This window comes from Pseudomonas sp. B37(2017), from assembly GCF_002112885.1.
Classification (GTDB): domain Bacteria; phylum Pseudomonadota; class Gammaproteobacteria; order Pseudomonadales; family Pseudomonadaceae; genus Aquipseudomonas; species Aquipseudomonas paraglycinae.
This window is the reverse complement of record NZ_NEIX01000002.1, coordinates 283,203-338,336: the sequence shown is the minus strand read 5'-3', so window position 1 is coordinate 338,336 and position 55,134 is coordinate 283,203. Positions and strand designations below refer to the sequence as shown.

The following is a 55,134-nucleotide window of genomic DNA, read 5'->3' as shown; positions in this document are numbered from 1 at the left end:
CAGGCTCAACGCCGCGAGGATCACCACCCCGTAGGACACTGCCGCAAAGGCACCGATGCCTACGCTCAGCGGCACTTTCTGGCTGAGCAGCCCGATCAGCAGCGGGAACAATGCCGCCAGCGCCCGGCCGATGTTGTAGCAGAAGCCCTGCCCCGAGCCGCGAATCCGGGTTGGAAACAGCTCGGTGAGAAACGCGCCCATGCCACTGAAAATCCCCGAAGCGAAAAAGCCCAGCGGGAAGCCCAGCCACAGCATCACGCCGTTGCTGACCGGCAATTGGGTGTAGAGCAGAACGATGGTGAACGAGCCGACTGCGAACAGGATGAAGTTCTTCTTGCGGCCCAACAGGTCGGTCAAATAGGCGCTGATCACATAACCGACGTAGGAACCGACAATCACCATCGCCAGATAACCGCCGGTGCCGAGTACGCTCAAGCCGCGTTCGTTCTTCAGAAAAGTCGGCAGCCAGGAGGTGATCGCGTAGTAACCGCCGAGGGCGCCGGTGGTCAGCAACGAGGCGCGAATCGTGGTGAAGAGCATGCCGGGGGCGAAGATCTCGTAAAACTTCGACGGGCTTTCCGGAGTTTGCTTGGCTTTGGCTTCGCGGTAGATCTCCGGATCTTTCACCAGACGGCGGACGAAAATCACGAACACCGCCGGCACGATGCCGAGGATGAACAGTGCGCGCCAAGCATCTTCCGGTGGCAATACCGAGAACAGCAGCGCATAGAGAATCGCCGTCAGGCCCCAACCCAAGGCCCAGCCGGATTGCACCATGCCCACCGCTTTACCGCGGTCCTTGGCCCGGATCACTTCACCGATCAGCACGGCGCCGGCGGTCCATTCACCGCCGAAACCGAAGCCCATCAGGGTTCGGGCGATCAGCAGTTGTTCGTAGTTTTGGGCGAAGCCGCAAAGGAAAGTGAAGAAGGCAAACCACAGCACCGTCAGTTGCAGGGTGCGCACGCGGCCGATGCGGTCAGAGAGAATCCCCGCCACCCAGCCGCCGATGGCCGAAGCGATCAGGGTGCTGGTGTGAATCAGGCCGGCTTCGCCGGTGGTGATGCCCCACATCGCGATCAGGGTCGGCACCACGAAGCTGAGCATCTGGGTGTCCATGCCGTCCAGACCGTAGCCGATCTTGCAGCTCCAGAAGGTCCGGCGCTCCTGCTGATTGATGTTGCGATACCAGTCGAACGGGCCGGGACGGGCCGCAGTCTTGGGGAGGTCGAGGGTGTCGGGCGCACTCATGGCATGTCTCCGCAGGCTTTTATTGGTCTTGTTCGAAGCTCCGACGACGCCTATCGTGGGAACCGGATGCGTCGATTCTTGGGTGCGTCACCCGGTCGCGTCCAACGAATAAAAACCCGCCCAAGACATAAGAAAAATTTGTTGCCATGAACCTGAAGTTTCTCGAAACCTTCGTCTGGGTCGCCCGGCTGAAAAGTTTTCGCCTGACCGCCGACAAGCTGTTCACCACCCAGGCCTCGATTTCCAGCCGGATCGCGGTGCTCGAAGGCGAGCTCGGGGTGAAGCTGTTTCTGCGTGATTCGCGCGGCGTCAGCCTGACGCCCGAAGGTTTGAAAGTGCTGGACTATGCCGAGCAGATGCTCGACACGATGCAGGCGCTGAAGCAGTCGATCGAGACCCGTTCGAGCAAGGTTGGCCGGGTGCGCATCGGGGTGATGGACACGGTGATTCACACCTGGCTCAGCCCGTTGGTGGCACAGATGACCGATCTGTACCCACGGGTGGAAATCGAGCTGGTGGCGGATACCTCGCTGAACCTCTGCGATCAGCTGCAAAAAGGCTTTCTCGATCTGATCCTGCAAACCGATCTGGTGCGCCAGGAAAGCGTGCGCAGCCTGGAACTGGCCAGCCACCCCATCGGCTGGATCGTCGCCAGCAATTCGATCTACAACCGCGACTATCAAAGCCTCGCCGACCTGGCGCAGGAACGGATCATCACCTACTCGAAAAACTCACGGCCGCATCAGGACATCCTGGCGTTGATGCAGGCCCAGGGCGTGCTGGCGCCACGGTTGAACTGTGTGAATTCGGTGTCGGCGATCACCCGGCTGTTGCGCGACGGGTTCGGCATTGGCGCGTTGCCGCCGGTGCTGGTGGCCGAGGAACTGGCGCGGGGGGAATTGACCCTGCTCGACATCGAACAGCGACCGCCGAACCTGCAGGTGGTGGTGTCGTGGCGAGTCGGTGTGGAATGGGTCGAGGAGATCGTGACGCTGTGTCAGCAGGTGCTGGAGGAATATGCGCGCAAGGTGGGCGAGAACTACGTCGTGCTCGCCCCTTGATCGTTCCCACGCTCTGCGTGGGAATGCAGCCCGGGACGCTCCGCGTCCCTCGCAAGCCCAGCGCGGAGTATCCGTTGAGGCTCAGAGCCCACGCACATCCCGATCTTCGATCGGCCGGCTCTGGCGCAGGCGCTTGCCGCCCAGCACCACCCAGTCGATCAGACGGAACAGGCATTCAAGACCGAACGACAGCAGCAGCGCGCCGCTCATGCCCCAGATCATTGCTTCCGGCGTCAGCAGGATCTGGTAGCTGTAGCCGTTCCAGGTTTCCTTGCGGATGTCCGGGTCGGCGGCCAGCACCACTTGCAGGAAGCGGATGTACCAAGGGCCCTGCATCGCCTGGAATTGCTTGTCCAACGCCAGCTGACGGTTGAGCAAGGTGCTCAGGCTGTCGGCATCGCTGCGAAACACCGGGTCTTCGCTGGCACGGTAATGGGCGACCAGTGCCTGGATGTCACCCTTGAAAAACTGCTCGGCGGTGCCCTGGAAGCCGCGCAGACCGGTCTGCGCCTCGATCAGGTGCGCTTCGACCCGCTTGGCGTAATCGTTGATGAAGCCCGGCACCTGGACACCGATCAACAGGCCCGCCGCAAACAACACCAGCCGTAGATAACTGAGCAACATGGGGGTGCAATCCTTATTCGGTCGTGCCTTGGCTTACGCATTCGCCGCGTCGCCACAGGCTCCATTGGCCCGGTTCGTAGCGGGTCCAGGTTTCGTTTTCAGTCAAAGGTTCGGTGGCAATCACCGTCACCACGTCGTTGGGCGTGGTTTCGGCCTGGAAATCGACGATCACATCGACATCCTTGAGCCGCGCCGGGCCAAACGGTGCGCGTCGGGTGATCTGCGCCAGTTTGGTCGAGCAATAGCAGAACAGCCAGTCGCCGTCGCTGAGCAAGCAGTTGAACACGCCTTTGCTGCGATATTCGGCGCAGGCCGCGACCAGATCCGGCAGCAGCACTTCTATATCGACCGGTTCCGGAAACGCTGCACGTACGCGGTTGAGCAAATCGCAGAACGCCGCTTCGCTGTCGGTATCGCCGACCGGGCGGTAGAAACTCTTGATCGGCGAGAAGTCGGCGAGCTGGCCGTTGTGCGCGAAGCACCAGTTGCGGCCCCACAGTTCGCGGACGAACGGGTGGGTGTTGGACAGGCAGACCTTGCCGACGTTGGCCTGACGGATATGACCGATGACCACTTCGCTCTTGATCGGATAGCGCTGCACCAGATTCGCCACTTCCGATTCGCTGCTGGCCGCTGGGTCCTGGAACAGGCGCAGCCCACGACCTTCATAGAAACCGATCCCCCAGCCGTCGCGGTGCGGGCCGGTGCGACCACCGCGCTGCATCAGCCCGGTGAAGCTGAACACGATGTCGGTCGGCACGTTGGCACTCATGCCCAGTAATTCACACATGTGCGGACTCTCGTGATTACAGACGCGGCTCGACCCGCATGCGCTGCGGATTGTTCGGCACGGGTGGACGGCCATAACGATCATCGCCGGCGCCGCCGAACGGTTGATCGGCGTCCCGCTCGTCATCGGCCCGGGCCGCTGCGCGGGCGGCTTCAGCCTGTTCCTTGCGGGCCTTGGAGGCGCGCTCGATCGGCAGGCGGATCAGCACGAAAATCAGGTACAGGCCGAACGCGATCATGGCGTACATGAGCAATTCGGAAATCGCGCGCCAGGCGTTGTTGCCGACCTTGAACGCCAGATCCAGCGCGGTGATGGCGATGGCCGGGGCGAATTTTTCCTTCACCGGGTCAATGATGGTCGGGCTGAACAGCAACACCGCCATCAATACACGCAGCGGCTCGCGCAGCCAGCGCCACATCCAGCGGGTCATGCGCATCCACACCAGCAAGCAGCCCACGGCGGCAAAGGCGTAAAGGCCCCAGGCGATCAGATAGTCGTTCTCGGTCATGGTGTCCATGGCAAGGCAGGCAAAGAGGCGCTTATAGTAACGACTTTTCGCACGTCAGGCTTGTCCCAATGCCAGTCGGTCAGCCCCGGACATTGTGGGAGCGAGCTTGCTCGCGAAGAGGCCGTCAGATTCAACACTATTATTGATTGAGCCTGCGCTTTCGCGAGCAAGCTCGCTCCCACAGGTTGCGAAACCCTATTCCGTTACATTTTCGAGAGCTTTCCATGCCCGTATCCGCCAACGTCATCAGCGCCCCGATTGCCCACAAGGCCGCCGGTCACGACCCGTACGCCTGGCTGCAGGAACGCGACACCGACGCGGTGCTCGACTACCTCAAGGCTGAAAACGACTATCAGCAGGCGCAGACCGCCGATCAGGCAGAGCTGCGCGAAACCCTGTTCGAAGAGATCAAGGGCCGGATCCTCGAAACCGATCTGTCCCTCCCCTCGCCATGGGGCCCGTACCTGTATTACACCCGCACCACAGCGGGTGACGAATACGCCCGTCACTACCGCTGCCCGCGCCCGGCCGACGACAGCCTGACCCTCGATGAAAGCCGCGAACAATTGCTGCTTGATCCGAACGCACTGGCCAACGGCGGCTTTTTCTCCCTCGGCGCCTTCAGCATCAGCCCGGATCACCAGCGCCTGGCCTACAGCGTCGATGCCTCGGGCGACGAGATTTACACGCTGTTCGTGAAGGAATTATCCAGCGAACGCGTCAGCGAACTGGAATTCCAGGACTGCGACGGCAGCATGACCTGGGCCAATGACAGCCTCACGCTGTTCTTCGGCGTGCTCGACGACACCCATCGTCCGCACAAACTGTTCCGCTATCGTCTGGACGGCACCGCCGCCGAAGAGGTCTTCCACGAGCCGGACGGGCGTTTCTTCCTGCATTGCTACCGCGCCAGCTCCGAGCAGCAATTGCTGTTGTCCCTGGGCAGCAAGACCACCAGTGAAGTCTGGGCGCTGGACGCCAATCAGCCGCAGCAGCCGTTCACTTGCCTGGCGCCACGGGTCGAGGATCACGAATACGACGTCGATCACGGCAAGCTCGATGGCGAATGGACCTGGTTCATCCGCACCAACCGCGACGGCATCAACTTCGCCCTGTACCAGGCGCCGGACACCGGCATCGCACCCAGCGAAGCCGACTGGCAGAACCTGATTCCGCACAGTGATTCGGTGATGCTCGATGGCGTGACCCTCAACGCCGAAGCCCTGACCCTGAGCCTGCGCGAAGGCGGGCTGCCGATCATCGAAGTTCGCCCACACGGTCTGGCGCCTTATCGCGTGCAATTACCGGACGCGGCCTACAGCCTCTATGTGCAAAACAGCCTTGAATTCGAAAGCGACCGCATTCGCCTGCGCTATGAAGCGCTGAATCGTCCGGCTCAGGTTCGGCAACTGATCCTCGCCACCGGCGAACAGACCGTCCTCAAGGAAACCCCGGTGCTCGGCCCGTTCGACGCCGACGCCTACGTCAGCCAGCGCCTGTGGGCGACTGCGCCGGACGGCACCCAAGTGCCGATCAGTCTGGTGATGAAACGGGAAATGGTCGGCAAAGCGGTGCCGCTGTACCTGTACGGTTACGGCGCCTACGGTTCGAGCCTCGACCCGTGGTTCTCCCACGCCCGCCTGAGCCTGCTGGATCGCGGCATGGCGTTCGCCATCGCCCACGTGCGGGGCGGCGGCGAGCTGGGCGAAGCCTGGTATCGCGCCGGCAAGCAGGAACACAAGCACAACACCTTCAGCGACTTCATTGCCTGCGCCGAATTCCTGATCCTCAACGGCATTACCACCGCGCCACAACTGGCGATCAGCGGTGGCAGCGCCGGTGGACTGCTGATTGGCGCAGTGCTCAACCAGCGTCCGGATCTGTTCGGCGTGGCGATTGCCGAAGTGCCGTTCGTCGATGTGCTCAACACCATGCTCGACCCGGATCTGCCGCTGACCGTCACTGAATACGACGAGTGGGGCAATCCCGAAGAGCCGGAGGTCTACGAGCGGATCAAGGCCTATGCGCCGTACGAAAACGTCACTGCACAGGCGTATCCCGCAACACTGGTGATCGCCGGCTACAACGACAGCCGCGTGCAGTATTGGGAAGCGGCCAAGTGGGTGGCGAAGTTGCGCGCGACCAAGACCGATGACAATCCATTGCTGCTCAAGACCGAACTGGGCGCCGGCCACGGCGGCATGAGCGGGCGTTATCAGGGATTACGTGACGTAGCGCTCGAATATGCATTTGTTTTCAAGGTTCTGGGCATTGCCTGAGGAACTCCGCCGGTCACTTGGGTCTTAATTCCAGACATTAAGAGCCGATACACATAGAACCCTGTGGGAGCGGGCTTGCCCGCGAAGAGGCCGTCAGCTTCAACATTTTTGCTGACTGACACTACGTCTTCGCGGGCAAGCCCGCTCCCACAAGGAATGTGCAACGCGCGGAAACCGTGAAAACAAAAAGACTGTGACGACATGTCAGAACCGACCTTACTGAACAACGAAATCCGCGACTGGCTGATGGACTGCGGCCTGTTCGATCAATTGCAGCTGGCGGATTTTGCCGCTGCCTCGGGCTACTTCAGCATCAGCACCGTGGCTGAAGGCGAAGCGATCTTTCGCGAAGGCGATGCCGGTAGTTTCATGTGCATCATCCACACCGGCCAGGTGGCCGTGCAGAAAACCGGTGGCGACGGCCAGGTCGTGACCATGGCCACCCTTCGCAGCGGCCGGGCGTTCGGTGAAATGGCCGTGCTCGACGGCGAGCGCCGCTCGGCGACTTGCGTGGCGGCGAGCAACTGTCAGTTGCTCAACCTCGGCAAGGATTCGCTGGAAAAAATGCTCAACGACGCGCCGAAGATCGCCGCCAAGATCATCCGCGCCCTCGCCGTCTCCCTCTCCAAACGCCTGCGCATGGCCGACGGCCAGCTCGCCGCCCAGCAGATCTAGCCTCCCGGGGATTTGGGTTTGCTGTCGTTCTGTTCCAGGCCCGGCAATGGCTGATCCTTGGTCGGCGGGCTGGGCATTTCGATCGGCACCAGCGGCGGGCCGCCACTGCCGGGGCCGGCCTTGGGAATCGGCACCGGGCTGATCTGCGGATACGGGGTTGGCGTCGCCGTACCGGGCGAACCCGGCTGCGGTGTCGGGCTGACGGGAATCGTCTGTTGCGCCTGTACGGCAGTTATCGAGAGCGCGGCCAGGGTAATGACCGTTAGAATGGTGCGCTTCATCAAGGGCTCCGTTGGCCTGAAGTCTGCCTTCAGGCTACTCCCAACGCGCCGGCTTGCCTTCCCCCCTGTAGAGATTTCCATGAAACGTTTCGTTCTGCTCGACACCACGCCGATCCCTGACAACGGCGGCGCCCTGTGCCTGTTCGAGTATGGCGAGGATTTCGTCATCAAGATCCAGGGCGGCGACGGCGGCCAATTGATGAACACCCGCATGCACGGTTCCGAAGACGCGCTGGCCGAGATCCCGTGCCGCAAGGTCGCCGGCCGGCCGGACTCGCGGGTGCTGATCGGCGGCCTGGGCATGGGCTTCACCCTCGCCTCCGCACTCAAGCATCTGGGCAAGAGCGCCGAAGTGGTGGTCGCCGAGCTGGTGCCCGGTGTGGTCGAGTGGAATCGCGGCCCGCTCGGTGAAAAGTCCGGGCGCCCGCTGCTCGATCCGCGCACGGTGATCCGTCAGGAAGACGTGGCCAAGGTGCTGCAAAGCGAGCCGAACGGTTTCGACGCGATCATGCTCGACGTCGACAATGGCCCCGAAGGCCTGACCCAGAAGGCCAACAGCTGGCTGTATTCCGCCGCAGGCCTGGCCGCGTGCGCCAAGGCGATGCGGCCCAAAGGCGTGCTGGCGGTGTGGTCGGCCAGCGCCGACCGGCAGTTTTCCGACAAATTGAAGAAGGCCGGTTTCAAGGCCGAGGAAGTGCAGGTCTTCGCCCACGGCAACAAGGGCACGCGCCACACGATCTGGATTGCCGAGAAGCTCAAGGGCTGAGCTAAACTTGCCTCATAACCGTCATTAGTCTTTTTACAAAGGTGAACCCATGAGTTCGTCCACCCCGACCAACACTTCGAAGCTGGATCGCATCCTCGCCGACAACCAGCGCGACAAGGAAATGGGCTACCGCGACAAGGCCCTGAAGATGTACCCGCACGTGTGCGGCCGCTGCGCCCGTGAGTTTTCCGGCAAGCGCCTGAGCGAGCTGACCGTGCACCACCGCGACCACAACCACGACAACAACCCGCAGGACGGTTCCAACTGGGAACTGCTGTGCCTGTACTGCCACGACAACGAGCACTCGCGCTATACCGACCAGCAGTACTTCGGCGAAGGCTCGCTGAGCACGCCGAAAATCGCCAAGGCCACGCACAACCCGTTTGCTGCCCTGGCCGGCCTCATGAAAAAAGAGGACTGAGCCACCACTCCGATCGTTCCCACGCTCCGCGTGGGAATGCAGCCCGGGACGCTCCGCGTCCCAAAGCGGACGCAGAGCGTCCATTGAGGCATTCCCACGCAGAGCGTGGGAACGATCAGCACCGCAGATCCTGAATCTGCCCGCCCTCCCCTAATCCCCGTATAATCGCCCTCTTTTTCCCGAAGGCACCCCGCTCGTGGCAGACAAACGGTACAGCTGCATTGGTTTGTATAACCCCAAATCACCGGAAAACGTCGGTTCGGTGATGCGCGCCGCAGGCTGCTACGGCGTGTCGACCGTGTTCTACACCGGCAAGCGCTATGAGCGCGCCGCCGATTTCGTCACCGACACCAAGCGCGTGCACTACGACATCCCGCTGATCGGCATCGACGACCTGAAAAAGATCCTGCCGCTCAACTGCGTCCCGGTCGCCGTGGAACTGGTAGACGGCGCCCGCCCGCTGCCGGAATACACTCACCCGGATCGCGCCCTGTACATCTTCGGCCCCGAAGACGGCTCGCTGGATCAAGAGATCCGCGACTGGTGCGAAGACGTCGTGTACATCCCGACCACCGGCTGCATGAACCTCGCCGCCACGGTCAACGTCGTGCTCTACGACCGCATGGCCAAAGGCCTGAATACCCGCTCCGGGCCGAAATTCCGCTGAAACGCCGCACATCCGATGGAACGAGCTGACCGCCTGCGCAGTCAGCTTGTTTATCGATTACTCATTGCCTGGAGAAAGATCATGACCGAGCTCAAACGCGTCGAGCGTATCGAATCCACCCCGTTCCAGAGCCGTTCCGAGCAGAACGTCGAAGGCTGGGAGCGCATCGGCTCGCTGGCCGGCGGCGTGATCATGGTCGGCAAGGGCCTGCGCCGTGGCGGCGTATTCGGGTTGATTCAGGTGGCGATTGGCGGCGTGGCTATGGCCCGCGGCATCACCGGCCACAGCTCGGTGAAAAGCCTGCTGGAGAAAAGCCGTCAGGACATGAACAACGTCCGGGCGAAGATCGAGCGCGCCGGTGAGGAGCTGAGCAAGCTCAAGGCCAATGCCGAAGCGGCAACCAAAACCGCCACCGTGACCGGCAATGACTCGGTGAAATCGCCGAAAGCCGGGGTCTGACCGCTACCGAAGCAACCCGGTATCAAGGACTTTGGACGACTCGCCGAGAATGCTTTCGGCGAGTTGCACGAACTCTTTGGTGTCCACCGTCCCCAAATGCATCGCCCCGCGCAGCACGTCATCCAGCGAGCGCTTGTTGCGGGTCTTCAGGCGAATCTCGCCGTCCAGCTCCTGTAACAACAGCACCGCTTTCGACAGCTGCGCCGGGCTGATCTGCTCGCCGCGCAGGGTCGTGACCTTCTGGCTGTCCTTGACCAGTTTCGCCTGCAACGCCTGATAACGCTCGTCGCTCATGCCGCCGGCACGGCGCACCAGCTCGATCGCGTAATACTCGGCAAAACCCTCGCTGATCCAGTCACTGCGCTGCTCGTCGTTGATCCGTCCGAACACCTGCGCCAGCTCGCGCACCAGTGCGCTGCTGCCGCTTTCGCTGACCAGTGGCAACCGCGTGTTGAGGTAGATCGACTCCCGTGCCGCCAGGCTGCCGCGCCACATCGGGTCGTTGGCACCGACAATCAGCAGTTTGCTCGGATGCCGCGGAAACACCGCCTGCACCTGCGGCCAGACGAACGTCAGCAGCGTCAGCACATCCATCCGGCGCATACCCTGCCCTTGTGGCGAGGCCACGGTGACTTCGGTTTCCCCCAGTCGGGTGCGGCGGCTGCCAAGGTGGCCGGCGAGCATCCAGCCGGTCGGGCGGTCGAACAGGCGTGACGGATTGTCGATGCGGAATTTGTTCTTGCCGATGCGCGGCCAGGCGGTTTCGACGCTTTTCCAGCCGTCGGGCAATTCGAAGTGCAGGCGCGCGACCAGTTCGATGCCGTCCTGCTGATCGAGCCTGGCCGGCGGCACCAGTTCATCACCGCGCATCAGCGCCCAGGTCGGGGTCATGCGCGTGTCGAAGCTGCCGTTCTTGCGGCCGTGGCTGATGCGTACGCGGTAGGTCAGGCTGGCCTTGTCCGCCGTCGGGCGCCAGACCCCTCGCGCCGGTTTGCCCGGCGTCAGTTGCCATTGGCCGTCGGCCTTGAAGTCGCTGTAATGGCTGCCATCGCCGAGATCGAAATCCAGGCTGCGCACTGCTTCGCCCTTGGCGAGGGTCAGGCGCACTTCGGCCTGATCGCTCTGCGGCAGCAGGCGTACCTGATAATCCAGATCGACTTTCTTTGCCGCCCACACCGGCGCACTCAGCGCCAGCAACGTGACGATCAGCGCCCGGCGCAATCCCGTCGCCATACCTGCTCCTTGGTCAATCGTTAACCTGCGCGGAAAATCAGGTGATCTTCCCAGTCGTCTTCCGGCACGCTGCCTTCGGCGAGCATGCGCCCGGACTGGGAAATCCGTTCGTGGTGCACCGCGTCGCGATCACCGCAGACCAGGTGATGCCACAGCGGCAGATCCTTGCCTTCGCTGACCAGCCGATAACCGCAGGTCGGCGGCAGCCATTTGAATTCTTCGGCCTGGCCCGGGGTGAGCTGGATGCAGTCCGGGACAAACTTCATGCGGTTCGGGTAATCGCTGCACTGGCAGGTTTTCAGGTCCAGCAGTTTGCAGGCGATACGCGTGTAATAGACGCTGTTGTCTTCTTCATCCTCGAGCTTTTGCAGGCAGCACAGGCCGCAACCGTCGCACAGCGATTCCCATTCCTCGTGATCGAGTTGATCGAGGGTTTTGCGTATCCAGAACGGTTCGACTTTGGCGGCCATGGCTCAAGCATCAACATCAGGTGGTGAAAAGGCCGCCAGTCTAGTGCCCAAGGCCCCGTGATCCAAGCGCTGGCGACTGCCGGTTGTGCAGGACTTGTCAGTTTTTGCGCGGCCAAGTAGCTTTGCCGGTCTCACCAGGCCTTTGCCGGATGCCATTAACGCTCGACCGCGTTGCATCCGGTGAACTGCAGGCTTGCGCCACGACCCCATCGTTCAGCCCAACTGATCCCGCCGGGTTTCGCTTCCAACCTGTCCTCAAACGTAGCAAGGAATCTCTCGATGAGTGCCAACCCTCGCGTTGCCGAATACGCCATTCACCCGCAGTTCACCGATCGCTGGTCGCCCCGCGCCTTCACCGGCGAAGCGATTTCCGAAGAAACCCTGCTGAGCTTTTTCGAAGCCGCACGCTGGGCGCCGTCGGCGTACAACTCGCAGCCGTGGCGTTTTCTCTACGCCCGTCGCGACACCCCGAACTGGGAGCGTTATCTGGGCCTGCTCAATGAATTCAACCGCAGCTGGGCACAACACGCTTCGGCACTGGTGATCGTGATTTCGAAAACCACCTTCACCGCACCGGGTGCGACCGAGGAAACGCCGGCGCTGTGGCACACCTTCGACACCGGTTCCGCGTGGGGCCATCTGGCGCTGCAAGCGAGCCTGAGCGGCTGGCACACCCACGGCATGGCCGGCTTCGATCAGGAGCTGACCCGCAAGGAGCTGAACATTCCGGAGGGTTATGCGCTGCACGCCGCCGTGGCGGTGGGCAAGCTGGGTGACAAGGCAACCCTGGCGGACTACCTGCAAGCACGGGAAACACCGAGCCCGCGTCGTCCGCTGAGCGAACTGGCGGCTGAAGGCGACTTCACCCTCTAAGCCCCGCTTGATCGTTCCCACGCTCCGCGTGGGAATGCAGCCCGTGACGCTCCGCGTCACTGGACGCGGAGCGTCCCTTGAGGCGTTCCCACGCGGAGCGTGGGAACGATCTCTCTGGAATCAGTAACCGCGTGCGAAATCCACTTCCCCGCGCAACGCTTCACCCGCCTGATACGCCCGCAAGTTATCCAGAAACAACTGCACCATCATCGGCGGCGAGGTCGGCGCCGAGCTGTGCCCGGTCAGCAGCAAGCCCCATGCGGTCCAGAATGGATGCCGTTGCGGCAGCGGTTCCTGGCGGCAGACGTCGATCACCGCGCCCGCCAGATGGCCTTCCTTCAACGCTTCGACCAGATCAGCATCGACCACCGCCACACCGCGCCCGGCGTTGATGAACAAACCGGTCGGCTTGAATTGCTTGAACAGCGCAGCGTCGTAGATATCGTGGGTGTGCTCGGTGTTGGGCAGCAGATTGACCACATAATCCACCTCGCCCACCAGCCGTGGCAGATCCGCCATCGAACCGACTTCGACAAACGGCGCCTGCTCGCGGGCGCTGCTGGCGATGCCGTACAACTCGACGCCGAACGGCAGCAGGAACTGCGCCACGCTCTGGCCGATGTCACCGGTGCCAACGATCAACACCTTGCGCCCGACCAGACTCTGACCGGTGCGGTTGTCCCACTTGCGCTCGACCTGGCTGACCAGCCGCGCCAGCACTTCACGCTCGTGGCCGAGCATGTAGGTCAGCACGTATTCAGCCATCACCTGGCCGAAAATGCCGACTGCCCGGGTCAGGCGGTAATCCCGGCGCAGGCCGTCGGCCAGTAGCGGCGTGATCCCGGCCCAGGTCGATTGCAGCCATTGCGGCTGGTGGCCCTGACGCAACAGGGTCGCCAGCAGATCCGGCTGCCCCAGCCACACCGGGCAATCGACGGCCTGGCGGGCCAGTTCGGCGGAGTCGCCGCTGGTCAGCACTTCCAGCTCCGGAGCCGCCTGACGCAGCAGTCGGGCGTATATCGCGTGGTCGTGTTCAGCAATCAGAACGCGCATCTTCAAACCTTTCGCAAACCGTGCAGGCGGCCGTCCACTTCGTGGCAGCCGTCGCCGTAAAAACCGTTCCAGGGGTTACAAGAGGCCCAGGACAGGGCCTCGCGGATCAGACCGGGTCGTTGCGTCGCAGCAACTCTTCGGGCAAGTGCTCGATGTACTCTTCCTCGGCCGGTGGCATTTGCAGGTGATAGCCCTGCTTTTCGAGGTTTTCCAGGACCACGGCGATGTCTTCGCTGGCCAGCTTGCGCTCGGGGGTCAACACCAGGTCGAAGGAATGCTTGGCCTTGCCGAACGCCGCCATCAGACCTTCCGGCACGCGCTCCAGCGCATCGCTCTTGAGCACGTAAAGGTACATGCCGCTTTTCTTCGAACTTTGATAAATGGAACAAATACGTTTCAAGGCTGTTCTCCGGCGGTGGCCAGGCTGTCGAGCAGCTTCTGGCCCATCAATTCGCGGCGCCAGCCACGCAGCGAATCAGGCAATTGGTAAGGACCCTCGGGGAAGCCGCTTTTGACCAGCGCTTCGAGGGTTTTCTTGCGCAGCATCAGTTCCGGCGCGATGCCCAGACGTTCAGCTTCGGCCTGACCGAGCGCCCGCAGCTGTTTGATCAGCGCAGCGGCTTCGATCGGCAACGGCTCCGGCACGGCTGGCGGCCATTGATCAGGCCCCACACTGCCAGAGCGCTTGATCAGATCAAGCAGAAACTCGCCGTCCTGACGCACGGTACGCGGGTGCATGTCTTCGATCTTGCCCAGCGCGCTCAGGTTGTCCGGTTGGGTCCGGGCCAGCGGCCACAGCGAGTGCTCACGCACGATGCGGTTGCGCGGCAGGTCGCGGGCGCGGGCCTCGCGTTCACGCCAGGCGCACAGCTCACGCAGCACGGCCAGTTGGGCGCGGGACAGTTTCCACGCCAGTTTGGCCTCGCGATACACCTCGTACGGATCGGTCTCGCGGCGCAGGTTGGCGACCAGTTCGGCGCCATCCTCCAGTACCCAGGCGAATTTGTCGTCAGACAGCTTCGGACGAAGTTGTACGAAAACCTCCGCCAGATGCACGGCGTCTTCGGCGGCATAGCTGATTTGCGTGTCGGACAACGGACGCTGCAACCAGTCGGAACGGGTTTCGCCCTTCGGCAATTCGATGCCGAGCACTTCCTGCACCAAACGCGAATAGCCCATCGAGAACCCGAGGTTCAGGTAGGCAGCGGCCAGTTGGGTGTCGAACAGCGGCGCCGGCAGGCTGCCGGTCAGGCGCAGCAGGACTTCGAGGTCTTCGCTGCAGGCGTGCAGGACTTTGAGCACCGCCGGGTTCTCCAGCAACGCGGCCAAGGGTTGCCAGGCGTTGATGGTCAGCGGGTCGATCAGGTAGGCGCGTTTGCCGTCGCCGACCTGCAACAGGCCGGCAATCGGGTAGAAGGTGTCGACCCGCATGAATTCGGTGTCGAGGGCAACGAACGGCAGCTGCTGCCACTCGGCGCAAAACTGCGCGAGGCTATCGTTGTCGCGAATCCAGTGAATATCGATGGCCACACGGCTCTCCCTTCAAGAATGGCGCGCAGTATATATCGCCACCGGCGCTTTCCGCGCCTTTACAGGGCAAGAGCTTGATGAAATCTCCTGCCTGAGGGAAAGAATAGTCTTACAGAGTGAGTCTGCCGGCTCAGTCCTTGGCCAGCACCCCGTCGATCACCGCCCCCCGGCAGCCGGCAAACATGTCCAGATCCGGCTGGTAGACCTTGCTCTGCACTTCCAGCAGGCCGAGCATCGAGTGGAACAGGTTGTCCTGGCTCAGCGGTTTGTCGCGGCTCATTTGCAGGCAATGGGTGTCGACCGAGTAGGACTTCTGATAGCTATCGGAGAACCACGCCAGCATCGCCACGTGTTTCTGCTGCTCCGGCGCCAGCATGTACGGCGTGCCGTGGAGGAACAGGTTGTACTCGCCCAGGGATTCGCCGTGGTCGGACAGGTACAGCATGGCGGTATCGACCTTGTCCTGATTGCTGCGCAGCACATCGATCAGGCTCGACAGCACATGGTCGGTGTACACCAGCGTGTTGTCGTAGCCGTTGACGATGCTCTCGCGGCTGCAATTGTTCAGCGCATTGCTTTCACACACCGGGGTGAAGCGCTCGTATTCCTTCGGATAGCGTTTGAAGTATTCCGGGCCGTGGCTGCCCATCTGATGCAGGACCAGCATGGTGTCCTTGTCCAGGTGATCGATGAAGCTTTGCAGGCCTTGCAACAGGATTTCGTCGCGGCATTCGCTGTTGGCGCACAGCGCCGGGTCTTTCAGATTGCTGACGTCCTGCAAGGTGACGCGATCGCAGGTGCCCTTGCAGCCGGACTGGTTGTCGCGCCAGATCACATCGATCCCGGCACGCTTGAGCACGTCCAGCAGCCCTTCCTCATTCTTCGCCTTGCTGGCGTCGTAATCCTTGCGGCCCATGTTGGAGAACATGCACGGCACCGACACGGCGGTTTCCGTGCCACAGGAATGCACATCGGTGAAGGCGATCAGGCCGGCTTCCTTGTCCAGTTTCGGCGTGGTGTCGCGGTCATAACCGAGGATGCCGAAGTTTTCCGCCCGGGCACTTTCCCCCACCACCAGCACCGTCAGGGATTTGCGCGGATGGTTCTGCACGGCGGCATTGCGCTGGGCGTCTTCGCCGATCGTGACGAACGGTTGCTGCGCCGAAGCCACCTGCTCACGCAGATAACCGGCCGAGGCGCCGATGTAGTTGCTCGGCACCAGCATCAGGCGAATTTCGTGGTGATTGCGAAACAGCGACGACAGCCCTTGATAATTGGCCAGCGCGACGCCGCCAATGACCGCGACCGACGCGACACTTACCACAACTTTACTTAATAACTCGCGATGCCAGCGACGATAGTTGACTGGAACTTTCCACAACAACCAGGACGGCAAGACACCCAGAAAAACGATATAAGCCAGCAACTTCAAAGACAGCAGATCGCGCACTTCAGTGGCATTGGTTTCGGCAAAGTTTCTAAACATGCCGGCATCGATCATTACACCGTATTGGCTCATGAAATAAGCCACGCCGGCGCTGACCATAAACAACAACGTCAACACGGGTTTCAACACGGGTCGAAACGCCAGCAACGTCAGCACGATGTTGTACGCCGCGAAGATCATCACCCCGAACGCAATGCGCATGGCAATGCCTTTGCCGTCCGCAGTGGTGATGTCGAACAGGTGCTGCCAGAGAACGAAATTGAATCCGGTCAAAAGAAAGGCGCTGGCAAACAACGTCACCCATTCCGGGCGCACGGCTTTTAACTTGAACATGGCGAGGGGCTATTTCCTTGAAAGAAGTGCCGTCGTCAATTGTGAAAATTTCATTGACTCAGACCACACAAACTTTAAGCAGGCAACCATCAATTTTTTGTGAAAAAGAAGCCAACGATTAGTTGGCCCATGAAATAACCATGAAAGTTTCGGAGTATTTGAGAATGGTTCAGCTGTGGTTCAGTCGCGGGCGACGAGGTGCCGTATCGAATTTCTCGATAGCGCTCCCGACTTTCTGATTTTGCCGCCCCGCTCGCCTGCCCGCCTAATCGACCGCCTCTGGTTCAAAGGTCTGAAGATGGAAAACGTACGCGCCACTGCCCGCCCCGCTGTCTGGCTGATGCTCGGCATCATCCTGGTCGCCCTCAACCTGCGCCCGTCGATGGCGGCGGTCGGGCCCTTGCTCTCGGCCATTCGCGGCGATATGGCGCTGAGTTTCAGTCTCGCAGCGTTGCTGACCCTGCTGCCGGTGATGGCGATGGGGCTGGCGATGTCTTTCGGTATGGCGGTCAGTCAGCGCCTCGGTGAACAGCGCACGGTGCTGCTGTCGTTGTTGATCATTGGCGGGGCGACGCTGTCGCGGCTGTTTCTCGATTCGGCGGGCGGATTGATCGCCAGCGCCGTGCTGGCCGGGATCGGCATTGCACTGATCCAGGCCTTGATGCCCGCGCTGATCAAATCGCGGTTTCCCGACAACGTGGCGCTGTGCATGGGCCTTTACGTCACTTCGATCATGGGCGGCGCGGCGCTGGCCGCTTCGTTCGCTCCGTGGGTGCTGATGCAGACCGGCAACTGGCGGGCGGGACTGGCCGTCTGGGCAGTTTTGGCATTGCTCGCCATTCCTGTGTGGTGGGCAACCCGAACTACGTCACCGGACGTCACCCGATCTGTTATCAGAAAAGAATCCTTCTTCACGAATTCCCGCGCCTGGCTGCTCGCGATCTTCTTCGGTCTCGGCACTGCGTCCTACACCTGCGTGCTCGCCTGGCTGGCGCCGTACTACGTGGAAAAGGGCTGGAGCGAACAAAACGCCGGCCTGATGCTGGGTTTTCTGACCGCCATGGAGGTGATTTCCGGGCTGGTAGTGCCCGCCATCGCCAATCGCAGCCGTGACCGACGCCTGGTGCTCGGCACCCTGCTCGGCCTGATCATCGCCGGATTTCTGGGTCTGATCCTCAGCCCTCAGCACCTGAGCCTGCTGTGGCCCTGCCTGCTCGGACTAGGCATTGGCGGACTGTTCCCGATGAGCCTGATCGTATCCCTCGATCATCTCGACGAACCGCAACGTGCCGGCGGGCTCACAGCCTTCGTACAAGGCATCGGCTACCTGATTGCCGGACTATCGCCCCTGATGGCCGGCGCAGTTCGCGATCAACTGGGCAGCTTCGAGTGGGCCTGGTGGTCACTGACGGCAGTGATGGCGCTCATGCTGCTGATGGTGCTGCGCTTCAACCCACGATATTACGCCCGGCACATGGGTTGATCGGGCGAATGGCAGGCCGACCCGTCTGGATAAAGGCTTCTGGCCAGCTTTTCCGGGTTTGATTGTGTACGTCGTGTTACTAAAACTTTCTGTCCCACAACTGACCGTGAAAAGTCCTACAGGGCTTTCTCCTGGCACCATCGTTCCGTTACGATCATGCGCACACGTTTGCGCGGATTCGGCGCAAGGAGCACAGCGAGACAGAACGGATGCTGAACAGTAACTTGCTTAGAAAGCTCGACATGCAGGATCTCATGGTGTTTGTCGCCGTGTATGAGCAAAGCAGCGTCACCGACGTGTCGGAGGCGCTGTTCGTCAGCCAGTCCACCGTCAGTTACTGCCTGAAAAAACTGCGCACCAGCTTCGAAGACGATTTGTTCGTCAACACCCGCACGGGCATGCGCCCGACCTACAAGGCCAGCAGCATGTACGGCCATGTGCAGAAAATCCTCGAAAGCATCAACCTCTGCCACGCCGGCGCTCCGACTTTCGATCCGATGGCGCAACCGGTGACCTTCAACATCTGCGCCCCGGAATACTTCGAGCAACTGATCCTGCCACGGATGTTGAAGCGCTTTGACTTCGATGACTTGCCGGTGATGGTCAACATGCACAAGTTCGAAACCGACGTGCCGGTCGAAGAATTGCGCGACGGCAGCCTCGATCTGGTGATCTGCTTCGGCCCGCACTTCCATCGCAGCCACGCCGACCTGAAATCACGGATGCTGCTGGAAGATGACCTGGTCTGCGTCTTCGACAAACGCGCCACGCCGCTGGAGCCGCGCCTGAGCCTGCAAGCTTTCACCGAACGCCGGCATGTGTTCCCGACACCGTGGACGTCGACCACCAACATGGTCGATGGCTGGCTGGCGCGGCAGGCGCAGAAACGCCAGATCGTCGCCCGTTCCAACAGCTACAGCGCGGCGTTGAAGATGATCACCGGCACCGATTTCATCCTGACCCTGCCCCGGCGGATCCAGCGTTTGCTGACCAACGACGCCGTGTTCAATCACTGCGAGGCGCCGAACGGCTTGCCGGGTTTCACCCTTGACATGCAGTGGAGCCACAACGTCGATCAGGACAGCGCCAACCTCTGGCTGCGCGAGCAGGTCATCAAGACCTGCGCGGAGCTGGAAGCGGCCTGAGTCTTACACGCCGATGGCGGTCTTGTTGTAGGACTCGCGGTCGATGTCGAGCAGTTCCACACTCAACTGCACCTCGACCCCGGCCGGCCATTCGCACAGATCCTGCAACACCGCCAACAGGCTCTGCGAGAGCTGCTTCTTGATCTCCGGCGAACGCCCGCTGAGCAGCGCCAACCTCACCGCGACAAAGGCGCGCTCGTTCATGGCGGTGCCGACCTTGAAGGTTTCAACCTTGAGCGCACGGCTCTTGATATCGAATTCCGCCGCGAACTGACCGGAACCCACCAGCGTGTTGTTGAGCCGGATCAACGCCACGTCGGCGTTCAGTTGCGGCAGGTTGGCGGTGTATTCCAGGTGCAGGTGTGGCATCTCGGTGCTCCAGTGGTTCGGCGGAAAGGTCGTACATATAACACAGCAACGCCTGACTCACGCCAGCGACGACATCACCGGACGCTCACTCATGAACTGCTCCAGCCGCGAACGCAACCAGCGCTCGGCCGGGTCGCTGTCGACGTGGCTGAGCCAGACCATCGACAGGTCGAGGGTCGGGGTCTTGAACGGAAACGGCTCCTTGAACAAGAACCCGGAAGCGGCCATGGCGTCGGCGGTGTAATCCGGCAGGCTGGCAATCAGGTCAGTGCCGGCCAGCAGCGCTGGCAACGAACTGTACTGCGGCACCGACAACACCACCTGACGGGTACGACCGATGTCCGCCAGCCATTCATCGGCGTAGCCACTGACATTGGCAGTGTGGGAAACCAGCACATGGGGCCGTGCGCAATATTCGTCGAGGGTCAGCGGCGTGTCGGACTTGTCGGCACGCAGGATGCTCGGTTGGATGTGTCGCAATAGCTTGCGCTTGGCATTGGCCGGCAAGCCGCGGGTCTGGCTGATGCCGACGGTGATGTCGCCCGCCGCCAGAAGATCGGGAATCCGCCAGTAATCGACGTGTTGCACCACGAAGACCACGCTCGGTGCTTCCTGGCGCAAGGCGCGCAACAGCGGCGGTAAAAGACCGAATTCGACGTCATCCGACAGACCGATGCGAAAGGTCATGGTGCTGACGGCGGGATCGAAATCCCGGGTCAGGCTGAGCGCCACCGACAGCGAGTCGAGCGCGGGTTTCAGGTGGCGATAAATGTCTTCGGCGCGGGCGGTCGGCTCCATGCGATGGCCGACGCGAATGAACAACGGATCGTTAAGCATGGTGCGCAAACGGTTGAGCGCCGAGCTGATGGTCGGCTGGCCGAGAAACAGCTTCTCGGCGGCTCGCGTCACGTTGCGTTCGAGCATCAAGGTCTCGAACACCACCATCAGGTTGATGTCGGCCTTGCGAAGTTCATTGCGGTTCATCCATTGCCCCCCGATCCCCAGATTGCGGCAGTGTAGAAAGGCCGTGGGGGCGGCGTCCATCGAAACGGTGCGTCATTGCACCGTCAACGTCTTCAGCCCCAGGCCCATGATCCGCGAATCGTCGTTGATACCCAGCTGCCGAGGGCTGACGGCATCCGGCAGCTGCAATTCGATATCGAGCCGGTCATCGTTCCCGAGGCGCTGGTTGAGCGCGGCGCTGATCGGGATTTCCAGGCGATTGCCTTGAAACTGCGTCAAGCGGGTATCCAGTACCTGTTGGCCATTCAGACTGACGATCACCCGCTGGTCGGGGTGCCCGGGCGAGATGAAAGCCAGCGCGTCGATCACGATCGAACGCACCGGCGGCTGCACCCGCAATTGGATTTTCGCCTGTCGCCCTTCTGTCCATGTCCCCCAGCTTTCCGGCCTCGACCAACCCTTGGCCAATTGCCGATTGCGATAATTGAAGGTCAGCGTTTGCCCTGGACGAGTGAGGGGCGCGAGCAAAATCTGTTGCCCTTCATCAGGCACCTGCAGGCATTCGCCGCAGCGTTTCCAGCCCGGCGCCAGCACCGCCACCCCGTCCACGCGCGTCAGCAGATCGGTTTCACTGTTGATGCTCCGTGCGGCATCGACCAGAGCATCGTCATCAAGAAGGTACAAAGAGTCCGCGTCGTACTGCCCCGACTCGAGCATCGCGCGTGCTTTCTGCTGTGCTTGCGCCAGCGCCGAAGTGCTCATGCGTCCCAGATACACCGCATCGGTTTTCATCCCGTGGGTCGCTGCGAAACCGGCGATCATCTGCCAGCGATCGCTCTGATTCTGCGGCATCAGGCTGCGCACATTGGCGTAACGCGCAGCAGCACTGGCCCAGAAGGGATCCGTCATCGGACTGCTCCAGGACGATGACGGCGTCAGCGTTTTCCCCTGCCTGATGGCCATCCAGCCATCGCGGGTGTCGGCCACCTGGATCAACAATGCGACGGCCAGCAGACCGATGGCGATGCGTGGCCGATAACCGCGAACCACCAGAAAAATCATGGTCAGGACGCAGGCATACAACACCGGCCAGAACATCCGACCCGAGGCGCGAAAAATACTGGCCAGGACGATGATTCGGTCGGGTAGCGGATACTCGAACGTCAACGTGCCTATGCCTATTCGGTTCGACAGCGCGAACAGCCATAAACCGAGCATGGCCACCAGCAGCCATGGACGAGCACGCAATTCATCCTTCAAGAGTCGCCGGTTTCGCAGCCAGGCCAAAAAAGCCAGCGGCACCAGCAACAGAACACCCAGGCCAAAGTAGTTGAAACCTTCGTAATCCCCCTCTTCTTTCGGCAGACCGGGAAGAAGATGGGACCAGCCTGCCGGGTCGACGGGCGACAGCAGATTCATCCGGTACAAACCAAAACCACTGGCTGCCGCGCCATCGGCAATGCTGAAGTAACCGGCCTGCCAGCAGCACACACTCACCATGGCGAAAAGCACGCCGCCCTCGATCAGCCCTTGCCTCCGGGTCAATGACCGACCGAATGTCTTGCCCAGCAGGTCCGCCAGCCAGATCAGCGCAACCATGGCCAGCAGGTAGGCGTGCACCCAGGCCGTCACCGCCAGCAAGGTGCCCCACGCCAGGCGACGACGTTGCAGATCCGTCAGCAACGCCAGGTACAGCGCCGCCAGAATCAGGAAATGGCCCGCCAGGGAAAGGTGCCCCACAAGGCGAAAAAACATCACCGGCGAGAACGCCAGCAATCCTGCACCCAGAAGGCGAATCAAGGGATGGGGCGTCATCAGCCCCAGCAGTTTCCAGCCAAACCAGGCTTGCAAGACACAACAGGCCAGCAGCCACAAACCGAAATACTGGAAGGTCTCCGGCAACCAGCCACTGAACGGTTTGAACAACAGCGCGAGCAGTGGATTGGAGTCGGAAAAAATGATCGCGCTGCCCAGTTCCAGGCCGTAGGACGGATTGAGCCCGAGCGGGAATGTCCAGGGCCCATGCCGGAAAAACGCCCAGCCCAGATAATGCGTGGCCGGATCGCCCTGTTCCAGCCAGGCAATGTTCTGCGGGTTCAGCGCTTGCGGTCCGACCACCAGAAAAAACACCAGAACACCCAAGAACAATGGCAGCAGGGAAAGTGCCGGGTGCTCCCGTGAATCCGTCATCGATATGTCCAGAAGTTGTGCAGTACGAAAGTGAATGCCGGAATCGTCAGCGCCACGGCAACGATTCCGGCGAGATAGTGCAGCCCGGCCATCTGTGCCGCCCAGGCCACGAACATCGCCAACAGAAAACCGCCCACCGAAACCAGCATGAAACGCAGCAGGGTTTTCCCGTGCAGTCGGGCTGAAAAACTCCAGGTGGTGTTGATCACGTAAGACACCACCGTCGCCACGGCAAAGGCCACGCCGTTGGCCAGGGGCGGCTGGTGGCTGACGAAGTTGATGAACAGCACCGCCACCAGCGCATGCAGCGCGGTGACGAACAATCCGGTCACGGCGAAACGCAGACCGCGCTGGATCAATGCGGACTTTTCGGCGGACGTCACGGTTTGCGCGCCAGCACGAACACGCTCAAACCGGCGAGGCGATTCATGCCCATCAACGGCAGCTCGAGACTGCACAGGGTTTTCAGCAGCGTATTGACCAGCGGATGATGTTTTTTCAGCTGCGAACGCGGTGTCGAACCCCGAGTGCCGCCGGGTATCAGGCGCGATGCCAGCGCAATCGGGAAAACCGCTCCGAAGTAATAGGCGCCCCGCTCTACCTTCAATCCGGCGTTACCCGCCAGAGCTTCGAATTGCCCCAGGGTGTAACGACGTTTGTGTTCGAGAAAATCATCGTGCCCGCTCCACATGAACTGGAACGCCGGCACGGTCATCAAAAAACGGCTGCCGGACGGCACTTTGTCGACGTACGACTTGAGCAGGCCGAGGTCGTCATCAACGTGTTCCAGCACATCCATCAGCAACACCAGATCCGCGTCCACGCTGTCGATGGAACGACGGTAATGCACCGGCTTTCCGGCGGTGGTGGCGCTGGAGTCGGCCGGGTAACTGATGTCCACGCACCACGCTTCGCGTGCCGCCGTGTGGGTCAATAAATGGTGGGAAAAGAAACCTGAACCGGCACCGACATCGAGAATTCGCTTGATCGGCGCTTCACCCAGCAAGCGCCGGGTGGCGGCCGCTTTGGAGCAGTAATACCAATGCTCGCCGATGCTGTCGCCGAGGATGTCGGTTTCCTTGAGGTCCATCGGTCAGTCCTTGGGATCGTAAACGCGGCGTACCAGAAAGACCGGTCGGCGCTTGGCTTCAATGTAAGTGCGCCCCAGGTATTCACCGAGTACGCCAATGCCGATCAGTTGCAGTCCACCGAGGAATGTCACGGCCACCATCAGCGACGCATAACCGGGCAGATCGACACCGTACAACAGCGTGCGCACCACGATGAACATGGCAAAGGCGAACGACACCAGCGACACCATCGCTCCCAGATATGTCCAGATCCGCAGCGGCTCGGTGCTGAAACTGGTGATGCCTTCCAGCGCAAAGTTCCACAGTCGCCAGCCATTGAATTTAGTCTGCCCCGCTGCCCGCTCCGGGCGCTCGTATTCGACTTGCGTGGTGCGAAATCCAACCCAGGCGAACAGGCCTTTCATGAAGCGTCGGGATTCGGGCAGCGTCAGCAGCGCGTCGACCACGCAGCGATCCATCAGCCGGAAATCACCGACGTTTTCCGGCAATGACTGTTCGGCAATTCTGTTGTGCAGGCGATAGAACCAGCTGGCGGAAGTCTGCTTGGCCCAGGAGTCGCTGCGCCGACTGATGCGGTGGCCAAGCACCACTTCAAAACCATCGCGCCAGCGCTCGATCATTTGCAGAATCACCTCGGGCGGGTCCTGCAGATCAACGTCGATCGGCACCACGATCTGCCCGGTGGCGATCTGCAAACCGGCGGACAGCGCCGCTTCCTTGCCGAAATTGCGGCTCAGATCAACGATGCGGATGCGTGAGTCGCTCTGCTGGCAGTTCAGGAGACGTTCCAGCGTCGTATCGGAACTGCCGTCGTTGACGAACACCAGTTCGAGGCTGATCCGGGAATCACCCTCGAACACCTGACGAATACGCAGGAGAAAACCGTCGAGGCTGTCCTCTTCGTTGAACACGGGAATCACCAGCGACAACTTCACCGGGCCCGCGTGCTGCGTTCCATTCGGATGGGTCAATGGACTGCTCTTTTTTTATAGTGATTGTCGGTCGCCGAACGCTGTTCGACGCCATGAGCCGCACCGTATTAAGCAGCAGCCCGAAATGTCATGCAAGGGTGAAACGACGGCGTTCCGGCCAATCCAAAGGACGATCCCTGCGCTCTGGCCCGCGCCTTTCAGAAACATCCACGAACGATTGGAAACAAATCCCCGATAGCCAAAAATCCGCGCTCCGCTAGGCTTGCGTCGAGGCGTCACACAGGTTGTCGCACATAAATCGCATGGAGCGAACTGAATGTATTTCGAGATTTACAGGCAATCCAAAGGCACCCCGAGCACCGGCAAGGGCCAATGGCGCTGGAGATTAAGGGCGGGGAATCACGAGACGGTCGCCAGTGGCGAATCGTATGTGAACAAGGCGGATTGTCTGCATGTGATCGAGCTGATCAAAGGTGTGCAGGGAGAGACCCCGGTCAAGGAGATCTGAGGTAAAAATGCTGCCTATGCCCATAGGCAGCATTCAATTGAAATGCCCGCCCGCAAAGCAATCAGTTGATCCCGGTTACGATCAATTCAAGCGGAATCAGGCTTTACCCGGATCACTGCAGATGGATAATGGCAAGCTGCCACAATCCATGATTCCCTGATACGAGGGATTCTTCTCCAATCGGCCCGACATTCACCATCACGGACACATGATCAGGCTACGAAACAAGGAGTTCGTAACTTTGCTCTCCCATCAGGATTTACCGGTTCCTCTCTCTCGTACCCAGAAGCTCACATCTCTGATCACGCGAGGCATGGCCGGGCTCGGTGTTTTGTTAGGTGCCATGTGGGCACTGATTACCTACGTAGTGCCAGATCCAAGCGTATTCGGGTTCAGTTTCATCAGCTGGAAGAACGTGGTATTGCTTGTCAGCACCTTCATGTTCTTGGGTGCAGTTTCCATTGGATGGCAAATTCGCAACTACACACCGCTGCTGAGAGGCTGCTTGCAGTTCGTCATAATTTCCGGCGTGTCATTTGGGTTCTTCATCTTGGGAACCGAGTACGCAAAACCCTCATTCGAGTTTGCAAAACTACAGGCAAAAATCGTAGAGAACGAAGGTAGCAACCTGCTCGGCAAGCGCATGGAAGTTTTGGACAATGTTCGTTTTGAGCTTGTTGGTTGCGAAAATATCGGCAGATTGCCCACATGCACCTTCGATTTGACGAACTTGAATGTGGACCGCAGCTTCCGCTTTGATGACAGCACGCGCCTGTTCGACGAATCAGGAGGCCCACTAAAGTTTGAATCGATTCGGGTTGGTCAGGTGGAAGATCGCTACTGGCTGAGATTTCAGTTAATCCGCAATGTCCCTACTCGGGTCACGCTGATTTTCCAGCAGAGCAATAGCAAGCTGAACAAAACACCTGCTATCAAGCTCGTCTTCAATGATTCGAATGATGAATCCCTCACACTGAAGTTCAGTGAAGTTGACATGCGCTAGCCTGGCCTGACGTCGCTCCAAAACGATACCAAACGAGATTTCGCCCCCACCCTATCTCTTTTGCCTAAAACAACTTTCCAGATACCTGCACCGATTTACGTAAAAGCCTCGTAGTTTTTCAACGACGAGGCTTTTAACTGCCGGCGGAAATGGCGTGAGCCAGTACCCCCTCAGAATCTCTCAGGTATATGCCGGAACGGATAATCCGACTCCTTGTATCCCCCCGGTTTCTGCCGCTTGGGCAATGTCACCTTCTCTCGCGGCACCTCTTTATAGGGGATGCGACTGAGCAGGTCAGAGATGATATTGAGCCGCGCCCGACGCTTGTCGTTCGAGTTGGCCACCAGCCACGGTGCGTAATCGGTGTCGGTCGCTTCGATCATGTCGTCCCGTGCCCGGGAGTAGTCATACCAGCGGCTGTAGGACTTGAGGTCCATCGGCGACAGCTTCCAGATCTTGCGCCCGTCGACAATGCGCGCCTCCAGACGCCGGGTCTGTTCTTCCTGGCTGACATTCAGCCAGTACTTGAGCAGGATAACTCCCGAACCGACGACTGCGCGCTCCACAAGCGGCACGGTCTTGAGAAACTTGTCGACCTGTTTGTCCGTGCAAAAACCCATCACCCGCTCGACGCCGGCCCGGTTGTACCAACTGCGATCGAAGATCACCACTTCGCCGGCCGCCGGCAAATGGGGCAGATAGCGCTGCATGTACATCTGGCTCTTCTCGCGATCGGTCGGGGCCGGCAACGCGATGACGCGAAAGACTCGCGGGCTGACCCGCTCGGTCAGCGCCTTGATGGTGCCACCCTTGCCCGCACCGTCACGGCCTTCGAAGATGATGCAGATCTTGATGCCTTCGGCCTTCACCCATTCCTGCATTTTCACCAGTTCGATATGCAGGCGGCGCAACTCGGCAAGGTAGTCCTTGTTTGACAGTTTTGTATGTTCGTCAGGTTTTTCTCGGGGCGAGTCTTTCTTCTTTCCCTTTGCCATGACCAGACCTCTCGGGTTGGAGCGACAGCCAGGCTCGTTGGCACTGCATGACCTGGAACCGGAAAGTTTAGTCATTTATCGCAAAACGCAAGCAAACGGGCGGTAACGCTCAGGCAACGTGCTTATTGCGAAAAAACCTGTGCAGTTTTTGACGGAACGCCAATCGCCAACCATTCTCCATCACGGCGCAGCGTCCGATGTCGGCCGTTGATGCCTCGCGTGTTGCAAACCTGCCATCTGGATGTGGGGAAGAGGTCATGCACAGTTCGCTCTTGCGTGCCGCGTCGCTCATGCTCGCCTTGAGCGCTGCACCGCTCTTGTTGCAGGCCGCCGATGCGCCTGCAGCCCCGGCGGCGGCCACCGCTCCGGCCAAAGATGCCGTGTTTACCACGGAGCAGCTCGACCAGATGCTCGCGTCGATTGCCCTGTATCCCGACCCACTGCTTGCTCAAGTACTGATGGCCACCACCTATCCGGGAGAAGTCGCCGAAGCCGTGACCTGGTCCAAGGCTCATCCGGACGCCAAGGGCGATGACGCGGTCAAGCAGGTAGCCAGCCAGACGTGGGATCCGAGCGTGCAGGCGTTGGTGGCGTTTCCGCAGGTCTTGGCGACTCTGGGGCAGGACCCGGTCTGGATGCAACGTCTGGGGGATGCCTTTCTGGCCCAGCCTGACGAACTCATGGCCGGCGTTCAGCGCTTGCGGCGTCAGGCCCAGGCGGCGGGCAATCTGCAGAGCAATCAATATCAGAATGTGACCGTGCAAAACGTAACACCGCCCATCTCTGCCGGGACAACCAAGCCGGCCGACAACACGACCATCATCATTCAGCCTGCCGATCCGCAGGTGGTCTACGTCCCGACCTATAACCCGACCACCACTTACGGCACCTGGCCTTATCCGGCCTCGCCGCCGGTGTATTACCCGCCGCCGCCCGCTTACTACCCGGGTCAGGCACTGGTGGCCGGACTGGCCTTCGGCACGGGCGTGGCGGTCGTTGCGTCGTTGTGGGGTAACTGCGATTGGGGCCATAACGACATCGACATCGATGTGAACCGTTACAACAACATCAACGCCAACAACCGGATCACCAACAACCAGAACAAATGGCAGCACAACACCGTGCATCGCGATGGCGTGCCCTATCGTGACAACCGCAGCCGCGCCCAGTATGGCCGGCAGCTGGACGGTGCGGCTCAGCGTGACGCCTATCGCGGCGACAACGCGCAGCGGGCGCAGGCCCGGGAACGGGCGCGCAGTTCGATGGACAGGGCCGGTTTCGAACGCCCTGCCACCAGCAATCGGGAAGCCCGCAATCAAGCCCGCGAAGCGCAATCCGCCAATGTCGGCAATCGCATGCAAGGCGGCGCGGACAGACCCAGAGCCGCCGACCGCGCTCAAGCCAACACCCGGGAGGCGCGCCAGCCGGGCGCCAATCAACGTGACAACCGTGCGTCCCAAGCCCGACCCGCCGCGGGCAGTGCGCGAAACAACGCCTTTGCCGGCGCGCGCTCTCCGTCACAGACCCGCGTCCAGGCTGATCGCGGCCGGGCCAGCCAGATTTCCGCGCAACGTCCCAACACCTCACGCGCCGCCGGACATCAGATCAGCCGGCCATCTGGCGGGGGCATGCGTCAGAGAGGAGGTGGCCGTCGATGAACATTCATTCTCTGCTCAGGAACTGCCTGCCCCTCGCTGCCGGCCTCGCATTCTCGACCTTCGCCTCGGCCCAGCAAGTGTTTCCAACCCCGGAAAAAGCCGCTGAAGCCTTCGTCGAAGCCCTCGGTACGCAACACGCCGATCAAAAACGCCTGACCGAATTGCTGGGCGAGGAATGGCACAGCTTCATTCCCCGCGAAGGCGTACAGCGCAGCGATGTCGATGCCTTCCTGCAGCAATACCGCGAACAGCACACCCTGGAAAAGACCGGCGACAGCAAGGCCGTGCTCTCCGTCGGGCCCGATCACTGGACGTTGCCCATCCCGCTCATCAAAGACAAAACCGGCTGGCGCTTCGACATAAAAGCCGCCCAGGTCGAAATCCGCGCCCGTCGCATCGGTCGTAACGAACTGGCGGCAGTGCAATCGGCGCTGGCCTACCACGACGCGCAAATGGACTACGCCTCGGAAGACCGCGACGGCGACGGCGCCCTCGAATACGCACAGAAAATCTTCAGTTCCCCCGGCAAGCACGACGGACTCTATTGGCCAGAAGACGACAGCAACCAGATCAGCCCTCTCGGACCCGCCTTCGGCCAGGCCATCAACGATGAAGACTGGCACGGCTACCACTTCCGCATCCTCGACGCCCAAGGCCCGTCAGCCCCGGGCGGCGCTTACAGCTATCTGATTGGAGACAAGATGAGTCGCGGGTTCGCCTTGATCGCCTGGCCAGCGAAGTATGACGACACCGGGGTGATGAGCTTCATGATCAGCCATGAAGGCCAGGTGTTTCAGAAGGATCTCGGGCCGGATGGGGAGAAAGTGGCGAAGGCGATGACGCGGTTTGATCCGGATGATAGTTGGGAGGTGGTGGATTTGGGGGAGAAGTAGCTGGGGTAGCGAATTGCGCTGGATCGGAAACGAAAAAGCCCCGTAGATTTTCATCTACGGGGCCGTTTTGGTGAGCGGTCATTCGTCATCGTCGCTTTCTTCATCACCATCATCATCGTCCGTTGAAACAACGCCTGCGCCTCCTTCGATAAACGACTGACAGCCTTCGTTAAAGGACTCAGATGGGGTACTACAGGAATTTTTCATCGTAAATTCCCTTTTCCTCGGCCCATTCATAACCGGCCTGATGTCCTGAGCAATCATCCGTGCATTCGTAGCCATCAAATGTAGCGGCGAGAGTTGGCGTGCTCTCCTGCATCAAAACAAATAGGATAATTGAATAAAATGCCTTCTCTGGCAGCCTCATAACTACATGCCATCACGAGGTTTAGTGCCGAACTTCCCTGTGTACGGATTCACATTACCTTTGGTGCTGTAGTTATTATTCCTGGTGGAGTCTGGGTTTGTAGCATGAGAGGGGCGAACATACGTTCCATTGCTTCGCGTATATCCACTAACCGAATGGTCGGAACGACTTCCGTAGGAGTAGCTGGACTTGAACGAGGAATGACTGCCGAAGCCGCTCCCGCGTGCGTGAACATTCCCTGATAGCGCCACGGTGATTGCTATGACCGCTACAGAAAAAACCTTTTTCATACAGCCCTCCATTTTTCCAACGATGATAGCTCAATGGAATCACTTCGAAAGCTCAGGCGACAAAGGGTCTTGGCGCTATCGGCGCCAACTCAACCTCTCTGGAATGGATCACGCCAAGGTAGGGTTATCTCCCAGAGGGCGCGTATGACTGGATCGCTAAGTTTTTACCAATCAGAATTGAGCTAGAGATCCAGTTCTGATGCGTAAATAGACGATCCAGGTAAAAAATCCTCAGAAACGAAAAAGCCCCGTAGCTTTTCAGCTACGGGGCTTTTTCTATGTATGGCGGAGAGATAGGGATTCGAACCCTAGGTACCGGTGAAGGTACAACGGATTTCGAATCCGTCCCATTCGGCCACTCTGGCATCTCTCCAACGGCGCGCATCATAACAACACTTTTACCGAAAGCAAACCCTCTTTCGAAAATTTCTCCGTGCTATCAGATGCTTGCGTCGATTAAAGCGGTACGCCCAGACGGTTGGCGACTTCTTCGTAGGCTTCGATGACGTCACCGAGGCCCTGGCGGAAGCGGTCCTTGTCCATCTTCTTCTTGGTGTCCTTGTCCCACAGACGGCAGCCGTCCGGGCTGAACTCGTCGCCCAGGACGATGGAGCCGTCGCTGAACACGCCGAATTCAAGTTTGAAGTCCACCAGCAAGAGGCCTGCGTCGTCGAACAGTTTGCTCAGGACTTCGTTGACCTTGAGCGACAGTTCTTTCATACGCGCCAGTTGCTCGGCGGTGCCCCAGCCGAACGCCACGACGTGGGATTCGTTGATGAACGGGTCGCCCTTGGCGTCGTCCTTCAGGAACAGTTCGAAGGTGTACGGGTTGAGCTTCATGCCCTCCTCGACGCCCAGACGCTTGACCAGGCTGCCGGCGGCGTAGTTACGCACGACGCACTCGACCGGGATCATGTCGAGTTTTTTCACCAGCACTTCGTTGTCGGCCAGCAGCTTGTCGAATTGGGTCGGAATGCCGGCCGCTTCGAGTTTCTGCATGATGAAGGCGTTGAACTTGTTGTTCACCATGCCTTTGCGGTCGAGCTGCTCGATGCGCTTGCCGTCGAACGCCGAAGTGTCGTTGCGAAACAGCAGGATCAAGCGGTCAGCGTCGTCGGTCTTGTAAACCGATTTGGCTTTGCCGCGGTAGAGTTCTTCACGTTTTTCCATGATGGGCTCCGCTTGCTAAGTAGATGGGCTAGGCGATGTGGCGCCAGTCGAGCCCTGAATCTTGATCGGCCAGTTGCAGCCAGTCCGGGTCGCACCCGAGGGTGTCGACAAAACATTGCCGGGCCAGTTGCGGCAGGTTGTTCTTGCTGCTCAGATGGGCCAGGATCAGGTGTTGCAGGCCTTGCCAGCCCAACTCGGCCACCAGGAATGCCGCCTGATGGTTGTTCAAATGTCCCAGCTCGCCGCCCACCCGCTGCTTGAGAAAGTACGGGTAATGACCACGGGCCAGCATGTCGCGACAATGGTTGGACTCGATCATCAACGCATCGAGGTCCCGATAGCCGTCCAGCACCCGCTCGCAGTAAGAGCCCAGGTCAGTCAGCAGGCCGAAGCGCCGCTCACCGTCACTGAATACGTACTGGGTCGGTTCCTGCGCATCATGGGCCACGGCAATGACCCCGATGTTCAGAGCACCGATCTGCAGTTGCTCGCCACCGGTCACGAAACCGGCAGGTTCAATCGGTTTGCGCATCCCGCGCAGTGTGCCGCGACTGAGGTAGACAGGCAGATTGTAGCGCCGAGACAGCAAACCCACGCCATGCACGTGGTCGGCATGTTCGTGGGTTACGAGTATCGCGCTCAGTTGCGCCGGGTTCACACCCAGGCGCAACAGGCGTTTTTCGGTTTCCCGCAGGGAAAAACCACAATCCACCAGCACATACGTATCAGCACTGGCGATCAGCGTGCCGTTCCCTTGGCTACCGCTGCCGAGAACGGCAAAACGCATTGGATCAGCCCAGGTTGTCCTGAATCACGCTCAACACTTTGCGGGCCACATCGGCCGGCGCAACGGTGTTGATGTTTTTCTCGACGGTCACCTGCACGTTCTCGCCGACCTTGCTCAGGCGAACCTGATAGCGCTCGGCGCGGGCTTCAACTTCTTCCTTGGTCGGCGCGCTGCCGAACAGGCTGCTGAAGAAACCAGGCTTCTCGTCTTTCTTCTCGGCCTTCTCGGACAAGTTGATGTAGTAGAGACCCAGGCTGCGGTTGATGTCTTCAACGCGCCATTCGCCCTGTTCCAGCGCACGACCGACGCTCGACCAGGCACGATCCAGGTCCGTACCGACGTTCAGTACCGGGTTACCGCTGCCGTCTTCGCTCAGGCTGACACGGCTCGGGGTATCGAAATCACGCGAAGCCAGCATCGACACCGAACCACCCTTCTCGGAGGTACGGCTCATGCTCGCGAGCATGTCGTCGACCAGCGCAGCGTCCAGGCCAGTGTTGACCGAGCGGTTGGTGAAATCGACATTGGCGGTGCTGCCGGCAGGACGCTCGGCGCTGACCACATAGACTTCACTGGTGTTGCGCTGCACGCCCGGCTCGATGCGCACCCGCACGCGGGTTTCGCTGTCGGTGCTGACGCCGGCGGCGCTCAGGCGCTTGGCCATCGCGGCGGACAGTTCGTCGGAATGCTGCCAGGTGGTGGTGAATTCGCCGGTTTGCGGGCGCTGTTCATCCAGACGGAAACCGTTGTCCTGGAAGTACTGCACCGCCACTGGCCAGACTTCGGCCGGTGGGTGCTGGGCCATGACCCAACGCGAATCACCGCTCTTCTGCAGCGAGTAGTCGCTGGCGTCGGCAACGGTCGACAGCGGTTGAGGACGCGGAACGATGTATTCACCCCTGGCGGTGTCGTCGGCCACGTTGCGCGGGATCGGCAGCAGCGGATCCAGGCGCTTGGAGGTGCTGACATCCGGTGGCAGTTGCATCGGTGCAGTCTGTTGCGCTTCCAGGTAATCGCTACCACGGTCACGGAAATAACCTTCCGGGCCCCAGATCCATCCGCAGCCACTGGTGCTGGAGATAATCAAGGCAAGTGCGGAAAGTCCGGCCATTCGCTTCATGCGTTGTACTTCCTCAATTAAACCAGGACGTTGCACTGGCGCAGGGCCGAGCGCAGCGTTTCATGACAAGGAGCGCTCAGCCAGGTCAGCGGCAGGCGGATGCCTTGGTGCATCAGGCCCATTTCGACCAAAGCCCACTTCACCGGAATCGGGTTGGCTTCGATGAACAGGTCCTTGTGCAGCGGCATCAGTTTTTCGTTGATGGCCCGTGCGGTCTCGGCGTCGCCCTTGAGCGCGGCCTCGCACAGGTCGGCCATTTCGCGCGGGGCGACGTTGGCGGTGACGGAGATGTTGCCCTTGCCGCCCAGCAGAATCAGCTCGACTGCGGTCGGATCATCGCCGGACAGCACGATGAAGTCCTTGCTCACGCCGTCGATGATCGCCTTGGCGCGTTTCAGGTCGCCGGTCGCTTCCTTGATGCCGATGATGTTCGGCACGGTGGACAGGCGGATCACGGTCTCGGCCTGCATGTCGCAGGAGGTGCGGCCGGGAACGTTGTAGAGAATCTGCGGGATGTCGACCGCTTCGGCGATGTGCTTGAAGTGCTGGTACAGGCCTTCCTGGGTCGGCTTGTTGTAGTACGGGACTACCAGCAGGCAGGCATCGGCGCCGGCTTCTTTGGCATTGCGGGTCAGCTCGACAGCTTCGCGGGTCGAGTTGGCGCCGGTACCGGCGATCACCGGAATGCGACCGGCAACCTGTTTGACCACGGCTTTGATGACGGCGATGTGTTCTTCTACATCAAGGGTTGCCGACTCGCCGGTGGTGCCGACCGCGACAATGGCATGAGTGCCGTTCTTGAGATGGAAGTCCACGAGTTTGCTGAGGCTGTCCCAGTCAAGACGCCCTTGTGCATCCATGGGTGTGACCAGTGCCACCATACTGCCCGCAATCATGAAACCGCTCCTGCCGGAAAAAGAGAGCGGTAATGGTACTGGCGCCAAGATGCTTGCACAAGCGAAGTACTGTGCCGCCATTCCCCTTGGCGCCGCTTTTCGCTACCCTTCAGACTTTGATCGGTACTGATCAGCTTGTACGCCGGGTTCCAGTCTCCCGTTTCGGCCTCCCGGGCCCCGTTCCAGTGTCGTTGCCGTACGCTTCCTTGTTCATGGAGCCGTAACGCCACACGAATCGGGCCTTCCGGACAGTCATTGCCCCGGCAATCAACGCCTCTCTCCCTACCGACCGCTCATCGCTTTAGGAATGCTGCATGTCCACCCCCACAGTTCGCGAACAATTCCTTGTCATCAGTGCCCTCGGCGCCAATCCCATGGAGCTGACCAACGTCCTGTGCCGCGCCAGCCATGAAAACCGCTGTGCGGTCGTCACTTCGCGCCTGACCCGCCACGGCGAGTGCAGCGCGCTGGTGCTCGAAGTTTCGGGCAGCTGGGACGCCCTGGCCCGCCTGGAAGGCAGCCTGCCCGTGCTGGCCAAGCGTCATGCGTTCACCGTCAACGTGGTGCGCAGCGCCGCCCTGGAAAACCGTCCGCAAGCCCTGCCGTACGTGGCTTACGTGTCTTCGGCGTACCGCCCGGACATCATCAACGAGCTGTGCCAGTTCTTCATGGATCACAACGTCGAGCTGGAAAACCTGACGTGCGATACCTATCAGGCACCGCAGACCGGCGGCACCATGCTCAACGCCACGTTCACCGTGACCCTGCCGGCCGGCACCCAGATCAGCTGGCTGCGCGACCAGTTCCTGGATTTCGCCGACGCCATGAACCTGGATGCACTGATCGAACCGTGGCGCCCACAGAACCCAATGTAAGGAAGCTTTCATGGCCGTTGTCATCGACCAACCGGTTACGGATTTCGAAGCACCTGCCACCAGCGGGCAGACTGTCAGCCTGTCGGCCCTCAAGGGCAAGCAAGTGGTGATCTACTTCTACCCGAAGGACAGCACCCCGGGCTGCACGACCGAAGGCCAGGGATTTCGCGATCAATACGCAGCATTCAAGGCTGCCAACACGGAAATCTTCGGCATCTCCCGCGACAGCCTGAAGTCCCACGAGAACTTCAAGTGCAAGCAGGAGTTTCCGTTCGAGCTGATCAGCGACAAGGACGAAGCCGTCTGCCAGCTGTTCGACGTGATCAAGCTGAAAAAGCTCTACGGCAAGGAATACCTGGGCGTTGATCGCAGCACGTTCCTGATCGACACAAACGGTGTACTGCGTCAGGAATGGCGCGGTGTGAAAGTGCCAGGACATGTCGATGCAGTGCTGGCTGCTGCTCAGGCGCTGAACAAGGCCTAATGCTGTCGGCGCCCTTGCGGGCGCCGATTCATTCTCAAAGCAACGGCGCTACCACCGGTTCCTTGCGCGGCCACGCATCAAGTACAGCCTTGAACAGCGTCGCCAGCGGAATCGCGAAGAACACGCCCCAGAATCCCCACAACCCGCCGAACAACAGCACCGCGCAGATGATTGCCACCGGGTGCAGATTGACCGCTTCGGAGAACAGCAACGGCACCAGCACGTTGCCGTCCAAAGTCTGAATGATTCCGTAGACCGCCATCAGATAGATGAACTGATCGCTCCAGCCCCACTGGAACAGCGCAATCAGCAGCACCGGCACGGTCACCACCACCGCTCCGACATACGGCACCACCACCGACACGCCAACCAACAGAGCCAGCAGCGCCGCGTAGTTGAGTCCCAGCGCGACAAATGCGATGTAAGTCACGCCACCACAGATCACGATCTCGATGACCTTGCCGCGAATGTAGTTGGCGATCTGCCGGTTCATTTCTTCGGCGACCCGGGTGATCAGCGCCCGCTCACGCGGCAAATAGCCGCGCACCCACTCGCCGATCATTGCCCGATCCTTGAGGAAGAAGAACACCAGGATCGGCACCAGCACCAGGTAGATCATGATATTTACCAGCAGCGGCAGGCTCGACAACGAGAACGTAAGCGCCCACTGGCCGAACTTGCCGATCTCGCCCCGCGCTGCTTCGATCGCTTGCAGCACCTGCTCGTCGGAGACCAGGTGCGGATAGCGCTCGGGCAGCAACAACAGCAGCGATTGCCACTTGGCGAGCATCCCCGGCAATTCGTTGAACAGGGTGATCAACTGATGCCAGAGCAAAGGCAGCACCACGACGATGAACACCATCAGCACGCCCATGAACAGCGCAAACACCAGACCGACCGCCGCCCCACCGGGCACGCGCAGACGTTCGAGCGTGACCACCAGCCCCTGCATCAGGTACGCCAGCACCATCCCGGCCAGCACCGGCGCGAGCATTCCGCCAAGCGTCAGCACTGCGGTGAAGGCGAGAAACAACAAAACCGCCAGCACCACCGCTTCCTCATCGGAGAAGTAGCGCTGAATCCAGTCGCGCAACACTTTGAACATCAATTTTCCTTAGGTCATTTACGCGGTCGGTTTCAGGCTTTTTTCAGCCAGTAACGGTAGACACCCGCCTCGTCTTCTTCACGCAGCAGCGTATGACCGGCCAATTTGGCAAAGGTGCGAAAGTCGCGTTGCGAGCCGGCATCCGTGGCAATCACCTTGAGTACCGCGCCACTGGGCAGCTTGTTCAGCTCCATTTTGGCCTTGAGCAACGGCAACGGACAATTCAGGCCACTGGCGTCCAGTTCACAGTCGTGGGCTACAGCGTCGGTCATGCGTCACTCCGGATCAGGTGGTCAGGCTGCCTAGAATATCTGGTCGCAGGCCCGGTGTCCGGCTACAGTAAGGTCTTTGTCGACTAAGGCTTTGTGCATGACATTTCTGCGCCCTACCCTGCTGACGCTCGCTTGCCTGCTCGCCTCACCGGGCTTCGCCGACGACCTGCCGTCACTCGGTGACGCCAGCTCTGCCATCGTCTCGCCACAACAGGAATATCAATTGGGTCGCGCCTGGCTGGCATTGCTGCGCAGCCAGGTTTCGCAGCTCAACGATCCACAGCTCAAGGATTACGTCGAGTCCAGCGTCTACAAGCTGGTGGAAACCAGCCAGGTCAATGACCGACGTCTTGAATTCATCCTGATCAACAGCCCGCAACTCAACGCCTTCGCGGCACCGGGCGGGATTGTCGGGGTCAACGGCGGCTTGTTCCTCAATGCGCAGACCGAGGGCGAATATGCCTCGGTACTGGCTCACGAACTGGCTCACTTGTCCCAACGCCACTTCGCCCGTGGCGTCGAGGCCTCGCAGCGGATGCAGGTGCCGATGATGGCGGCGCTGCTGGCCGGCATCGTGATCGCCGCTGCCGGCGCGGGCGACGCTGGCATCGCGGCGATTGCCGGCACCCAAGCGGCGGCCATCCAGGAGCAACGGCGCTTCTCGCGTCAGAACGAGCAGGAGGCCGATCGCATCGGCATCCTCAACCTGGAGAAGGCAGGCTACGATCCGCGCTCGATGCCGACCATGTTCGAGCGTTTGATGCGCCAGTATCGTTTCGACGCCAAGCCGCCGGAATTCCTGCTGACTCACCCGGTCACCGAATCGCGTATCGCCGACACCCGTAACCGCGCTGAACAGGCTAAACCCGGTGGCATTGAAGACAGCAAGCGCTATCAACTGATCCGCGCGCGGGTGCAGTTGACCTATGAAGAAACGCCGGGCCTTGGCGCCAAGCGTTTCCGCGCGCAACTGGATGAGAACCCGAAAAACGACGTGGCCCGTTACGGTCTGGCGATCGCTCAGATCAAGGGCGGTCAGTTGAATGAAGCACGGGAGAATCTCACGCAACTGCTGGCCAAATCGCCGAACGAGATCATTTACAACCTGGCGCAGGTCGATCTGGACATCACCAACAATAAGCTGGCTGATGCCCAGTCCCGGGTTGACCGGATGCTCAGTCAGTACCCAGGCAACTACCCGCTGAATCAGGTGCGCGTCGATCTGTTGCTGAAGCAGAACCGCACCGCCGATGCAGAGAAGGCGCTGGAAGGCTTGTTGAAATCGCGTCCGGACGATCCGGATGTCTGGTATCAGGTCGCAGAAACTCGCGGACTGTCCGGCAACATCATCGGCCTGCATCAAGCCCGTGCCGAATATTTCGCGCTGGTCGGCGATTACCGCCAGGCGATCCAGCAACTGGACTTCGCCAAACGCAAGGCTGGCAGCAACTTCCCGTTATCCTCTCGTATAGACGCTCGCCAACGCGAACTGATGGAGCAGGAGCGCATGGTCAAGGACATGATGGGTTAGCCCGCGCCGAGACAAATTCCGGACACAAAAAAACCGCCTCTTTCGAGGCGGTTTCTTTTTACTTCTTAGACAACTGGATCATTCAGCCAGTTTGAAGGTGATGAAGCTGGCACGGCCCTGACGCAGAACGCGCATCGACACCGAACGGTTCTTCGGCAGCGCCTTGGCGATCTCGGCAAACTCCTTCGAAGAACCAATGGCCTGATTGTTCAGGTGGGTGATGATGTCGCCCGGCTGCAGACCGATCAGGGCTGCAGGACCATCCTGCACTTCCTTGATCACCACACCGCCTTTGAGGTCGTAGGTTTTCTTCTGCTCGGCGCTCAGCTCGGCAACCGAAACACCCAGACGATTGCTGTTGGTCTCGGCACCGGATTTCGGCAGGGCATCCAGTTCCTTGTCTTCGTCCGGAATGGCGCCGACAGTCAGCTCGACATTCTTGCGTTTGCCGTCACGAATCACTTCGAGATTGGCCTTGGCGCCGGCCTTCAACGCCCCCACCAGATGTGGCAGGTCAGCGGACATGACGATCGGTTGACCGTTCATGCTCAGGATCACGTCACCCACTTGCAGGCCGCCCTTGGCAGCCGGGCCGTCATCCTGAATCTGTGCAACCAGCGCACCGGCCGGCTTGTCCAGACCAAACGACTCGGCCAGATCCTTGTTCACTTCCTGGATGACGACGCCCAACCAGCCACGGCTGACTTTGCCGCCGCTTTTCAGCTGGTTGGAAACGTCCATCGCCACGTCGATCGGAATGGCGAACGACACGCCCATGAAGCCACCGGAACGGGTGTAGATCTGCGAGTTGATCCCGACCACTTCACCGTTCAGGTTGAACAGTGGGCCACCGGAGTTACCCGGGTTGATCGGCACGTCGGTCTGGATGAATGGCACGTAGTTTTCGTTCGGCAGGCTGCGGCCGACGGCACTGACGATGCCTTGGGTCACGGTGTGGTCAAAGCCGAATGGCGAACCGATTGCCACGACCCACTGACCGGCTTTCAGATCCTGGGATTTGCCGAGTTTCAGCACTGGCAGATCCTTGCCTTCGATTTTCAGCAGCGCCACGTCGGAGCGTGGGTCGGTGCCGATCAACTTGGCCTTCATTTCACTGCGATCAGCCAGACGAACGAGAATTTCATCGGCATCGGCGATCACGTGGTTGTTGGTCAGGATGTAGCCATCTGGCGAAATGATGAAGCCCGAACCCAACGACTGCGCTTCACGCTGGCGATCACCACGCGGAGAACGCTGTTGCGGCGGCATGCCGCGTTCGAAGAACTCGCGCAACATCGGCGGCAAGCCTTCCAGGTCAGGCATCTGCTGGTTCACTTTGCGATCCGGCAGCTTTTGCGTGGTACTGATGTTCACCACCGCAGGCGAGGCCTGTTCGACCAACTGGGTGAAATCCGGCAAGTTGGCCGGACTGGCTGCATCAGCCGCCTGGACTGCAGGGACAGCCTGACCGAGCACCAGCACAGTGGCGAAAATGGAGAGATAAGACTTCAAGCTTGGTATCGACATACAGCTCCCGTTACGACGAGCAGGGTTAAGCGATATGGAGCAAGGAACACCGGAAACCACAGGCCGGCATTTTTGTTCCGGGAACAACAAACAAGGCCAGAGCCGAGAGGCTCTGACCTATAAAAAATTTTCGGGTGTTTTGCAAATGAAAATGCTCAGCAAACATTTCACGTCTCGACGACGAAGTGGAGATAGCTGGAATCAGCTCACTGCTTGCTGGTTGCAGCGCCATCATTGCGCATCGACAGGGCAATCCGTTCGGCGGTCCCGATTGGAATCTCGCCAACCACCGTCACCATCATTTCGCCTTGAGGCGTTGTCAGACGGCGGGATACGGCAACGGTCGGGCCCAGTTGAGTCCGGGTATCGGTGACGGTTGCGCCGTTCAGCGGTTCCAGGAAGACAGAGAAACGGGCAAGACCATCGTCATACATCAGGCTGTTGACCTGGGTCTTGGTTTCCGGATCCTTGTGCGAGGAGCTGCTGGTGAGTTCGAAGCCAGGAGGCAGCCAGTCGGAACGCCAGACCTGTGCGGTCTTGACCGCAGACGCCTTGTCGCTGTCGAGGGTGACTGTCTTGCAATCGGAGTTGGCTTGAAGGTCTTTATCGGATGGGACTTCAGAGGTATCCAGCCGCGTAAACTGGAATCTCTCAAGCAACTGCCCCTTGTCGTTCAGCAGCAGCGACTTGAGCGGCAGGCCCGTTTCCTTGTCCAGATGCAGTTCGAAACCGTAGCGGTGCTGATCCCGCGGCGTCAGCGATACGATCACCGCTTCACGCCCGGCCACGCGCGACTTGCCAATGACGGCAAGCTCATACCAGTTCTTCAGCTTTTGAGGATCGAGAGGGCGAGCGGCGGAATTGGGAGAGTCTCCCAGCCCCGCAATCAAGGTGCCGCTGACGCATTGAGTATGCCCATCAATGCGCACGACTTCCTGAGCCGAACCGTCGAGCTGAAGCAAGCGCTCGCGAACCTGGCCATTCTGGACGCGATGCCAGATGTTGTGGGTAGAAAAGCTACCGTTACGCTCGTAAACGAATGTGCCGTGAAAGCTTTGCTGCTGCTCGGCCTGGCCCAGGCGGGTCAACCAGTCCTGAGCCTCGTCGGCGTGGGCTGGAACAATGAACCAGCCGCTGAGCAGAAGCGAAAGTAGAGGTGTGGCGCGCATGATCCCCCTTAACGGTTTTCCAGGCTTGCTGCACGTGCATATGGCAGCGCGCTCTCGGTGCCTTTCAAGGCAGCCTGTTGAGCGTGTTGACGCAGGTAACCTGGCAGACGCTGATCGTGCCAGCCTGGCTGACCTTGCAGTACGCCATTGGCCATTGGGCCAGTAGCTTCCGAACTCTCATTATAGCCTGCCAATACCGCCGGGCCTTTGACCTGAGGGGTGGCCAGCACTGGCTGGTTGGATTGCTGAGCGAGTTCGACGCCAGCGATTTCGTCCTGGTTGTACAGGCGAACACCCGCCAGTACGGCAACGGTCACCGAGGCAGCTACGGCCAGACGACCGAGACTGCGCCATGGGCCGCGGGACACTTTGGCAGGGGTCGCTTCGTCTTCCAGCGCAGCAGAAACGGCCGCAGCAAGATCCAGACGTGGAAGCAACAGATCCTTGTGCATGGCTGCCCGAGCGATCTGATAACGAGCCCAGGTTTCACGGGTTTCAACATCGTCCAGTGCGTTGAGCACTCGACGCAATTCCAGTTCGTCCGCTTCGTTATCCATCACTGCGGACAGCGATTCCTGCAGGGCTTCACGACTCATGGCGTTCCTCTCTTGGCTGTCGCCGCTGTCTTTAGTTTTCCTGCAACAACGGCTGCAGGGCTTTATCGATGGCCTCCCGGGCGCGGAAAATCCGGGAGCGCACGGTACCAACCGGACATTGCATGACGCTCGCGATGTCCTCGTAACTCAGACCATCGAATTCGCGCAAAGTTAACGCCGTGCGCAAATCCTCTGGCAGTTGCTGAATGGTTCGATGGACGGTGCCTTCGATCTCATCCCGCAGCAATGCACGTTCAGGAGACTCGAGATCTTTCAGGCCGTGATCGCCATCGTAGAACTCTGCATCCTCGGAACTTACATCGCTATCCGGCGGCCGACGGCCGCGTGAAACCAGATAGTTCTTCGCCGTGTTAATGGCGATGCGGTACAGCCACGTATAAAACGCACTGTCGCCGCGGAAATTTCCAAGCGCTCGATACGCCTTGATAAAGGCTTCTTGTGCGACGTCCTGGGCTTCATGGGTGTCGTGCACAAAACGCACGATCAACCCGAGAATTTTGTGCTGATACTTCAGCACCAACAGATCGAAAGCTCGCTTGTCGCCACGCTGAACGCGTTCGACCAGCTGCTGATCCTCTTCCTGGGTTAGCATGAACACTCCTCGATAAACTCGGAGGAGGCTTGCATGACCAAACGACCGGACTTGCAAACATAGACTCGGGCTTTTCGCAAAAGTTCTCCCCCTCCAAGCAAGTTTCCTGCGGGCTCTGATTTGGCACGCACGAAAAACGCAGCGCGGGATGAACCGGCTGCGCGAATAATCTTGTCATCGGCTCGCCGGCAAGAACCCAACCGCAGGTTCCGCATTGAAGCCGACACTGTCCCTTGTTTCGGGCAACTGTCTATTGATCTTGGGCCTCTGGCAAAAGTTCCAAATATTTATAGACGTGCCGCGCCGACATTGTGCAACCGTGAGCGGAAAAAGCGTGTTTCATCTGCGATATAGTGGCTTTTTCCCAAAACCGCTGAAAAAAACATCCGACAAAGCGTCGGTATTTTTCCGTCACGGTAGTTTCACAATGCCATATCGGCCCGGCTATTGTGCCGCCCCACCCCTCTATATACTAGTGGGCTGTGTGGCTGTCTCGACTCGCCCATCCGCCTGTCCTGCGCCAACCCCGACCCGGGTCGCTTTGAGCGGAATCCTGAAATGAGCCAACAGTTTCAACACGATGTTCTGGTGATTGGCAGCGGCGCTGCCGGTTTGAGTCTCGCGCTGACCCTGCCCGGTCACTTGCGCATCGCCGTACTGAGCAAAGGCGACCTCGCCAACGGCTCGACCTATTGGGCACAAGGTGGCGTCGCGGCCGTGCTGGATGATACCGACACCGTCGAGTCCCATGTCGATGACACCTTGAATGCGGGCGGCGGCCTGTGCCATGAAGACGCCGTGCGTTTCACCGTCGAGCACAGCAAGGAAGCGATCCAGTGGCTGATCGACCAGGGCGTGCCGTTCACTCGTGACGAACAGTCCGGCACCGAAGACGGCGGTTTCGAATTCCACCTCACCCGCGAAGGCGGCCACAGCCATCGACGGATCATCCACGCAGCCGATGCCACTGGCGCCGCGATCTTCACGACCCTGCTGGCCCAGGCCAAAGAACGCCCGAACATCGAATTGCTCGAACAGCGGGTAGCGGTCGATCTGATCACCGAGCGCCGGTTGGGGCTGGAAGGCGAACGTTGCCTCGGCGCCTATGTGCTCAACCGCAAAACCGGGGAAGTCGATACCTTCGGCGCACGCTTCGTGATCCTGGCGTCCGGCGGCGCCGCGAAAGTCTATCTATATACAAGCAACCCCGACGGTGCCTGCGGCGATGGCATCGCCATGGCCTGGCGTTCGGGCTGCCGGGTGGCGAACCTGGAGTTCAACCAGTTCCACCCCACCTGCCTCTATCACCCGCAAGCCAAGAGCTTTCTGGTAACCGAAGCCCTGCGCGGCGAAGGCGCCCATTTGAAGCTGCCGAACGGCGAACGCTTCATGCAGCGCTTCGACTCACGTGCAGAACTGGCGCCACGGGACATCGTCGCCCGAGCCATCGACCACGAAATGAAGCGCCTGGGTGTCGATTGCGTCTACCTCGACATCAGCCACAAGCCCGAAGCCTTCATCCAATCGCACTTCCCGACCGTCTACGAGCGCTGCCTCGGCTTCGGCATCGACATCACCAAACAGCCAATCCCGGTCGTACCGGCCGCACACTACACCTGCGGCGGCGTGATGGTCGATCAACAGGGCCGCACCGACGTGCCCGGCCTGTACGCCATCGGCGAAACCAGCTTCACCGGCCTGCACGGCGCCAACCGCATGGCCAGCAACTCGCTGCTCGAATGCTTCGTCTACGCCCGTTCGGCAGCGGCGGACATTCTCGAGCAACTGCCTGAGGTCGCGATCCCGCGCGCCCTGCCCGCCTGGGACGCCAGCCAGGTGACCGACTCCGATGAAGACGTGATCATCGCCCACAACTGGGACGAATTGCGGCGGTTCATGTGGGACTACGTGGGCATCGTGCGCACCAACAAGCGCCTGCAACGGGCACAGCATCGCGTGCGCCTGCTGCTGGACGAAATCGACGAGTTCTACAGCAACTACCGAGTAAGCAGAGACCTGATTGAGTTGAGGAACCTTGCTCAGGTAGCTGAACTGATGATCCAGTCAGCGATGGAACGCAAGGAATCTCGGGGTCTGCACTACACGCTGGACTATCCAGAGACGCTGCCAGAGGCGAAGGATACGATCCTTACACCGACCAGATGAGGCACGTTAGGAGACCTGAACCTAGCACGCTAAGACCCCGTTTTGTAACAGCTTTGGGCCATGTTTGTCCCAGCGCTGGGGTCTCTATCGTCCGCCCATGAGGATCTCTATGGCGCCTGTGCGGGCCTGCGCGAGGGCCCACGGGGGAGCCTTTGCAGTCAGTATGAATGAGGTGGTCTTTCAGATTTTTCTGTCAGATTCTCATTCAGAGGTCTTGAAGTGCCCGTACAGCCAGTAGACCACATGAACAACCACGCAGACCCAGTAGGCAGCCTGTAGGTTGTCCATGAGGTTCTCCTGTCGGAAAGTAGCAAAGCTGATTTATCGGCCTCAGCGGAGCAATATCACGCGGAGGATTTGCTCGCTTTGAGAAGCACTTGAAATGCATCGCCAATAGACGTTTCGGTTTCTTGAATCTGCTTGAGTGCAGCCAAAGTATGCTCGTTGATGTCCTCTTCACGAGCAGAGTCGGGAAGTGTCGCGAGTAGATTGGCCATAGTTTTTAAACGATTAACTTGAGACAACGCGTATGCGACTCGACGGTTGATTGCTTCGCTGAAAAGATCTGCTTTGTCCAAATATTGAGAGGGCAAGTCAAAGGTAAGAAAGGTGGCCCTTGAAGCGAAATCTTTACGAGTTTCCTGAGAGTTCAACATCCCCAAGACATAAGATTGATCGTTTCCGGGAGGCACAACGGCGCTCCGAAAACTGGCGATCTCTACCTGCGCCGCGCCGACTGGAGTAGTCATTATCTGAGCCAAAAACTTCGCGCTTGTACCGCGCTCCCCAGACCTCTGCAACTTGTCAAAGCCCCAAACCCCTAAGGCTATGAGTGCTGCAACCCCAGTGGCGATTGCTCCGATAGCAGTCCAATCAATTCTCGATCCCTCGCAAAACCACATGACATTCATCCTCATTTTTGATGGGCGAAAGATCCTACCTCAGTGTGTAGCAGTCAAGGAGGCGCATGCCTTGCAAAGACTTACACCGTGAGCTTGATGTTGGTAATCATCGGGAAAGCCACGATTTGGGTTTGAAGACCATCCGCAGTCAGTTTCACTTTCACCTTGCCGTTAGCCACGACGTCCACAACTGTCATGATCTCAATGTCCCAGCACTGATGGGCGCCATTACGGGTCGCTTGGATCTTCCAGATGTCCCCGTTACCACCTTCGCGATAACTCAGCGAGGTGAACAGTTTAGGCAGCAGGAACAGGCCACGGTCAGTACCGCTATAAGGCTGCACAGAGGCGCCAATCAGAGACTCAATGTCTTCCACGCCTGCACGCTGAGCCGCACGCTCCAGAACAGCAAGCAACGCCACCGGTAACAGAACCACGAAGTCAGACAGCGAGCTGCCTACGGTCTGGTTGATGTTCATCGTCAAGATGTCGATCAGATCCTCAGCGACCTCCACAGGCTTGCCGGTGGGCTTAGTCGCCGACACGCTTTCAGTGGATGGTGCGCTGGAGAGGATGCCCGCGATTTTGCCAGCGGCATCATGCTCGATGTCCCGCAACAGCTTCTCACCGGTCTGATGCATAGAGCCTTCAGTGAAGCCCGCCATCAGGTTATGGTCGAGGATGGTGAAGCGCTTGCTAATGACCAATGCTGTATCGGTTGGCTCGGTGAAGATCACAGACCCGGCCAGGACTTCGCCCTTCGAGATGGTCTGGTTATCCCAGTTCTTACGAGGGTCAAAAGTGACGGAGCGATCAGCCATAGTGATGATTTGCTGACCGGTCGCCTCAGAGCCAGCCGGACGGAATTCACAAGGGGTGTGTTCGATTGCCGCTTGGCGCCACTCATCACCGTTGAGGTAATCGTCGAGGGCTTCTGTAAGGGCTTCCACATAAGCGGATACATCGGTGGCCGCTTGTGTCTCCAGACGGACGTCAGTCGTATTGAAGCGAATCGAGCCGTTTTGACTATCGGTGAGAGCAGTGCTGTAAGTCGATGGTTTGACGTATTGGTTAGGCTGTTTCATTGAAATAGGTCTCCTGAAGAATAAGTAGGGAAGTGATTGGTGCAGGTCTGAAGCTATCAGCCGTTATTACGGGAGCGTGCTGCCAAAACCTTTTGAGCTTGTTCACGGATGGCAGCAGCGCGGGCCTCTCTATCAGCCTTCGCTTGGGCCAGTTCGCGTGGCGTCCACTCGCGTAAACGTTCAGCACGCTCGTCAGCTTCCCGCTGAAGTTGCTCACGGGTCGCTTTCTGCTCCCGCTTGGTCATGAAGTAGACCTGAGCGTCCTCTTGGATGGCCTTGAGGGACAAACCGGCTTCCTCGAAGGCTTTGATAACGCCGAACTTGGTGCCGTTGTTCCGGCCACACTGGGCCATCAGCAAGGGCAACATGACGCTTTCGACGTACTCACGATTGAGGGTCTGTCCCGACACAGTTACTTCGTTCTTCAGGACTTTGGTTATGGTGATATTCATTGATTTGGATCTCCTGTGAGGTGACCCTTTGATCGACCTTGGCGCCATAGACGCGCACGACAAGACGGCAAGGAGGGAGCCGCATGGGCATCTTCCAAGGTCGATCAAAAGGTTCTTGGTTTGGGTTATGTGGCTAATGCTGGATCAGGACATGGCAAGCCTGAAGGCATCTGAAGGGCACCAGTGAGGCGACACTGGGTTATTGCTGGACTGCTATGGGACGAGCTTTGAGGATAACGGGAACACCCTTCACTGCTCCGTAAAGAGCGATCAGGTCGAGACCAGTAGCAGCCATAAGAGCCTCAAGGGACTTCATTAGGAATGTTCCCAACTTACCCGAGACGAACTCATTGGTTTTCTCAGGGGGCCTGTTCGTGAAAACATCGAGAGCTTTTAGATCGAACAAAGCGGTAGAGGATCGACCGGTCATTGCCGATTCGATAGACAACAAGGTTTCACGATGTTGATGATCGAGACCATCGAGTTTGAAGTGAAATCGCATAGGCCTCCTTTGAGACGAACTGAAAGAATGGGATGCTCATGATCACCAGACCATTCCCTAACTTAGAGAGAACTTGAGAAGACCTTTAAGACAAGAGCAAAGATTTATTTAAAGAGTAATAATTAGAGCTACTCAATGAGTAATCTTTGGAATCTTTAAGGGTAAAGGCCCCCATGAACATTGAGCAATACACGGTGGCCCCAATCCCGTGCAAGGCTTCCCAGCGATGCCCTCAAGAGGCACCGACTAACGATCAGCAGTTTCAATGTTCGCTCCTTCCTACTGAAGCCAGACATGAGGTCTGTTTACCGGGGACAGTTGAGCGTTGGCGATCTGGTCGCGCTTGGCACTCGGTGGTCTCTGGTCGGAACCTTGAAGGAGCCGGTAGGAATCTGAATGGTCAGCCGGACAACGATTTATTTTCGTTGGTGCGTTGCCCGGTAGCCATAGTGAGGGTTTTTAAATTCTGGTTGACAGATGCAGCATTTGCCTGAGAAACCCTTGAGGAGATCAGCGGCTGGTCTCGCCAGTCCCCACGTTCAGATAAACCTTGTTGCTAAGGGTCATCCCTCCGCAATAAGTGAAGTACATTCCCTTCCCTCTATTCGATGAGGACATCCACCCACCCATTTCCTCAAAGTCGCTCTCGCTGCAAATGCCTTCATTTATTAGCTTCCGGGCGCCTTGAGAGAATTGCGCTCTGTAAAGTCTATAATCATCCGACCCCTTAATAAGCGCATCATCACCAATTGCTCCATTTGCTGGATCTTCAGGGCGATTCACAGCCAAATCTTTTGCTTGAACCCATTCAGCAAACTTACCATCTGTGATGCCATTTGAGCTTACACAGGCTGCATTTCCATCCTTCACATACTCACTAACTCCATTTACACAGGAAGCTGAGTATCGTTTAGTTATCCGCACCCACGCACCTTTTTCCTCGAGAGCCTTGACGCTTTCCCTAAACATCAGACGACCTGCCACCCCGCACTCAATCGCAGGACAGGTGTGCCGATCCGTGCGGTCTGTAGTTACCCATAACTGACTCTCCGCAGCAGCGGACCCAGAGAGGGCGTGAAGCGTAATAAAAAGCACGGCACTGGAAGCGGAACATCCTTTGTTCAATTTTGAGCCCTTCCTAAGGTGATTAGAGGTATTGGGTCGAGTAAATCATACGATTTCATTAGCCTATTCAACTCAGCGGTGCAGGGGCTATCCGGTTAAATCAGGCGTTTCAAAAGAAGCTTACAAACTCTTACCATCAGCATTTTTTATGGCTTGATCGGCCACATCGCAAATAAATTTGGCGATACTTGAGGCTACATTCCCGCTCTCAAACAGAAAATCATTTTCAAATTTGTACTCACCACTAACACTTAAAGTTATCAGTTTCCCCATTTTACTTTTGCAGTCTCCAGCAGAGACGTACCACTTGTTCAAATCTATTTTCGTTGGCTTCGTGCTGACCATCCTCCCTGCTATTACCGCGATAGGCACACCGCTCTTGTTTTTTGAAAATTCAAACGAACCGGTCTTAGCTTCCCACTTTGTACCATCGTCAGACGTGGCAAGGCCTATCCAACTTTTCTCCGCAGATGCTGAATAACCGAGGAGTGGAAATATTGCCCCCATCAAAACAACCAAACACTTCTTATTCACACCCATTTATCTTCACTCATCCTATATGGCGTAACTCACATGAACCAAATGCAAACATTGACAACCACCAATTCACGCGCCCCAACCAAAATTATTGCGCACTTGAAGAGCGTCCCAAGGAAACACCTTAAGCCAAATTAAAGCAGATAGGTGCATCATGCGCTTGAAGCCTCCTTTGATGAATCACTTAACGATATCATTCAGGCATCACTCAGGCGACAGACGAGATTTCTGTCATTCAGAAACAGTGATATCTAAGCGAGCAAAGCCGTCTTCAAGGCCTCACCCATCCGCCCCACCTCCACAGCACTACCCGCCCCATACAGGTCGTTACTGATAGATCCCGAAGCGTGGCCCAAGATTGCCTCGGTGATTTCCACTTGAGTCGCAACGGCCTTCAATGCGCCTGCCAATGAGTGGCGGAGTGAGTGGAATGTCTGTGTCCGGTCAGCATTCAAGTTCAGGACATCTCGGAGAGCGCCATTGAGAACCGCAGAGAATTGCCCTGCACCCAGCTTGAAGAACTGTGCGTCGGCCTTCTCGACAAATCCTAGGAACGCTTGAAGGTCAAACCCATAGGCCCCATCGGTCAGCGGTACGACACGGAGCGCATTCTTGGTCTTGGCTGTCTTGCCATCGTTCCTATTGATGTCGATGACCCAGATGCCATTGCCATCAGTGCCTGGGATCTTCTTAACGTCAGCCTTGGTGAGCTGCCTCAGTTCCTCAATACGAGTCCCAGTGATGACCCCAAGAGACAATGCCCAGCGCTGCCACGAGTTCTCCGGGAGCGTCTTGGTATGGGCCATGAGTGTCTTTACTTGATCCTGAGAGAACGCCTCACGGGAGCTATCGGCACCTTTGGTAGGCTTCAGACCCTTATCGAAGCTCTTATCGATGTAGCCGTTATGCACAGCCCAATCCATGACAGTTGTAAGGCGGGTCAGTATCTTCTTCACGGTGGAAGCTGAGCGATCCTCAAGGAGCTTTTCCTTCAGAGCCACCATGTCAGCCCGCGTGTGGGTCTTCAGGTCAAGCTCGCCCAGAACAGCAGCTATAGAGCCACAAGAAGACTTTATGTCCCTCATGGTGCTTGCTTCGACGTGTTCCTTGCGTTCCTCCATGTAAAGCTCAGAGATGGCCTTGAAGGTCAGCGGCTTGGAAGCTTCGGACGATAATACAGATAGGGACGGACGGAGGGCCACAGACGTGCCACAAGACTCTTCTTTAAGTCCCGTAACGATCTCGACCAGCTTCCCCGGCCTCCCGTTCAGGCGCTCCTGAGATGCCTCAATGATCTCCAATGCCTTGCCCACTGCTCGTTGCTGATTCAGGCTCAAGGACATCTTGGCGCTGGCCTCTCGGAGCGCTTCATGATGCTCATCATGGATCATTTCATAGGCGACCAATGAGCTATCCCCGTGCGCCATCGTCAAGGATGACTCGGCGATGTCTACCAGACGCTCACGGAGTTCATCCCAAGTCGCCTCAGGGTTGTCGAAGTGATACGCCTTGAGGGTCTTGAGGATGTCCTTCGAGATGGTCATAGCGGTGGCCTTGTCGGTAGTTCTGAGCGAAAGCGTGAAGAAGCCTGTATCAGTGCCTTGAGGGCGAAGGCGAAGGTAATAGCGACCAGACCGGCGATAGTGGTATGGCTTGGCGAGGGCAGTTTGTAACAGGTTTGTCCCACTTTGGGAGCGGTGGTTGACGGTCATCGGCTGAAACCCCTGTATCCATTGGGTTTAGCCTCAAAGGGTCGAGTTCTACAGCAACTATAAAGTCAGCCGTGATCTGATCGAGTTGCGCAACCTGGCGCAGGTAGCGGAACTGATGATCCGCTCGGCCATGGAGCGCAAGGAGAGCCGAGGCCTGCATTACACCCTCGACTACCCGGACCTGCTGCCCGAAGCGCTCGACACTATTCTGGTGCCGCCCACCTACGTCGGCTGAACTTGAGGCGTACCCGCAGGCGTCGGTGCAGATCCGCCGCCTGCGAGTCTCGGGGCATACAGAACGACCTGACCCGCCGTTCACCGCACAATCGAAAGCGCAGCACCACGATCAGTGGCAGCGCCAGGCTGTCCGGGCGCAATTGCACCGCTTGCCAACCATCGGCCTTGTTCCACAGCTGCCAGCCATCGGCGTCCCGACGCAATCCGCAAAATGCCTCGGGATGACTCAGCAGGATCTGCCGCGGCAACACCCAGGCAGCATGGGCGAGACACGCGAATGCCCCGAGCAACCCGGCCCAGAATGGAATCGATAACAGAAACAAAGAACCCAGCGCGAATGCCTGGGCCAGAAGATATGCCGCCAGCAACTGCCGTGAGGCATGCCAGCGGCATTCAAACGTGTTACTTGGGCTGGACACGATCCAGAATCATGCGAACCATGCGTTGCAGCTCGGGATCTTCCGATTCGCTGCGCTCCATGAACCAGCCGAACATGTCCTGATCCTCGCACTCGAGCAGGCGGACATACAACGCGCGATCCACCTCGTTCAGATTGGCGTAGACCTCTTTCACGAACGGCACCAGCAACACGTCGAGTTCCAGCATGCCGCGACGGCTGTGCCAAAAGAGGCGATTCAGTTCAACTTGTTCGACCATGGAGCCCTCCTCAAATAGGCCGCAAGTATACAGGCCCGAAGCGGGTCGAACAGTCGGCTTTGGTCGGGCACCACCGATCCTTTATCAACTACCCATTTCAACACCACCCCCTTATGATGTGCCCCAGTCTATTTACCCTGCGATGACCCATGGCCGATTCTGCTTTTTTCTGCACCCTCTCTCATGAAGGCGTTCTCGCGGTTCGCGGCGCGGATGCCGGCAAATTCCTGCAAGGCCAGCTGACCTGCAACATCAATTACCTGAGTGAAACCCAGGCCAGCCTTGGTGCCCGTTGCACGCAGAAAGGCCGGATGCAGTCGAGTTTCCGCATCGTGCTTGATGGCGACGGCGTGCTGCTGGCGATGGCCGGCGAGCTGCTGGAGCCGCAACTGGCGGATCTGAAGAAGTACGCAGTGTTCTCCAAATCGAAACTGACCGACGAAAGCGCCTCCTGGGTGCGCTTCGGTCTGGATCATGGCGATGCTGCCCTGAGCAGCCTGAGTCTGGAACTTCCGGCAGACACCGACAGCGTGGTTCGCCACGAAGGGCTGATCGCGATTCGCGTCTCCCCTAACCGTGCCGAACTTTGGGTGCCCGCCGATCAGGCCGACACAGTCAAAGGCAAGCTGTCCGCGCAATTGACCGAAGGCGAACTCAATCAATGGCTGCTGGGACAGATCCGCGCCGGTATCGGCCAGGTCATGCCGAGCACCCGCGAGCTGTTCATCCCGCAGATGCTCAACCTGCAAGCTGTCGGCGGTGTGAGCTTCAAGAAAGGCTGCTACACCGGCCAGGAAATCGTCGCGCGCATGCAGTACCTGGGCAAACTCAAGCGTCGCCTGTACCGCGTGCAACTGGACGCCAGTGAATTGCCGGAGCCGGGAACCCCGCTGTTCGCCCCGAGCCACGGCAGCTCCATCGGCGAAGTGGTGCTGGCCGCCCGTACCGAAAAGAATATTGAACTGCTGGCGGTGTTGCAGGCCGAAGCTGCCGACGCAGGCGATTTGCATCTGGGCACGGCCGAAGGTCCGGCGCTGCACTTGCTCGACCTGCCTTACGAACTGGATCGCGACCGCGAAATCCAGCGTTGATCGCAGCATTTGTTGCAACACCCTAGAGAAACGACATGAGTGAGCTGGCGGATAAGGTCCAACAGGATTTGGTTGAGGCCATCGATAACGATGACCTGGTTCTGCCAACGTTACCGGAAGTGGCCCTGCAGATTCGCAAGGCCGCTGAAGACCCGGATATCAGCGTCAGCGACCTGAGCAAAGTGATCGGCCGCGACACGGCGCTGTCGGCGCGCCTGATCAAAGTGGTCAACAGCCCGCTGCTGCGCGCCACTCAGGAAGTCACCGACCTGCACACCGCCATCACCCGGCTCGGCGTCAATTACAGCAGCAACCTGGCGATCGGTCTGGTGATGGAGCAGATCTTCCACGCCCGCTCCGACGTGGTCGAACAGAAGATGCGCGAAGTCTGGCGCAAGAGCCTGGAGATCGCCGGCGTCAGCTACGCGCTGTGCCGCCGCTACACCCAGCTCAAACCCGATCAGGCTGCGCTCGGTGGGCTGGTTCATCAGATCGGCGTGCTGCCGATCCTGACCTACGCCGAAGACCACTACGAATTGCTGTCCGACCCGGTCAGCCTCAACCATGTGATCGACCACATTCACCCGCTGCTCGGCGACAAGCTGCTACGGGTCTGGGAGTTTCCGGAGCGATTGGTGGAGTTGCCGGGGCTGTATCAGGACCTCAAGCGCGAATCGCAGCAGATCGATTACGTCGACATCGTGCAAGTGGCCAGCCTGTATTGCCACAAGGACACCGATCACCCGATGGCCCGCATCGATCCGTTCAGCGTGCCGGCATTCCGCAAGCTCGGCATCGATCCGGAAAACAAGGCGCTGTGCGCCGATCTGGAAGAATCGCGGTCGATGTTCTACTGATCAACCGGCGACAAAACTCACCCGCACCTTCAAACCCGCCTGCTCGCCATCGTGCAGACTGATCTGCGCCAGATGCGCGCGGCAGATTTCCCCGACAATCGCCAACCCCAGCCCGGAACCGGCCACTTGCTGGTTGCGCCGGTAAAAACGTTCGAACACCCGATCCCGCTCTTCCAGCGGAATGCCCGGCCCATCGTCTTCAACCTCCAGCACCGCCGGCGCCGTGACCCGCAGAATCACGTTGCCGCCCGGCGGCGTGTGCGCCAGCGCGTTGTCCACCAGATTGCTCAGCAACTCGTTGAGCAACGTCGGCTCGCCGCGCAGCCACACCGGTTCGTCCGCTTCCAGCGCCAGCGCGACTCCACGCGCGTGGGCCAGCGGCGCCATGGCCATCCCCAGCTCCCGGGCCAACTGACTCAGATCGAGCAACTGCGCACCGCCCTCGGCGATCGCCCGGGCGCCGTTTTCCACCCGGGCAAGCGACAGCAACTGGTTGGCCAGATGGGTCAGGCGATCCGTGCTTCGCGCCGAGGATTCCAAGGTGTCGCGCCAGGTCTGCGGTTCGTTCGAGCGCAAGCCCAGTTCAAGTCGCGCCTTGAGCGCCGCCAGTGGCGTACGCAGTTCATGGGCCGCATCGGCGATGAATTGCGCCTGCCGCTCGAATTGCCCGCGCAGGCGTTCGGTAAAGTGATTGAGCGCCCGCACCAGCGGCCACAACTCGTGTTGCACTTCCACCAGCGGCAACGGCCGCAGGTCATCGGGCTGACGCTCTTCCACTGCCGTGCGTAAACGCTCGATCGGCCGCAGCGCAGCACTCACCGCAAACCACACCAGCAACAACGCGCCAATTGCCAGCATGCCCAGTCGCAGCAAGGTATCGGCCGCCAGACTGCGGGCCATGCTGACGCGCGCCTCGTCGGTTTCGGCAACACGGATTTCCGCCATGCCGTTCATGTTCGGCTCGCTGACCGCTTTTAGCAGACTCACCACACGCACGTTCTGCCCCTGATATTTCGCATCGTAAAAGCGCGCCAGGGCGGGATAGCTGTCGGTTCTCG

At 59.3% G+C, this 55,134-nt stretch carries 59 protein-coding genes, 1 tRNA gene and 1 pseudogene (2 of these 61 running past the window's edge); 21 read left to right on the top strand and 40 right to left on the bottom strand.

The window, feature by feature from the left end:
* Nucleotides 1–1,251: the 5' portion of an MFS transporter gene (locus CAF90_RS08155; protein WP_085605604.1), read on the bottom strand. Its footprint begins 36 nt before the window's first position; the window shows 1,251 of its 1,287 coding nt (coding positions 1–1,251); its start codon is at nt 1,249–1,251; its stop codon lies beyond the left edge, outside the window.
* A gap of 146 nt (nt 1,252–1,397) precedes the next feature.
* On the opposite strand from CAF90_RS08155, the gene CAF90_RS08150 reads away from it, so the two are divergent.
* Nucleotides 1,398–2,312 carry a LysR family transcriptional regulator gene (locus tag CAF90_RS08150; protein WP_085605602.1) on the top strand — a complete coding sequence of 305 codons (915 nt, stop codon included), beginning with the start codon at nt 1,398–1,400 and terminating at the stop codon, nt 2,310–2,312.
* An 81-nt stretch (nt 2,313–2,393) separates the two neighbouring features.
* Here the strand turns inward: CAF90_RS08150 and CAF90_RS08145 are convergent, their stop codons facing one another.
* The 3 genes from CAF90_RS08145 to CAF90_RS08135 are packed head-to-tail and all read right to left on the bottom strand — an operon-like array spanning nt 2,394 to nt 4,243.
* On the bottom strand, nt 2,394–2,936 hold the full coding sequence (locus CAF90_RS08145; RefSeq protein ID WP_007956487.1) for a DUF2937 family protein: 543 nt from the start codon (nt 2,934–2,936) through the stop codon (nt 2,394–2,396).
* 13 nt (nt 2,937–2,949) lie between these two features.
* Nucleotides 2,950–3,726: a class II glutamine amidotransferase gene (locus tag CAF90_RS08140; protein ID WP_007956486.1), complete on the bottom strand. Its 777-nt coding sequence runs from the start codon at nt 3,724–3,726 to the stop codon at nt 2,950–2,952.
* Between the two features lie 16 nt (nt 3,727–3,742).
* Nucleotides 3,743–4,243, bottom strand: a complete 501-nt coding sequence (locus CAF90_RS08135) for an MFS transporter (RefSeq protein WP_085605600.1) — start codon at nt 4,241–4,243, stop codon at nt 3,743–3,745.
* Nucleotides 4,244–4,458: 215 nt separating this feature from the next.
* Here CAF90_RS08135 and CAF90_RS08130 point away from each other — a divergent pair, with 215 nt between their 5' ends.
* Together CAF90_RS08130 and CAF90_RS08125 are read left to right on the top strand one after the other, a co-directional pair.
* Nucleotides 4,459–6,513, top strand: a complete 2,055-nt coding sequence (locus tag CAF90_RS08130) for a S9 family peptidase (RefSeq protein ID WP_085605598.1) — start codon at nt 4,459–4,461, stop codon at nt 6,511–6,513.
* A gap of 201 nt (nt 6,514–6,714) precedes the next feature.
* Nucleotides 6,715–7,188: a cyclic nucleotide-binding domain-containing protein gene (locus CAF90_RS08125; RefSeq protein ID WP_007956482.1), complete on the top strand. Its 474-nt coding sequence runs from the start codon at nt 6,715–6,717 to the stop codon at nt 7,186–7,188.
* Here CAF90_RS08125 and CAF90_RS08120 read toward each other — a convergent pair.
* The gene (locus CAF90_RS08120) at nt 7,185–7,469 is read right to left on the bottom strand and encodes a hypothetical protein (protein WP_039772629.1); all 285 of its coding nucleotides are present in this window, start codon (nt 7,467–7,469) and stop codon (nt 7,185–7,187) included. The genes CAF90_RS08125 and CAF90_RS08120 overlap by 4 nt on opposite strands.
* Before the next feature lie 79 nt (nt 7,470–7,548).
* On the opposite strand from CAF90_RS08120, the gene CAF90_RS08115 reads away from it, so the two are divergent.
* The 4 genes from CAF90_RS08115 to CAF90_RS08100 all read left to right on the top strand — a co-directional run bounded on the left by CAF90_RS08115 (nt 7,549) and on the right by CAF90_RS08100 (nt 9,782).
* Nucleotides 7,549–8,235 (top strand): hypothetical protein, encoded by a 687-nt coding sequence (locus tag CAF90_RS08115; RefSeq protein ID WP_085605596.1) that lies wholly within the window; start codon nt 7,549–7,551, stop codon nt 8,233–8,235.
* Nucleotides 8,236–8,284: 49 nt separating this feature from the next.
* Nucleotides 8,285–8,656: a YajD family HNH nuclease gene (locus CAF90_RS08110; RefSeq protein ID WP_007944009.1), complete on the top strand. Its 372-nt coding sequence runs from the start codon at nt 8,285–8,287 to the stop codon at nt 8,654–8,656.
* A 196-nt stretch (nt 8,657–8,852) separates the two neighbouring features.
* On the top strand, nt 8,853–9,323 hold the full coding sequence (locus CAF90_RS08105) for an RNA methyltransferase (RefSeq protein ID WP_007958066.1): 471 nt from the start codon (nt 8,853–8,855) through the stop codon (nt 9,321–9,323).
* 81 nt (nt 9,324–9,404) lie between these two features.
* Nucleotides 9,405–9,782, top strand: coding sequence for a DUF2892 domain-containing protein (locus CAF90_RS08100; RefSeq protein WP_007958064.1), 378 nt, complete (start codon nt 9,405–9,407; stop codon nt 9,780–9,782).
* A 3-nt stretch (nt 9,783–9,785) separates the two neighbouring features.
* On the opposite strand, the gene CAF90_RS08095 is transcribed toward CAF90_RS08100, so the two are convergent.
* Nucleotides 9,786–11,015: a hypothetical protein gene (locus tag CAF90_RS08095; RefSeq protein ID WP_085605594.1), complete on the bottom strand. Its 1,230-nt coding sequence runs from the start codon at nt 11,013–11,015 to the stop codon at nt 9,786–9,788.
* 20 nt (nt 11,016–11,035) lie between these two features.
* Nucleotides 11,036–11,485, bottom strand: a complete 450-nt coding sequence (locus CAF90_RS08090; protein ID WP_007958058.1) for a YcgN family cysteine cluster protein — start codon at nt 11,483–11,485, stop codon at nt 11,036–11,038.
* 279 nt (nt 11,486–11,764) lie between these two features.
* On the opposite strand from CAF90_RS08090, the gene CAF90_RS08085 reads away from it, so the two are divergent.
* Complete coding sequence (locus CAF90_RS08085; RefSeq protein WP_085605592.1) at nt 11,765–12,358, top strand: nitroreductase family protein; 594 nt, start codon at nt 11,765–11,767, stop codon at nt 12,356–12,358.
* A 120-nt stretch (nt 12,359–12,478) separates the two neighbouring features.
* Here the strand turns inward: CAF90_RS08085 and CAF90_RS08080 are convergent, their stop codons facing one another.
* From CAF90_RS08080 to CAF90_RS08065, 4 genes are all read right to left on the bottom strand, one after another.
* Nucleotides 12,479–13,411: a D-2-hydroxyacid dehydrogenase gene (locus CAF90_RS08080; RefSeq protein WP_085605590.1), complete on the bottom strand. Its 933-nt coding sequence runs from the start codon at nt 13,409–13,411 to the stop codon at nt 12,479–12,481.
* A 106-nt stretch (nt 13,412–13,517) separates the two neighbouring features.
* Nucleotides 13,518–13,811 (bottom strand): YcgL domain-containing protein, encoded by a 294-nt coding sequence (locus CAF90_RS08075; protein WP_007958052.1) that lies wholly within the window; start codon nt 13,809–13,811, stop codon nt 13,518–13,520.
* Nucleotides 13,808–14,941: a ribonuclease D gene (rnd, locus tag CAF90_RS08070; protein WP_007958043.1), complete on the bottom strand. Its 1,134-nt coding sequence runs from the start codon at nt 14,939–14,941 to the stop codon at nt 13,808–13,810. Before rnd ends, CAF90_RS08075 begins: the two co-directional genes overlap by 4 nt.
* A 130-nt stretch (nt 14,942–15,071) precedes the next feature.
* On the bottom strand, nt 15,072–16,721 hold the full coding sequence (locus tag CAF90_RS08065; RefSeq protein ID WP_085605588.1) for a phosphoethanolamine transferase: 1,650 nt from the start codon (nt 16,719–16,721) through the stop codon (nt 15,072–15,074).
* 298 nt (nt 16,722–17,019) lie between these two features.
* Between CAF90_RS08065 and CAF90_RS08060 the strand changes: the two genes are divergently transcribed.
* Both CAF90_RS08060 and CAF90_RS08055 read left to right on the top strand, forming a co-directional pair.
* Nucleotides 17,020–18,204, top strand: coding sequence for a cyanate transporter (locus CAF90_RS08060; protein ID WP_085605586.1), 1,185 nt, complete (start codon nt 17,020–17,022; stop codon nt 18,202–18,204).
* Between the two features lie 209 nt (nt 18,205–18,413).
* Nucleotides 18,414–19,349: a LysR family transcriptional regulator gene (locus tag CAF90_RS08055; RefSeq protein WP_085605584.1), complete on the top strand. Its 936-nt coding sequence runs from the start codon at nt 18,414–18,416 to the stop codon at nt 19,347–19,349.
* 3 nt (nt 19,350–19,352) lie between these two features.
* Here the strand turns inward: CAF90_RS08055 and CAF90_RS08050 are convergent, their stop codons facing one another.
* The 6 genes from CAF90_RS08050 to CAF90_RS08025 form a co-directional block, all read right to left on the bottom strand.
* Complete coding sequence (locus CAF90_RS08050; protein ID WP_085605582.1) at nt 19,353–19,718, bottom strand: 5-carboxymethyl-2-hydroxymuconate Delta-isomerase; 366 nt, start codon at nt 19,716–19,718, stop codon at nt 19,353–19,355.
* A 57-nt stretch (nt 19,719–19,775) separates the two neighbouring features.
* Complete coding sequence (locus tag CAF90_RS08045; protein WP_045121852.1) at nt 19,776–20,702, bottom strand: LysR substrate-binding domain-containing protein; 927 nt, start codon at nt 20,700–20,702, stop codon at nt 19,776–19,778.
* A gap of 72 nt (nt 20,703–20,774) precedes the next feature.
* Nucleotides 20,775–22,871 carry a DUF6311 domain-containing protein gene (locus CAF90_RS08040; protein ID WP_085605580.1) on the bottom strand — a complete coding sequence of 699 codons (2,097 nt, stop codon included), beginning with the start codon at nt 22,869–22,871 and terminating at the stop codon, nt 20,775–20,777.
* The gene (locus tag CAF90_RS08035) at nt 22,868–23,254 is read right to left on the bottom strand and encodes a GtrA family protein (protein ID WP_085605578.1); all 387 of its coding nucleotides are present in this window, start codon (nt 23,252–23,254) and stop codon (nt 22,868–22,870) included. Before CAF90_RS08035 ends, CAF90_RS08040 begins: the two co-directional genes overlap by 4 nt.
* Nucleotides 23,251–23,961 carry a bifunctional 2-polyprenyl-6-hydroxyphenol methylase/3-demethylubiquinol 3-O-methyltransferase UbiG gene (locus CAF90_RS08030; protein WP_085605576.1) on the bottom strand — a complete coding sequence of 237 codons (711 nt, stop codon included), beginning with the start codon at nt 23,959–23,961 and terminating at the stop codon, nt 23,251–23,253. Before CAF90_RS08030 ends, CAF90_RS08035 begins: the two co-directional genes overlap by 4 nt.
* A gap of 3 nt (nt 23,962–23,964) precedes the next feature.
* Nucleotides 23,965–24,933: a glycosyltransferase family 2 protein gene (locus tag CAF90_RS08025; protein WP_085605574.1), complete on the bottom strand. Its 969-nt coding sequence runs from the start codon at nt 24,931–24,933 to the stop codon at nt 23,965–23,967.
* Between the two features lie 277 nt (nt 24,934–25,210).
* Between CAF90_RS08025 and CAF90_RS08020 the strand changes: the two genes are divergently transcribed.
* Together CAF90_RS08020 and CAF90_RS08015 are read left to right on the top strand one after the other, a co-directional pair.
* Nucleotides 25,211–25,402 (top strand): DUF1508 domain-containing protein, encoded by a 192-nt coding sequence (locus CAF90_RS08020; RefSeq protein WP_007958030.1) that lies wholly within the window; start codon nt 25,211–25,213, stop codon nt 25,400–25,402.
* Nucleotides 25,403–25,643: 241 nt separating this feature from the next.
* Nucleotides 25,644–26,405, top strand: a complete 762-nt coding sequence (locus CAF90_RS08015) for a hypothetical protein (RefSeq protein ID WP_085605572.1) — start codon at nt 25,644–25,646, stop codon at nt 26,403–26,405.
* A gap of 170 nt (nt 26,406–26,575) precedes the next feature.
* On the opposite strand, the gene ppk2 is transcribed toward CAF90_RS08015, so the two are convergent.
* The gene (gene ppk2, locus CAF90_RS08010) at nt 26,576–27,400 is read right to left on the bottom strand and encodes a polyphosphate kinase 2 (protein WP_039772662.1); all 825 of its coding nucleotides are present in this window, start codon (nt 27,398–27,400) and stop codon (nt 26,576–26,578) included.
* Between the two features lie 257 nt (nt 27,401–27,657).
* Between ppk2 and CAF90_RS08005 the strand changes: the two genes are divergently transcribed.
* Together CAF90_RS08005 and CAF90_RS08000 are read left to right on the top strand one after the other, a co-directional pair.
* Entirely contained in the window at nt 27,658–29,058 is a 1,401-nt protein-coding gene (locus CAF90_RS08005; protein WP_085605570.1) for a DUF3300 domain-containing protein, read from the top strand.
* Nucleotides 29,055–29,951, top strand: a complete 897-nt coding sequence (locus tag CAF90_RS08000; RefSeq protein WP_085605568.1) for a DUF2950 domain-containing protein — start codon at nt 29,055–29,057, stop codon at nt 29,949–29,951. Before CAF90_RS08005 ends, CAF90_RS08000 begins: the two co-directional genes overlap by 4 nt.
* Before the next feature lie 78 nt (nt 29,952–30,029).
* Here the strand turns inward: CAF90_RS08000 and CAF90_RS29700 are convergent, their stop codons facing one another.
* The 6 genes from CAF90_RS29700 to dapA form a co-directional block, all read right to left on the bottom strand.
* The gene (locus tag CAF90_RS29700) at nt 30,030–30,158 is read right to left on the bottom strand and encodes a hypothetical protein (protein WP_256578467.1); all 129 of its coding nucleotides are present in this window, start codon (nt 30,156–30,158) and stop codon (nt 30,030–30,032) included.
* A 733-nt stretch (nt 30,159–30,891) separates the two neighbouring features.
* Nucleotides 30,892–30,981, bottom strand: a tRNA-Ser gene (locus CAF90_RS07985).
* An 83-nt stretch (nt 30,982–31,064) separates the two neighbouring features.
* A complete protein-coding gene (purC, locus tag CAF90_RS07980) occupies nt 31,065–31,778 on the bottom strand; it encodes a phosphoribosylaminoimidazolesuccinocarboxamide synthase (RefSeq protein WP_007958019.1) in 714 nt (237 codons plus the stop codon).
* Nucleotides 31,779–31,806: 28 nt separating this feature from the next.
* Entirely contained in the window at nt 31,807–32,565 is a 759-nt protein-coding gene (locus CAF90_RS07975) for an MBL fold metallo-hydrolase (protein ID WP_085605564.1), read from the bottom strand.
* Between the two features lie 4 nt (nt 32,566–32,569).
* On the bottom strand, nt 32,570–33,685 hold the full coding sequence (bamC, locus tag CAF90_RS07970; protein ID WP_085605562.1) for an outer membrane protein assembly factor BamC: 1,116 nt from the start codon (nt 33,683–33,685) through the stop codon (nt 32,570–32,572).
* Nucleotides 33,686–33,702: 17 nt separating this feature from the next.
* Nucleotides 33,703–34,581, bottom strand: a complete 879-nt coding sequence (gene dapA, locus CAF90_RS07965; protein WP_007958015.1) for a 4-hydroxy-tetrahydrodipicolinate synthase — start codon at nt 34,579–34,581, stop codon at nt 33,703–33,705.
* 314 nt (nt 34,582–34,895) lie between these two features.
* Between dapA and CAF90_RS07955 the strand changes: the two genes are divergently transcribed.
* Together CAF90_RS07955 and CAF90_RS07950 are read left to right on the top strand one after the other, a co-directional pair.
* Nucleotides 34,896–35,456: a glycine cleavage system protein R gene (locus tag CAF90_RS07955; protein ID WP_007958014.1), complete on the top strand. Its 561-nt coding sequence runs from the start codon at nt 34,896–34,898 to the stop codon at nt 35,454–35,456.
* 10 nt (nt 35,457–35,466) lie between these two features.
* Nucleotides 35,467–35,940 carry a peroxiredoxin gene (locus CAF90_RS07950; RefSeq protein WP_085605558.1) on the top strand — a complete coding sequence of 158 codons (474 nt, stop codon included), beginning with the start codon at nt 35,467–35,469 and terminating at the stop codon, nt 35,938–35,940.
* A 34-nt stretch (nt 35,941–35,974) separates the two neighbouring features.
* Here CAF90_RS07950 and CAF90_RS07945 read toward each other — a convergent pair whose 3' ends face one another.
* Both CAF90_RS07945 and CAF90_RS07940 read right to left on the bottom strand, forming a co-directional pair.
* Nucleotides 35,975–37,045 (bottom strand): AI-2E family transporter, encoded by a 1,071-nt coding sequence (locus tag CAF90_RS07945; protein WP_007958012.1) that lies wholly within the window; start codon nt 37,043–37,045, stop codon nt 35,975–35,977.
* A 32-nt stretch (nt 37,046–37,077) separates the two neighbouring features.
* A complete protein-coding gene (locus CAF90_RS07940; RefSeq protein ID WP_007958011.1) occupies nt 37,078–37,317 on the bottom strand; it encodes a sulfurtransferase TusA family protein in 240 nt (79 codons plus the stop codon).
* Nucleotides 37,318–37,414: 97 nt separating this feature from the next.
* Here CAF90_RS07940 and CAF90_RS07935 point away from each other — a divergent pair, with 97 nt between their 5' ends.
* Nucleotides 37,415–38,848: a M48 family metalloprotease gene (locus CAF90_RS07935; RefSeq protein WP_007958006.1), complete on the top strand. Its 1,434-nt coding sequence runs from the start codon at nt 37,415–37,417 to the stop codon at nt 38,846–38,848.
* Nucleotides 38,849–38,926: 78 nt separating this feature from the next.
* Here CAF90_RS07935 and CAF90_RS07930 read toward each other — a convergent pair whose 3' ends face one another.
* From CAF90_RS07930 to rpoE, 4 genes are all read right to left on the bottom strand, one after another.
* Nucleotides 38,927–40,375: a DegQ family serine endoprotease gene (locus tag CAF90_RS07930; RefSeq protein ID WP_007958003.1), complete on the bottom strand. Its 1,449-nt coding sequence runs from the start codon at nt 40,373–40,375 to the stop codon at nt 38,927–38,929.
* 206 nt (nt 40,376–40,581) lie between these two features.
* Nucleotides 40,582–41,544 (bottom strand): MucB/RseB C-terminal domain-containing protein, encoded by a 963-nt coding sequence (locus CAF90_RS07925; RefSeq protein ID WP_085605556.1) that lies wholly within the window; start codon nt 41,542–41,544, stop codon nt 40,582–40,584.
* 8 nt (nt 41,545–41,552) lie between these two features.
* Nucleotides 41,553–42,140, bottom strand: coding sequence for a sigma-E factor negative regulatory protein (locus CAF90_RS07920; protein WP_011332903.1), 588 nt, complete (start codon nt 42,138–42,140; stop codon nt 41,553–41,555).
* 31 nt (nt 42,141–42,171) lie between these two features.
* A complete protein-coding gene (rpoE, locus tag CAF90_RS07915; protein ID WP_003172477.1) occupies nt 42,172–42,753 on the bottom strand; it encodes an RNA polymerase sigma factor RpoE in 582 nt (193 codons plus the stop codon).
* 558 nt (nt 42,754–43,311) lie between these two features.
* On the opposite strand from rpoE, the gene nadB reads away from it, so the two are divergent.
* Complete coding sequence (gene nadB / locus CAF90_RS07910; RefSeq protein ID WP_085605554.1) at nt 43,312–44,919, top strand: L-aspartate oxidase; 1,608 nt, start codon at nt 43,312–43,314, stop codon at nt 44,917–44,919.
* 344 nt (nt 44,920–45,263) lie between these two features.
* On the opposite strand, the gene CAF90_RS07905 is transcribed toward nadB, so the two are convergent.
* The 7 genes from CAF90_RS07905 to CAF90_RS07875 all read right to left on the bottom strand — a co-directional run bounded on the left by CAF90_RS07905 (nt 45,264) and on the right by CAF90_RS07875 (nt 51,234).
* Nucleotides 45,264–45,668 carry a hypothetical protein gene (locus CAF90_RS07905; RefSeq protein ID WP_139834474.1) on the bottom strand — a complete coding sequence of 135 codons (405 nt, stop codon included), beginning with the start codon at nt 45,666–45,668 and terminating at the stop codon, nt 45,264–45,266.
* A gap of 233 nt (nt 45,669–45,901) precedes the next feature.
* Nucleotides 45,902–46,906 (bottom strand): hypothetical protein, encoded by a 1,005-nt coding sequence (locus CAF90_RS07900; protein WP_085605549.1) that lies wholly within the window; start codon nt 46,904–46,906, stop codon nt 45,902–45,904.
* 56 nt (nt 46,907–46,962) lie between these two features.
* Nucleotides 46,963–47,358: a hypothetical protein gene (locus CAF90_RS07895; RefSeq protein ID WP_085605547.1), complete on the bottom strand. Its 396-nt coding sequence runs from the start codon at nt 47,356–47,358 to the stop codon at nt 46,963–46,965.
* 199 nt (nt 47,359–47,557) lie between these two features.
* Nucleotides 47,558–47,860, bottom strand: coding sequence for a hypothetical protein (locus tag CAF90_RS07890; RefSeq protein WP_085605545.1), 303 nt, complete (start codon nt 47,858–47,860; stop codon nt 47,558–47,560).
* Nucleotides 47,861–48,370: 510 nt separating this feature from the next.
* The gene (locus CAF90_RS07885) at nt 48,371–48,844 is read right to left on the bottom strand and encodes a hypothetical protein (protein WP_139834473.1); all 474 of its coding nucleotides are present in this window, start codon (nt 48,842–48,844) and stop codon (nt 48,371–48,373) included.
* Between the two features lie 261 nt (nt 48,845–49,105).
* Complete coding sequence (locus tag CAF90_RS07880) at nt 49,106–49,525, bottom strand: hypothetical protein (RefSeq protein WP_085605541.1); 420 nt, start codon at nt 49,523–49,525, stop codon at nt 49,106–49,108.
* A 248-nt stretch (nt 49,526–49,773) separates the two neighbouring features.
* On the bottom strand, nt 49,774–51,234 hold the full coding sequence (locus tag CAF90_RS07875; protein ID WP_085605539.1) for a tyrosine-type recombinase/integrase: 1,461 nt from the start codon (nt 51,232–51,234) through the stop codon (nt 49,774–49,776).
* Between the two features lie 43 nt (nt 51,235–51,277).
* On the opposite strand from CAF90_RS07875, the pseudogene CAF90_RS07870 reads away from it, so the two are divergent.
* Nucleotides 51,278–51,469: pseudogene (locus tag CAF90_RS07870) on the top strand (L-aspartate oxidase); the annotation flags it as partial.
* Here the strand turns inward: CAF90_RS07870 and CAF90_RS07865 are convergent.
* Together CAF90_RS07865 and CAF90_RS07860 are read right to left on the bottom strand one after the other, a co-directional pair.
* Nucleotides 51,438–51,890, bottom strand: coding sequence for a protein YgfX (locus CAF90_RS07865; RefSeq protein WP_085605537.1), 453 nt, complete (start codon nt 51,888–51,890; stop codon nt 51,438–51,440). The pseudogene CAF90_RS07870 and the gene CAF90_RS07865 overlap by 32 nt on opposite strands.
* Nucleotides 51,874–52,128 (bottom strand): succinate dehydrogenase assembly factor 2, encoded by a 255-nt coding sequence (locus CAF90_RS07860; protein WP_007957989.1) that lies wholly within the window; start codon nt 52,126–52,128, stop codon nt 51,874–51,876. The genes CAF90_RS07865 and CAF90_RS07860 overlap by 17 nt, the downstream gene beginning before the upstream one ends.
* A 149-nt stretch (nt 52,129–52,277) precedes the next feature.
* Between CAF90_RS07860 and CAF90_RS07855 the strand changes: the two genes are divergently transcribed.
* Nucleotides 52,278–53,219, top strand: a complete 942-nt coding sequence (locus CAF90_RS07855) for a folate-binding protein YgfZ (protein WP_085605535.1) — start codon at nt 52,278–52,280, stop codon at nt 53,217–53,219.
* A gap of 35 nt (nt 53,220–53,254) precedes the next feature.
* On the top strand, nt 53,255–54,076 hold the full coding sequence (locus CAF90_RS07850) for an HDOD domain-containing protein (protein ID WP_085605533.1): 822 nt from the start codon (nt 53,255–53,257) through the stop codon (nt 54,074–54,076).
* Here the strand turns inward: CAF90_RS07850 and CAF90_RS07845 are convergent, their stop codons facing one another.
* Nucleotides 54,077–55,134, bottom strand: the 3' portion of a protein-coding gene (locus CAF90_RS07845) for a sensor histidine kinase (RefSeq protein ID WP_085605530.1). It continues 328 nt past the right edge of the window; 1,058 of the gene's 1,386 nt are visible here — the last part of the coding sequence; its start codon lies beyond the right edge, outside the window; its stop codon occupies nt 54,077–54,079.

Coding starts and splice junctions, on each gene's coding strand:
- CAF90_RS08150 (WP_085605602.1), top strand. CDS start 1,398: ATGAACCTGAAGTTTCTCGAAACCTTCGTCTGGGTCGCCCGGCTGAAA.
- CAF90_RS08145 (WP_007956487.1), bottom strand. CDS start 2,936: ATGTTGCTCAGTTATCTACGGCTGGTGTTGTTTGCGGCGGGCCTGTTG.
- CAF90_RS08140 (WP_007956486.1), bottom strand. CDS start 3,726: ATGTGTGAATTACTGGGCATGAGTGCCAACGTGCCGACCGACATCGTG.
- CAF90_RS08135 (WP_085605600.1), bottom strand. CDS start 4,243: ATGGACACCATGACCGAGAACGACTATCTGATCGCCTGGGGCCTTTAC.
- CAF90_RS08130 (WP_085605598.1), top strand. CDS start 4,459: ATGCCCGTATCCGCCAACGTCATCAGCGCCCCGATTGCCCACAAGGCC.
- CAF90_RS08125 (WP_007956482.1), top strand. CDS start 6,715: ATGTCAGAACCGACCTTACTGAACAACGAAATCCGCGACTGGCTGATG.
- CAF90_RS08120 (WP_039772629.1), bottom strand. CDS start 7,469: ATGAAGCGCACCATTCTAACGGTCATTACCCTGGCCGCGCTCTCGATA.
- CAF90_RS08115 (WP_085605596.1), top strand. CDS start 7,549: ATGAAACGTTTCGTTCTGCTCGACACCACGCCGATCCCTGACAACGGC.
- CAF90_RS08110 (WP_007944009.1), top strand. CDS start 8,285: ATGAGTTCGTCCACCCCGACCAACACTTCGAAGCTGGATCGCATCCTC.
- CAF90_RS08100 (WP_007958064.1), top strand. CDS start 9,405: ATGACCGAGCTCAAACGCGTCGAGCGTATCGAATCCACCCCGTTCCAG.
- CAF90_RS08095 (WP_085605594.1), bottom strand. CDS start 11,015: ATGGCGACGGGATTGCGCCGGGCGCTGATCGTCACGTTGCTGGCGCTG.
- CAF90_RS08090 (WP_007958058.1), bottom strand. CDS start 11,485: ATGGCCGCCAAAGTCGAACCGTTCTGGATACGCAAAACCCTCGATCAA.
- CAF90_RS08085 (WP_085605592.1), top strand. CDS start 11,765: ATGAGTGCCAACCCTCGCGTTGCCGAATACGCCATTCACCCGCAGTTC.
- CAF90_RS08080 (WP_085605590.1), bottom strand. CDS start 13,411: ATGCGCGTTCTGATTGCTGAACACGACCACGCGATATACGCCCGACTG.
- CAF90_RS08065 (WP_085605588.1), bottom strand. CDS start 16,721: ATGTTCAAGTTAAAAGCCGTGCGCCCGGAATGGGTGACGTTGTTTGCC.
- CAF90_RS08060 (WP_085605586.1), top strand. CDS start 17,020: ATGGAAAACGTACGCGCCACTGCCCGCCCCGCTGTCTGGCTGATGCTC.
- CAF90_RS08055 (WP_085605584.1), top strand. CDS start 18,414: ATGCTGAACAGTAACTTGCTTAGAAAGCTCGACATGCAGGATCTCATG.
- CAF90_RS08050 (WP_085605582.1), bottom strand. CDS start 19,718: ATGCCACACCTGCACCTGGAATACACCGCCAACCTGCCGCAACTGAAC.
- CAF90_RS08045 (WP_045121852.1), bottom strand. CDS start 20,702: ATGAACCGCAATGAACTTCGCAAGGCCGACATCAACCTGATGGTGGTG.
- CAF90_RS08040 (WP_085605580.1), bottom strand. CDS start 22,871: ATGACGGATTCACGGGAGCACCCGGCACTTTCCCTGCTGCCATTGTTC.
- CAF90_RS08030 (WP_085605576.1), bottom strand. CDS start 23,961: ATGGACCTCAAGGAAACCGACATCCTCGGCGACAGCATCGGCGAGCAT.
- CAF90_RS08020 (WP_007958030.1), top strand. CDS start 25,211: ATGTATTTCGAGATTTACAGGCAATCCAAAGGCACCCCGAGCACCGGC.
- ppk2 (WP_039772662.1), bottom strand. CDS start 27,400: ATGGCAAAGGGAAAGAAGAAAGACTCGCCCCGAGAAAAACCTGACGAA.
- CAF90_RS08005 (WP_085605570.1), top strand. CDS start 27,658: ATGCACAGTTCGCTCTTGCGTGCCGCGTCGCTCATGCTCGCCTTGAGC.
- CAF90_RS08000 (WP_085605568.1), top strand. CDS start 29,055: ATGAACATTCATTCTCTGCTCAGGAACTGCCTGCCCCTCGCTGCCGGC.
- CAF90_RS29700 (WP_256578467.1), bottom strand. CDS start 30,158: ATGAAAAATTCCTGTAGTACCCCATCTGAGTCCTTTAACGAAGGCTGT.
- purC (WP_007958019.1), bottom strand. CDS start 31,778: ATGGAAAAACGTGAAGAACTCTACCGCGGCAAAGCCAAATCGGTTTAC.
- CAF90_RS07975 (WP_085605564.1), bottom strand. CDS start 32,565: ATGCGTTTTGCCGTTCTCGGCAGCGGTAGCCAAGGGAACGGCACGCTG.
- bamC (WP_085605562.1), bottom strand. CDS start 33,685: ATGAAGCGAATGGCCGGACTTTCCGCACTTGCCTTGATTATCTCCAGC.
- dapA (WP_007958015.1), bottom strand. CDS start 34,581: ATGATTGCGGGCAGTATGGTGGCACTGGTCACACCCATGGATGCACAA.
- CAF90_RS07955 (WP_007958014.1), top strand. CDS start 34,896: ATGTCCACCCCCACAGTTCGCGAACAATTCCTTGTCATCAGTGCCCTC.
- CAF90_RS07950 (WP_085605558.1), top strand. CDS start 35,467: ATGGCCGTTGTCATCGACCAACCGGTTACGGATTTCGAAGCACCTGCC.
- CAF90_RS07945 (WP_007958012.1), bottom strand. CDS start 37,045: ATGTTCAAAGTGTTGCGCGACTGGATTCAGCGCTACTTCTCCGATGAG.
- CAF90_RS07940 (WP_007958011.1), bottom strand. CDS start 37,317: ATGACCGACGCTGTAGCCCACGACTGTGAACTGGACGCCAGTGGCCTG.
- CAF90_RS07935 (WP_007958006.1), top strand. CDS start 37,415: ATGACATTTCTGCGCCCTACCCTGCTGACGCTCGCTTGCCTGCTCGCC.
- CAF90_RS07930 (WP_007958003.1), bottom strand. CDS start 40,375: ATGTCGATACCAAGCTTGAAGTCTTATCTCTCCATTTTCGCCACTGTG.
- CAF90_RS07925 (WP_085605556.1), bottom strand. CDS start 41,544: ATGCGCGCCACACCTCTACTTTCGCTTCTGCTCAGCGGCTGGTTCATT.
- CAF90_RS07920 (WP_011332903.1), bottom strand. CDS start 42,140: ATGAGTCGTGAAGCCCTGCAGGAATCGCTGTCCGCAGTGATGGATAAC.
- rpoE (WP_003172477.1), bottom strand. CDS start 42,753: ATGCTAACCCAGGAAGAGGATCAGCAGCTGGTCGAACGCGTTCAGCGT.
- nadB (WP_085605554.1), top strand. CDS start 43,312: ATGAGCCAACAGTTTCAACACGATGTTCTGGTGATTGGCAGCGGCGCT.
- CAF90_RS07905 (WP_139834474.1), bottom strand. CDS start 45,668: ATGACTACTCCAGTCGGCGCGGCGCAGGTAGAGATCGCCAGTTTTCGG.
- CAF90_RS07900 (WP_085605549.1), bottom strand. CDS start 46,906: ATGAAACAGCCTAACCAATACGTCAAACCATCGACTTACAGCACTGCT.
- CAF90_RS07895 (WP_085605547.1), bottom strand. CDS start 47,358: ATGAATATCACCATAACCAAAGTCCTGAAGAACGAAGTAACTGTGTCG.
- CAF90_RS07890 (WP_085605545.1), bottom strand. CDS start 47,860: ATGCGATTTCACTTCAAACTCGATGGTCTCGATCATCAACATCGTGAA.
- CAF90_RS07880 (WP_085605541.1), bottom strand. CDS start 49,525: ATGGGTGTGAATAAGAAGTGTTTGGTTGTTTTGATGGGGGCAATATTT.
- CAF90_RS07875 (WP_085605539.1), bottom strand. CDS start 51,234: ATGACCGTCAACCACCGCTCCCAAAGTGGGACAAACCTGTTACAAACT.
- CAF90_RS07860 (WP_007957989.1), bottom strand. CDS start 52,128: ATGGTCGAACAAGTTGAACTGAATCGCCTCTTTTGGCACAGCCGTCGC.
- CAF90_RS07855 (WP_085605535.1), top strand. CDS start 52,278: ATGGCCGATTCTGCTTTTTTCTGCACCCTCTCTCATGAAGGCGTTCTC.
- CAF90_RS07850 (WP_085605533.1), top strand. CDS start 53,255: ATGAGTGAGCTGGCGGATAAGGTCCAACAGGATTTGGTTGAGGCCATC.